The organism is Variovorax atrisoli (genome assembly GCF_014195185.1).
In the GTDB taxonomy this organism is placed as follows: Bacteria; Pseudomonadota; Gammaproteobacteria; order Burkholderiales; family Burkholderiaceae_C; genus Variovorax; species Variovorax atrisoli.
In genome coordinates, this window is the sequence record NZ_JACIBG010000004.1 from 450,202 (window position 1) to 507,553 (window position 57,352).

The 57,352-nt window shown below is 68.4% G+C and carries 45 protein-coding genes (2 of these 45 running past the window's edge); 10 read left to right on the top strand and 35 right to left on the bottom strand.

Annotation, left to right across the window (positions count from 1 at the left end):
• Both FHY06_RS17275 and FHY06_RS17280 read left to right on the top strand, forming a co-directional pair.
• On the top strand, window positions 1-412 hold the end of the coding sequence (locus tag FHY06_RS17275) for an oligosaccharide flippase family protein (protein ID WP_184605874.1). The gene continues 845 nt to the left of window position 1, outside the view; 412 of the gene's 1,257 nt are visible here — the last part of the coding sequence; its start codon lies beyond the left edge, outside the window; the stop codon is at window positions 410-412.
• Window positions 413-446: 34 nt separating this feature from the next.
• Window positions 447-1,118: a phytanoyl-CoA dioxygenase family protein gene (locus FHY06_RS17280; protein WP_184605875.1), complete on the top strand. Its 672-nt coding sequence runs from the start codon at window positions 447-449 to the stop codon at window positions 1,116-1,118.
• 7 nt (window positions 1,119-1,125) lie between these two features.
• On the opposite strand, the gene FHY06_RS17285 is transcribed toward FHY06_RS17280, so the two are convergent.
• Genes FHY06_RS17285 through FHY06_RS17295 form a run of 3 tightly spaced genes read right to left on the bottom strand, consistent with a single transcriptional unit; the run spans window position 1,126 to window position 3,690 of the window.
• A complete protein-coding gene (locus FHY06_RS17285) occupies window positions 1,126-1,983 on the bottom strand; it encodes a hypothetical protein (protein WP_184605876.1) in 858 nt (285 codons plus the stop codon).
• Window positions 1,980-2,723 (bottom strand): alpha/beta hydrolase, encoded by a 744-nt coding sequence (locus FHY06_RS17290; RefSeq protein WP_184605877.1) that lies wholly within the window; start codon window positions 2,721-2,723, stop codon window positions 1,980-1,982. Before FHY06_RS17290 ends, FHY06_RS17285 begins: the two co-directional genes overlap by 4 nt.
• 31 nt (window positions 2,724-2,754) lie before the next feature.
• On the bottom strand, window positions 2,755-3,690 hold the full coding sequence (locus FHY06_RS17295; RefSeq protein ID WP_184605878.1) for a DMT family transporter: 936 nt from the start codon (window positions 3,688-3,690) through the stop codon (window positions 2,755-2,757).
• A gap of 117 nt (window positions 3,691-3,807) precedes the next feature.
• Here FHY06_RS17295 and FHY06_RS17300 point away from each other — a divergent pair, with 117 nt between their 5' ends.
• Complete coding sequence (locus FHY06_RS17300; RefSeq protein WP_184605879.1) at window positions 3,808-4,779, top strand: LysR family transcriptional regulator; 972 nt, start codon at window positions 3,808-3,810, stop codon at window positions 4,777-4,779.
• On the opposite strand, the gene FHY06_RS17305 is transcribed toward FHY06_RS17300, so the two are convergent.
• Together FHY06_RS17305 and alr are read right to left on the bottom strand one after the other, a co-directional pair.
• A complete protein-coding gene (locus FHY06_RS17305; protein ID WP_019657976.1) occupies window positions 4,733-5,497 on the bottom strand; it encodes a hypothetical protein in 765 nt (254 codons plus the stop codon). The two genes, FHY06_RS17300 and FHY06_RS17305, sit on opposite strands and share 47 nt — an antisense overlap.
• A 4-nt stretch (window positions 5,498-5,501) precedes the next feature.
• Window positions 5,502-6,602: an alanine racemase gene (gene alr, locus FHY06_RS17310; RefSeq protein ID WP_019657975.1), complete on the bottom strand. Its 1,101-nt coding sequence runs from the start codon at window positions 6,600-6,602 to the stop codon at window positions 5,502-5,504.
• A gap of 203 nt (window positions 6,603-6,805) precedes the next feature.
• Between alr and lplT the strand changes: the two genes are divergently transcribed.
• The 3 genes from lplT (at window position 6,806) to FHY06_RS17325 (ending at window position 9,616) form a co-directional block, all read left to right on the top strand.
• Entirely contained in the window at window positions 6,806-8,110 is a 1,305-nt protein-coding gene (gene lplT / locus FHY06_RS17315) for a lysophospholipid transporter LplT (RefSeq protein WP_019657974.1), read from the top strand.
• Between the two features lie 112 nt (window positions 8,111-8,222).
• Entirely contained in the window at window positions 8,223-9,116 is an 894-nt protein-coding gene (locus tag FHY06_RS17320) for a DMT family transporter (protein ID WP_184605880.1), read from the top strand.
• An 11-nt stretch (window positions 9,117-9,127) separates the two neighbouring features.
• On the top strand, window positions 9,128-9,616 hold the full coding sequence (locus FHY06_RS17325; RefSeq protein WP_019657972.1) for a glutathione peroxidase: 489 nt from the start codon (window positions 9,128-9,130) through the stop codon (window positions 9,614-9,616).
• Between the two features lie 19 nt (window positions 9,617-9,635).
• On the opposite strand, the gene FHY06_RS17330 is transcribed toward FHY06_RS17325, so the two are convergent.
• The 9 genes from FHY06_RS17330 to FHY06_RS17370 all read right to left on the bottom strand — a co-directional run bounded on the left by FHY06_RS17330 (window position 9,636) and on the right by FHY06_RS17370 (window position 19,119).
• A complete protein-coding gene (locus FHY06_RS17330) occupies window positions 9,636-10,076 on the bottom strand; it encodes a carboxypeptidase-like regulatory domain-containing protein (RefSeq protein ID WP_132800232.1) in 441 nt (146 codons plus the stop codon).
• 101 nt (window positions 10,077-10,177) lie between these two features.
• Window positions 10,178-11,416: a glycolate oxidase subunit GlcF gene (glcF, locus tag FHY06_RS17335; RefSeq protein ID WP_132751869.1), complete on the bottom strand. Its 1,239-nt coding sequence runs from the start codon at window positions 11,414-11,416 to the stop codon at window positions 10,178-10,180.
• A 17-nt stretch (window positions 11,417-11,433) separates the two neighbouring features.
• Entirely contained in the window at window positions 11,434-12,546 is a 1,113-nt protein-coding gene (gene glcE / locus FHY06_RS17340; protein WP_184605881.1) for a glycolate oxidase subunit GlcE, read from the bottom strand.
• Between the two features lie 118 nt (window positions 12,547-12,664).
• Window positions 12,665-14,167 (bottom strand): FAD-linked oxidase C-terminal domain-containing protein, encoded by a 1,503-nt coding sequence (locus tag FHY06_RS17345; protein ID WP_126184167.1) that lies wholly within the window; start codon window positions 14,165-14,167, stop codon window positions 12,665-12,667.
• Window positions 14,168-14,299: 132 nt separating this feature from the next.
• Entirely contained in the window at window positions 14,300-15,184 is an 885-nt protein-coding gene (locus tag FHY06_RS17350; protein WP_126184168.1) for a LysR substrate-binding domain-containing protein, read from the bottom strand.
• Window positions 15,185-15,222: 38 nt separating this feature from the next.
• Entirely contained in the window at window positions 15,223-16,155 is a 933-nt protein-coding gene (locus FHY06_RS17355; RefSeq protein WP_184605882.1) for an SMP-30/gluconolactonase/LRE family protein, read from the bottom strand.
• A 213-nt stretch (window positions 16,156-16,368) separates the two neighbouring features.
• Window positions 16,369-17,805 carry an ammonium transporter gene (locus FHY06_RS17360; protein ID WP_026346784.1) on the bottom strand — a complete coding sequence of 479 codons (1,437 nt, stop codon included), beginning with the start codon at window positions 17,803-17,805 and terminating at the stop codon, window positions 16,369-16,371.
• Between the two features lie 29 nt (window positions 17,806-17,834).
• Window positions 17,835-18,173: a P-II family nitrogen regulator gene (gene glnK, locus FHY06_RS17365; RefSeq protein WP_007833403.1), complete on the bottom strand. Its 339-nt coding sequence runs from the start codon at window positions 18,171-18,173 to the stop codon at window positions 17,835-17,837.
• Between the two features lie 67 nt (window positions 18,174-18,240).
• Window positions 18,241-19,119 carry a TorF family putative porin gene (locus tag FHY06_RS17370; RefSeq protein ID WP_019657965.1) on the bottom strand — a complete coding sequence of 293 codons (879 nt, stop codon included), beginning with the start codon at window positions 19,117-19,119 and terminating at the stop codon, window positions 18,241-18,243.
• 214 nt (window positions 19,120-19,333) lie between these two features.
• Between FHY06_RS17370 and FHY06_RS17375 the strand changes: the two genes are divergently transcribed.
• Window positions 19,334-20,878 (top strand): YifB family Mg chelatase-like AAA ATPase, encoded by a 1,545-nt coding sequence (locus tag FHY06_RS17375; protein WP_184605883.1) that lies wholly within the window; start codon window positions 19,334-19,336, stop codon window positions 20,876-20,878.
• Window positions 20,879-20,920: 42 nt separating this feature from the next.
• On the opposite strand, the gene FHY06_RS17380 is transcribed toward FHY06_RS17375, so the two are convergent.
• The 7 genes from FHY06_RS17380 to tssJ all read right to left on the bottom strand — a co-directional run bounded on the left by FHY06_RS17380 (window position 20,921) and on the right by tssJ (window position 33,721).
• Window positions 20,921-23,500, bottom strand: coding sequence for a hypothetical protein (locus FHY06_RS17380; protein ID WP_184605884.1), 2,580 nt, complete (start codon window positions 23,498-23,500; stop codon window positions 20,921-20,923).
• Window positions 23,501-23,697: 197 nt separating this feature from the next.
• Window positions 23,698-25,776, bottom strand: a complete 2,079-nt coding sequence (locus FHY06_RS17385; protein WP_126184172.1) for a serine/threonine protein kinase — start codon at window positions 25,774-25,776, stop codon at window positions 23,698-23,700.
• A gap of 82 nt (window positions 25,777-25,858) precedes the next feature.
• Window positions 25,859-26,572, bottom strand: a complete 714-nt coding sequence (gene tagF / locus FHY06_RS17390) for a type VI secretion system-associated protein TagF (RefSeq protein WP_019657944.1) — start codon at window positions 26,570-26,572, stop codon at window positions 25,859-25,861.
• Between the two features lies 1 nt (window position 26,573).
• Window positions 26,574-30,236, bottom strand: coding sequence for a type VI secretion system membrane subunit TssM (gene tssM, locus FHY06_RS17395; RefSeq protein WP_132751862.1), 3,663 nt, complete (start codon window positions 30,234-30,236; stop codon window positions 26,574-26,576).
• Complete coding sequence (locus FHY06_RS17400; protein ID WP_126184174.1) at window positions 30,236-31,642, bottom strand: DotU family type VI secretion system protein; 1,407 nt, start codon at window positions 31,640-31,642, stop codon at window positions 30,236-30,238. Before FHY06_RS17400 ends, tssM begins: the two co-directional genes overlap by 1 nt.
• A gap of 8 nt (window positions 31,643-31,650) precedes the next feature.
• Complete coding sequence (tssK, locus tag FHY06_RS17405) at window positions 31,651-32,946, bottom strand: type VI secretion system baseplate subunit TssK (protein ID WP_240650024.1); 1,296 nt, start codon at window positions 32,944-32,946, stop codon at window positions 31,651-31,653.
• A gap of 256 nt (window positions 32,947-33,202) precedes the next feature.
• Window positions 33,203-33,721: a type VI secretion system lipoprotein TssJ gene (gene tssJ / locus FHY06_RS17410; RefSeq protein ID WP_019657940.1), complete on the bottom strand. Its 519-nt coding sequence runs from the start codon at window positions 33,719-33,721 to the stop codon at window positions 33,203-33,205.
• A 139-nt stretch (window positions 33,722-33,860) separates the two neighbouring features.
• Between tssJ and FHY06_RS17415 the strand changes: the two genes are divergently transcribed.
• From FHY06_RS17415 to FHY06_RS17425, 3 genes are read left to right on the top strand one after another with little or no spacing between them, the layout of a single operon-like run.
• Window positions 33,861-34,268 (top strand): TssQ family T6SS-associated lipoprotein, encoded by a 408-nt coding sequence (locus FHY06_RS17415; protein ID WP_019657939.1) that lies wholly within the window; start codon window positions 33,861-33,863, stop codon window positions 34,266-34,268.
• A 58-nt stretch (window positions 34,269-34,326) separates the two neighbouring features.
• Window positions 34,327-36,417, top strand: a complete 2,091-nt coding sequence (tagH, locus tag FHY06_RS17420) for a type VI secretion system-associated FHA domain protein TagH (protein ID WP_184605885.1) — start codon at window positions 34,327-34,329, stop codon at window positions 36,415-36,417.
• A complete protein-coding gene (locus tag FHY06_RS17425; RefSeq protein WP_019657937.1) occupies window positions 36,410-37,234 on the top strand; it encodes a PP2C family protein-serine/threonine phosphatase in 825 nt (274 codons plus the stop codon). The genes tagH and FHY06_RS17425 overlap by 8 nt, the downstream gene beginning before the upstream one ends.
• Before the next feature lie 23 nt (window positions 37,235-37,257).
• Here the strand turns inward: FHY06_RS17425 and FHY06_RS17430 are convergent, their stop codons facing one another.
• From FHY06_RS17430 to FHY06_RS17495, 14 genes are all read right to left on the bottom strand, one after another.
• Window positions 37,258-37,641: a DUF4150 domain-containing protein gene (locus FHY06_RS17430; protein ID WP_019657936.1), complete on the bottom strand. Its 384-nt coding sequence runs from the start codon at window positions 37,639-37,641 to the stop codon at window positions 37,258-37,260.
• 41 nt (window positions 37,642-37,682) lie between these two features.
• On the bottom strand, window positions 37,683-38,375 hold the full coding sequence (locus tag FHY06_RS17435; protein WP_080647941.1) for a DUF3540 domain-containing protein: 693 nt from the start codon (window positions 38,373-38,375) through the stop codon (window positions 37,683-37,685).
• A 20-nt stretch (window positions 38,376-38,395) separates the two neighbouring features.
• Window positions 38,396-39,451 carry a pentapeptide repeat-containing protein gene (locus FHY06_RS17440; RefSeq protein WP_026346776.1) on the bottom strand — a complete coding sequence of 352 codons (1,056 nt, stop codon included), beginning with the start codon at window positions 39,449-39,451 and terminating at the stop codon, window positions 38,396-38,398.
• The gene (locus tag FHY06_RS17445; protein ID WP_184605886.1) at window positions 39,448-42,123 is read right to left on the bottom strand and encodes a DUF2169 family type VI secretion system accessory protein; all 2,676 of its coding nucleotides are present in this window, start codon (window positions 42,121-42,123) and stop codon (window positions 39,448-39,450) included. The genes FHY06_RS17440 and FHY06_RS17445 overlap by 4 nt, the downstream gene beginning before the upstream one ends.
• A complete protein-coding gene (locus FHY06_RS17450) occupies window positions 42,120-42,560 on the bottom strand; it encodes a hypothetical protein (RefSeq protein ID WP_020723378.1) in 441 nt (146 codons plus the stop codon). The genes FHY06_RS17445 and FHY06_RS17450 overlap by 4 nt, the downstream gene beginning before the upstream one ends.
• 30 nt (window positions 42,561-42,590) lie before the next feature.
• Window positions 42,591-44,930, bottom strand: coding sequence for a type VI secretion system Vgr family protein (locus FHY06_RS17455; protein ID WP_184605887.1), 2,340 nt, complete (start codon window positions 44,928-44,930; stop codon window positions 42,591-42,593).
• A 31-nt stretch (window positions 44,931-44,961) separates the two neighbouring features.
• On the bottom strand, window positions 44,962-47,292 hold the full coding sequence (locus FHY06_RS17460) for a type VI secretion system Vgr family protein (protein ID WP_184605888.1): 2,331 nt from the start codon (window positions 47,290-47,292) through the stop codon (window positions 44,962-44,964).
• Window positions 47,293-47,324: 32 nt separating this feature from the next.
• Window positions 47,325-49,664 (bottom strand): type VI secretion system Vgr family protein, encoded by a 2,340-nt coding sequence (locus tag FHY06_RS17465; protein ID WP_184605889.1) that lies wholly within the window; start codon window positions 49,662-49,664, stop codon window positions 47,325-47,327.
• A 23-nt stretch (window positions 49,665-49,687) separates the two neighbouring features.
• Window positions 49,688-52,447, bottom strand: coding sequence for a type VI secretion system ATPase TssH (tssH, locus tag FHY06_RS17470; RefSeq protein WP_184605890.1), 2,760 nt, complete (start codon window positions 52,445-52,447; stop codon window positions 49,688-49,690).
• A 124-nt stretch (window positions 52,448-52,571) separates the two neighbouring features.
• Complete coding sequence (tssG, locus tag FHY06_RS17475; RefSeq protein ID WP_184605891.1) at window positions 52,572-53,819, bottom strand: type VI secretion system baseplate subunit TssG; 1,248 nt, start codon at window positions 53,817-53,819, stop codon at window positions 52,572-52,574.
• Entirely contained in the window at window positions 53,816-55,687 is a 1,872-nt protein-coding gene (gene tssF, locus FHY06_RS17480; protein ID WP_184605892.1) for a type VI secretion system baseplate subunit TssF, read from the bottom strand. The genes tssG and tssF overlap by 4 nt, the downstream gene beginning before the upstream one ends.
• Before the next feature lie 121 nt (window positions 55,688-55,808).
• Complete coding sequence (tssE, locus tag FHY06_RS17485) at window positions 55,809-56,336, bottom strand: type VI secretion system baseplate subunit TssE (protein WP_020723435.1); 528 nt, start codon at window positions 56,334-56,336, stop codon at window positions 55,809-55,811.
• A gap of 11 nt (window positions 56,337-56,347) precedes the next feature.
• Window positions 56,348-57,208 (bottom strand): type VI secretion system accessory protein TagJ, encoded by an 861-nt coding sequence (locus FHY06_RS17490; RefSeq protein WP_184605893.1) that lies wholly within the window; start codon window positions 57,206-57,208, stop codon window positions 56,348-56,350.
• 134 nt (window positions 57,209-57,342) lie between these two features.
• On the bottom strand, window positions 57,343-57,352 hold the 3' portion of the coding sequence (locus tag FHY06_RS17495) for an Hcp family type VI secretion system effector (protein ID WP_019658414.1). Its footprint extends 473 nt past the window's final position; only the last 10 of its 483 coding nucleotides appear in the window; its start codon lies beyond the right edge, outside the window; its stop codon occupies window positions 57,343-57,345.

Below are 57,352 nucleotides of genomic sequence, written 5' to 3' on the forward strand. Positions count from 1 at the left end.
GCTGCGCGACTTCACCGGCTTCGTGCTGCTCGGCTTCGTGGTCGCCGAGGCCGTGGGCGTGGCGCTTGGCCTGCTGGGGCCGCACCTCGTGGTGCTGGCCTTCGGCGCGAACTACCGGGGCATGGACTTCTCGCCCTTCTTCTACGCGCCCGCGATCTTCGGGCTCACCATGTGCCTGCGCACCGGCTTCAGGGCCGCGTCGCGGCCAGGTGCCCTGCTGCTGTGCTCGGTGGTGGGCGCGGTGGTGTTCGCGGTCGCGATGCTCGCGGCCGGACGGCCCGTTTCCTACATCCAGACCATCCACGCCATGACGTGGGGCTTCGCCTGCATGGCCGCGCTGATGGTCGGCTGGCTGTTCTTCCTGGTGCGGGCGAGCGGGGCTGACGGGAACAAAGGGGAGCAATGCGCCTGAGCCCCAAGGGCCGGCGCCGGACGAGGAGATCCTGATGAGCAACCCACTGCTTCGCGGCGTGAGCTTCGACGAGCGCCTCCGCTTCCTGCGGGATGGCGTCGTGTGCCTGCGCGGTATCGTCTCGCCCGAATGGATAGAGCTGGCGCGCGCCGGCCTCCGACAGCGGCGCGACGGCCTGCTGCTGCAGCACGTGGTGTCCGAATCGGGCGCCAGCGAGATCGCCGGCCAGCTGACGGTGAACCGCCGACTGGGCTGGACCTGCGACGAACTGCTCTTCGACAAGGACGTGAGCGCCGCGACCGCAGCGCACTGGCACCAGGACGTGTCCTGCGGGCTGGCCGACAGCCACCGCATCGTCCACCTGTGGATGCCGGTGGACCACATGCCGCGCGAGACCGCGCCGGAAGTGGTGCGCGGCTCCCACCTCTGGAAGACCGGCTACCGGATCGCAGGCCAGTCCGGTGAAGTGCCGGCCATCGATCTGCCCGACATCGAATCCAACCGCGGCGCCTTCGACATCGTGGGCTACGAGGTCGACCCGGGCGACGTGGTGGCTTTCAACCACCGTTCGCTCCACCACTCGGGCCCGGTCATGAGCTTCGGCGAGAAGCACCGCGCCTTCGCGATCCTGTGCGCCGACGACGAGCTTCTGGCGCTGGGGCTGAACCGGCAGCCCGCGGCCATGCAGGCGTTCCGCGCGGCCTAGGACGCTTTCACCAGAACTTCTCGGGCGTTGCCGAAAGCGTCTCGGTGCAGCGCGCCACGGCCTTGGCGCGCTCCTCGCGCAGCCGCTGCCAGTTGTCGGCCTGCCACTCGTTCCATGCGACCGGCTCCGACTGATAGAAGCACGCGGCCGGCGGACGCATGAAGCCCGCGCGGCCGAGCTCGGCGCCGAACTTCAGGCGATACAGCTCGTCCGAGCCGGTCAGGTTCTCGTAGACCAGGTGCCAGGAGCCCGGAAGCAGCGGCGTGTCCGCCACTGCCTGCACCTTGCGCGCCTCCTCGATCTCCTCGGGCGTGGAGCCGTCGGTCAGGGCCGTGGCGTAGGCCGCCTCGGCGCGCTTGCGGTAGATGTCGGTGGCGACCTTGCTGAGCGCATCGTTCAGCTCGCTGATGGCGGGGTTGACGCCCAGCGGGTCGTCCTTGAGCGCCTCCAGCGTGGTGCCGCCGAGGTCGTCCTTCGAGAAGCCCTGCGCGCCGACGCTCACGCCGCCCGCGATGACCGACAGCGCGATGTTCAGGGCGACCTGCCCCGCGATGTTGTTCATCGTGTTCTCGCGGCGGACCACGCGAAGCTGTTCGATCCCGGGCTTGTACATGCCCCGGCTGAAGCGCACGCGGGTCTGAGGTGCCGCTGGCGCGGCAGGTGCGACCGCTTCGACAGGTGCGGCGGGCGATATGGGTGCGACAGGCACGGCCGGCGCGCCTGCGACGGCCTCCGTGGCTTTCGATCGCTGCGGGTCCGCGGGTGCCGCCGCGTCGGTTTCGGCGTGCGCCGAGACGGCGGCGACCGCCAGCGCGATGCCGCATGCGCGCCAAGCGGCGCGCGCTCCCTGTTTCTTCGAAATCATGTGAACGAAATTCCTCCCGGCGCGGATTGTCTCCGAGCCCCGGGGGCCAGCGTCCGCAGCACGGCATCGAGCACAAGCCCGTGGTCCCGTGGACGGGACTGGAGCCAGTCGTGCAGCTTGTGCCCCGCGCCTTCGAGCCGTACGACCTCGACGGACTCGGCCCTGCGGGCCCTGCGCTCGTACTGGTCGAGGACCTGCGCGGGAATCACGGCGTCCTGCGTTCCGTGGACCAGCAGCAGGCGGCCTTCGAAGCCTTCGAGCGCCGTGAAGGCCGGCGAGTTCGCGTAGTCCACGGTCGAGCGCAGGATCTGCTGGAAGCTCGGGCCGAAGGGCGCGTCCTGGGCCGGGGCCACATAGGCTGCCGGGCAGAAGAGCACCAGCGCGGGCGGCTGCAGCCGCTCGATCAGGGAGCACGCGACGTGGCCGCCCATGCTCGTGCCGATCAGCGAGAGCGGCCGCCCCGGCGCCACGTGGCCGGCCACGGCCAGCGCCTGCGACATGCGTTCGTTCAGGCTGGAGCCTTCGACCTGGCCGGTGCTGTCTCCGTGACCGGAGAAGTCGAAGGAGGCGCTCGCGACGCCATCGCGCGCCAGAGCCGAGAGAAGGTACTGGATGCCGCGCCGCGAGGACTGGCCGCCGCCGTGCAGAGCCAGCACGCTCGGCGCGTCGCCAGCGGCGTTGCCGGTGACCGTGCCGCGCAGCGTTTGATCGGCCGCATCAACGGAGAAGTCGTCGTTCATCGCGCGAGCATGACACGGCCCGCCCGCCCTTTCAGGCGGCATCGCCGGCGACAACGCGGCCCGGAGTCTCCCTCGCCGGCATCGTCACCCACCACGCCGCGCAGACGATCAGCAAGCCCCCTGCCCAGCCCCACGGCCCGATGCGCTCGCCGAAGCCGTAGGCCGCGATCAACGCGCCGAACACCGGCTCGCTGCCCATCAGCAACGACACGCGGCTCGGGCTCGAACGCGAGGCCGCATGGTTCTGCGCGAAGAAGGCGAAGACAGTGCACAGCAGCACGAGGTAGGCCATGCCCCACCAGAAGGAGGCCGTGGCAGGCGGAACGTGCCATGCGCCGCCGGCCGGCGCGGCGACGAGCGCGAGCGCCGCCGCGCCGAGGGCCATCACGCCCGACTGCACCGCCGTCAGCGTCAGCGCCGGCATCGCATGGTGCCCGGCGAGCCGTCGCGTCATGCAGACCATCACGGCGCGCAGGAAGGCCGCGATCACCATCAGGCCATCGCCCCAGCCCACCGAGAGTTCCGCGGGCGAGGTGGCCGAGAGCATCGCCGCGCCCAGCGCCGACAGGCCGGCAGCCCGGAACATGCGCCGCGCCGGGCGCTGCCCCAGCAGCCACCATTCGACGAAGGGCGTGAGCGCGACGCACAGGCTGATGAGGAAGGCGGCATTGCTGGCCGTGGTGAGCGACACGCCGAAGGTCTCGCAGACGAAGATCGCCAGCAGGTTCGCACCGAGCAGGCCGCCGACGGCGAGGCCCCGCTGCCACCCGACGCCGAACAGCGGCTTCAGCGCGGGCAGCAGCACGAGGAAGGTCAGCCCGAAGCGCAGCGCGATGAACTCCAGCACCGGCAGCTGCTGCGTCGCCTGCTTGGCCACTGCGTAGCTGCCGCCCCACACCGCCGCCACCAGCAGCAGCATGACTTCGGCGAGGCCGATGCCCGCCGGCCTCTTCGTCTTTGAATCCATACTTCGCTTGCGCCGTCCGTGAACGTTTCCGAGAGCCCCACGCATCCGTCGGGCATGGAATTGTTCCGGGCATCACCCGGGCCGCACAGGCGTCGGCCGGAACAGGACTATTGCGTCGTGGGAACGAATTCATTTCTCAAGGTGCTGCCGGAGATGGTGACCTTCGTGCGGGTCGCCGAGCTCGGCAGCTTCTCGGCCGCGGCCGACCTGCTGGGCATGACGCCTTCGGCAGCGAGCCGGCAAGTGAAGCGGCTCGAGAAGGAGATCGGCGTCCAGCTGCTGCAGCGCACCACGCGCCAGCTGCGGCTGACCGAGCCGGGCGGCGAGGCCTTCGCGCGCTGCCGCGAACTGGTGCTGGCGGCGCAGGGTGCGATGGAGATCGGACAGCAGTTCGCCGCAGGCCCGAGCGGGCTGGTGCGCATCAGCGCGCCCAAGGCCTTCGCGCGGCGCGTGCTGCATGCGCACGTCCTCGAGTTCCTGCGGCGCTACCCCGACGTGGACGTGCAGCTCATCGTGGCCGACCGCGACGTCGATCCGATCCGCGAAGGCGTCGACCTGGTGGTCCGGCTGACGACGAAGCCGCCCGAGGGGCTGGTGGCGCGCCGGCTGATGCCGGTGGCGCACATCCTCTGCGCCTCGCCGCGCTACCTGGCGGCGCATGGCCCCATCGAGCATCCGCGCGACCTCGCGGCCCACAGCTGCCTTTCGCTGGGCGAGCACGAGCGCGACAACCACTGGCGGTTCGGCAGGGAAGAAGGAGACAAGAACAAGGAGGAGGACGAGGAAGCGGAAGTCATCGTGCGCGGCCGCTATGTCTCGAACCACAGCGAAGTGCGGCTCGAAGGCGCGCTGGCGGACCTGGGCGTGGCCGTGGTGCCGGCCTTCGTCGCGCAGCAGGCGCTGGATGCGGGCAGCCTCGTGCGCGTGCTGCCCGGCTGGGAGTACCGCGGCAACTACCGCGGGCACGCGTACATCCTGTACCCGCCCAACCGCTTCGTGGCGCCCAAGTGCAGGGCGCTGGTCGATCACCTGGTGAGCGCGCTCAGTGCTTCTTCAGCAGGACGCGCACAGCCTCCGGCAGGGAGTTGACCTGCGGCATGAAGTGGTCGAGCAGCGCGCCCAGCGCCACCGCGCAGATCACCGCGCCCAGCAGCGGCTTCCAGGTGAGCCGCACGGCGGCCATGAGCCAGCCCTCGCGCGCCACGCGCACCGCCGCGCGCGCCGACACGTAGGAGAACGCGATCTCGATGGCCACGGCCAGCAGCGCGTCCCAGCTGAAGTACAGCAGCACCAGCGAGCCCGCGCCGAACAGGATGGCCGCGCAGATCAGGAAGACGGCGATCACCGGGATGACGACCACCGCGCCCTCGTCCGCACCGCCGGCCACGTCGAGCGCGCCGCTGGCGACGTCGGAGAGGCCGCTGCCGCCACCGCCACCCCCGCCATCGCCCGGGGCCTTGCCGATGCCCGTGTGGCTGTGCGAACTGCCGCCGCGTCCTCCGCCGAACTCGAAGTCGGGCGCGTCGACGTCGAAGTCGAGCCCTCGCTCCTCGACGAGGCGCTTCGCCCACCAGCGCAGCACCAGGAGATAGCCCAGGTACCCCACGCCCAGCGTGAGGAAATAGCGCACCGCGAGCGAATCGACGTGCAGCAGGTGCATCTGCAGCGCAGAGACGCCCCACATGAGCAGCAGCGTGAAGCTGCCGATGAGGATGCCGTGCGTGCGCAGGCTGTACTTGCGGTGCAACTCGCGCTCGAGCTGCGTTTCCCACAGGCGCACGGAGCGCCAGTTGGAAAGGATCTTCACGGCCTCAGGCGGGTTCCGGCTCGGCGAAGGGCACGCGCGGCGCCACCGCGCACATGAGTTCGTAGCCGATGGTGCCGCCGGCCTTCGCGACCTCGTCGATGGGCAGCACGGCGCCCGTCCTGGCCGACTTGCCCCACAGCGTGACCTCGCTGCCGAACTGCGCGTCGGGCACGCCCGTGAGGTCGACGGTGATCATGTCCATGCTCACGCGCCCGACCATGCGGGTGCGCACGCCGTTGACCAGCACCGGCGTGCCGGTGCCGCAGTGGCGCGGATAGCCGTCGGCATAGCCGACCGCCGCCACGCCGATGGTGAGCGGCCCTTCGGCCGTGAAGTTGGAGCCGTAGCCGACGGTGTCGCCGGCCTTCAGGGTCTGCACCGACAGCAGCCTGGTCGACAGCGTCATGGTGGGCTGCAGCTGCCAGTGGGCCGCGTCATGCTCGGGGTAGTCGGGCGCGACGCCATAGAGCATGACGCCGGGGCGCACCCAGTCGCCGCGCGTGCGGTCGGGGTGGCGCAGCGTGGCGGCGCTGTTGGCGATGGAGCGCTCGCCCGGCAGGTCGCGGGTGGCGCGCTCGAAGGCTTCCAGCTGGTGGTCGATGCCGCGCTTGCCGTCGGCATCGCTGAAGTGGGTCATGAGGGAGATCTCGTCGACCTGGGTGAGCGCGTTGAGGCGGGTCCAGGCGGCGCCGAAGCGCTCGGGCGTGAAGCCCAGGCGGTTCATGCCAGAGTTCATCTTGAGGAACACGCGCTGCGGCTTGAGGGTCTTGTGTGCGGCGAGCATGTCGATCTGCTCGTCGCAGTGCACGGTGTGCCAGAGGTCCAGGCGCGAGCACAGCTCCAGGTCGCGGGCCTCGAACACGCCCTCCAGCAGCAGCACCGGGCCGCGCCAGCCGAGGGCGCGCACGCGCTCGGCCTCGGCCAGGTCGAGCATCGCGAAGCCGTCGGCGCCTCGCAAACCCTCATAGACCCGCTCGATGCCGTGGCCATAGGCGTTGGCCTTGACGACGGCCCAGACGCGGGATTCGAGGGCCGAGCGGCGCGCCCGCTCGAGGTTGTGGCGCAGGGCTTCGGTATGGACGGTGGCGAGGATCGGGCGCGGCATGAAGGGTTTCCGGAGAGGGCTCGGCAGGAGGCCGGGACAATGCAGACCACGTTTTAGCATCTTCGGGAATGGGGTCGAACACGGTGGGGATGCAGGATTGCGCGTCGCACCCCCGTGCTATAACCGCCCATTCGCCCTCTACGCGACACTTTTTCACTACCGCCAGCAGACCTGATGCACGTCTCTGGCCAGCCAGCCCATCGATGAAGCGCGGTTTCTACACGATCATGTCGGCCCAGTTCTTTTCGTCGCTGGCCGACCAAGCGCTTTTCGTTGTTGCGGTCGATCTCATGCGGAGTTCGGGCGCGCCCGAATGGCAGCGCGCGGCGCTGGTGCCCATCTTCGCTGTCTTCTATGTGGTGCTGGCCCCGCTGGTGGGCGCCTTCGCCGACGCCCTGCCCAAGGGCAAGGTGATGTTCATCAGCAACGCCATCAAGGTGCTGGGCTGCCTGATGATGCTCTTCGGCTCGCACCCGCTGCTGTCGTATTCGATCGTGGGGCTCGGCGCCGCGGCGTACTCGCCGGCCAAGTACGGCATCCTCACCGAGCTGCTGCCGGCATCGCAGCTGGTCAAGGCCAATGGCTGGATCGAGGGCCTGACCATCGCGTCGATCCTGCTGGGCATCGTGCTGGGCGGCACGCTGGTGGGGCATGCGGTCTCCAGCAAGCTGCTGGCCTTCGACCTGCCCCTCATCGACACCGGCATCGACACGCCGGCCGAGGCGGCGCTCACGGTGCTGATCTTCGTCTACATGCTGGCGGCCTGGTTCAACACGCGCATCCCGCACACCGGCGTCGAGATGCGTCCGCTGCGCTCCAATCCCGAGCACGGCCTGATGCGCAACGTCGCCGCCCTGCTGCCCGACTTCTGGCACTGCAACGCCCGCCTGTGGCGCGACCGCCTGGGCCAGATCTCGCTGGCCACCACCACGCTCTTCTGGGGCGCGGGCGGCAACCTCAAGTACATCGTGCTGGCCTGGGCCTCGCTGGCGCTGGGCTACAACACCACGCAGGCCTCGGCGCTGACGGGCGTGGTGACCATCGGCACCGCCGTGGGCGCGATCGTCGCCTCGATGCGCATGCGGCTGGACATGGCCACGCGCGTGATCCCCATGGGCATCGCGATGGGCCTGATGGTGATCTGCATGAACTTCATCGGCAACGTGTGGCTGGCGGTGCCCTTCCTCATCCTGCTGGGCGGCCTGGGCGGCTTCCTGGTGGTGCCGATGAACGCGCTGCTGCAGCACCGCGGCCACAACCTGATGGGCGCGGGCCGTTCCATCGCGGTGCAGAACTTCAACGAGCAGGCCTGCATCCTCCTGCTGGGCGGCTTCTACAGCGTGTGCACGGGCCTCGGACTCTCGGCCTACGGCGCCATCAGCGCCTTCGGCCTCGTGGTGGCGGGCTGCATGTGGATCATCAAGCGCTGGCACGAGAACAACCTCAAGAAGTATCCCGAGGAAGTGGAGCACCTGCTCGCCATCGCCCGCAGCGACAAGCACCACTGACTCCCCCAGGCTGCGCGCACTTCGTGTCGCTGCGCCAACCCCCTCGCCGGGGGCGGCACCGGAGGCCCGGCGAAGCCGGTTCCTCGGCGTCCCTTGAACAACTCGCGCCCCAATGCCTGCACTTGCCCTGCTACTGAACGCCTTCGTCTGGGGCGTCTCCTGGTTCCCCTTCCGACAGATCGCGGGCCACGGCCTGCATCCGCTGTGGACCACCTGCCTGATCTACACGGCCATCGCCGTGCTGATGGGCGTGCTGCGCTGGCATGCCTGGAAAGGCTTCGCGGCCTTCCCGATGCTGGCGGTGCTGGGCCTGGCGGCAGGCTTCACCAACGTGGGCTTCAACTGGGCCGTGACGCAGGGCGACGTGGTGCGCGTGGTGCTCCTCTTCTACCTGATGCCGCTGTGGAGCGTGCTGCTGGCCTGGCTGCTGCTCGGCGAGCGGCCCACCGGCGGCGCGCTGGCGCGGGTGGCGCTTGCGCTCACGGGCGTGGCGGTGGTGCTGAAGGCACCCGGCGCCGACTGGCCGGTGCCGTCGAGTCTGCCCGACTGGCTGGGCGTGGCGGCGGGCTTCGGCTTCGCCGTCACCAACATCGCGCTGCGCCATCTGCGGCAGGCGCCCGGCGAGTCGCGCGCGCTGGCGATGTTCTGCGGCTGCGCCTTCGTGGCCGGCGTAGCGGCGATGAGCGGCACTGCGCTCGGCGCGTTCGATTCGCCGCTGCGCGCCGCGCCGGGCTGGCTGGGCTGGGCCGCACTGCTGGGCACGGCCTTCGTCCTCGCCAACGTGTGCCTGCAGTACGGTGCGGCGCGGCTCACGGCCTCGGCGACCTCGGTGATCATGCTGTCGGAGGTGCTGTTCGCAAGCGTCTCCTCCGTGGCACTGGGCGCGGCCGCGATGGACTCGCGCATCCTCGTGGGTGGCTCGCTGATCGTGCTCGGCGCGGTCTGGGCGGCGTTTGCGCGAACGCCCGTGCGGCGCGATGATCGCGCCACTTCGTCTCCCACCTGAGGAAAAACAGCATGGCCAGCGTCTACGATTTCGAAGCCAACCTGATCGACGGCAAGCCGGTGAAGCTCTCCGCCTTCAAGGGCAAGGTGCTGCTGATCGTCAACACCGCCAGCAAGTGCGGCTTCACGCCGCAGTTCGCGGGACTGGAGGCACTGCACGAGAAGTACGCCGACAAGGGCCTCGCGGTGCTGGGCTTCCCCTCCAACCAGTTCGGCGGCCAGGACCCGGGCACCAACGAGGAGATCGGCGCCTTCTGCATGAAGAACTACGGCGTGAGCTTCCCGATGATGGAGAAGATCGACGTGAACGGCGCGAACGCCGCTCCGCTCTACAAGTGGCTCACGAAAGAGAAGCCGGGCCTTCTGGGCAGCACGGCCATCAAGTGGAACTTCACGAAGTTCCTCATCGGCCGCGACGGCACCGTGATCAAGCGCTACGCGCCGCTGGACACGCCGGCTTCGCTGGAGCGCGACGTCGAGGCCGCGCTGGCCGCGGCCTGAGCGGCCATCCGCTGCCGCGTCAGAACCTGAAGTCGGCCGTCTTCGGCCCGCCGCCCACCGTCACGGTCTGGCTCTTCACCGCGCCGCCGGGCGCCGCGACGTCGATCACGTAGCGCCCGTTGGGCACGTCGACCAGGCAGACCGGGCCGCTCGCGCGGAACGCCAGCGCGGCGGCGCTGCCGGCGTCGCCGCCCTTGATGGTCACGTCCACGTTCGCCATGTAGGCGCCGTCGGCGCGGGCGAACAGCAGCGCGAGCGGATGCTCCTTCATGGCCGCGCGCATCGCCGTCGATTCGTCGGAGCCGATGCCGCCGCAAACGTAGCGCGCCGACCCTGCGCCCTGCCACTGGGGCATGGCGCCCTGGGCCTGCGCGGCCATCGCGCCGCCCGCGCAGAGGCAGGCCAGCAGGACGCGACGCAGCGTGGCGGAGGTAGTGGATGCGGGCAGAAGGTGGAACATGGCGCTTTCTCCTTGCAGATTCGGTGCGGCCATGATGCGCCGCGGACCGGCGCCGCGCGAGTCGGACCAGCCCCCTCACGCTTGTCCGACGGCGCCTGCGATCAGCCCTTGCCGGGCGCCAGCGCCGCGTCCAGCAGCTCGACCCAGTGCCGCACGGGCGTGTCCTCGCTGCCGCTTTGCAGATGGGTGATGCAGCCGATGTTGGCCGAGGCGATCACCGACGGACGAAGCTGCTTCAGGTGCCCCAGCTTGCGGTCGCGCAGCGGGTAGGCCAGCTCGGGCTGCAGCACCGAGTAGGTGCCGGCCGAGCCGCAGCACAGGTGCGATTCGTTCATCGCCACGCGCATGTCGAAGCCCAGCGCGCGCAGGTGCGTCTCGACGCCGCCGCGCAGCTTCTGGCCGTGCTGCAGCGTGCACGGCGGGTGGTAGGCCACCACGCCCTCGGGCGCCTTCACGCGCGACTTCAGCGCGGGCACGATGTCGGGCAGCAGCTCGCCCAGGTCGCGCGTGAGTTCGCTGATGCGCGCGGCCTTCAGCGCATAGGCCGCGTCGTGCTGCAGCATGTGGCCGTACTCGCGCACGGTGACGCCGCAGCCCGAGGCGTTCATGACGATGGCCTCGACCTCGTTGCGCTCCACGAGCGGCCACCACGCGTCGATGTTGGCGCGCATCTGGGCCTTGCCGCCCTCCTGGTCGTTCAGGTGGAACTTCACCGCGCCGCAGCAGCCGGCCTCGGGCGCGATCACCGCCTGGATGCCGGCCGCGTCGAGCACGCGCGCGGTGGCGGCGTTGATGTTGGGCATCATCGACGGCTGCACGCAGCCCGCGAGCATCAGCACCTTGCGCGCATGCGTGGCCGTGGGCCATGCGCCGGCCTCCTGCTTCGCCGGCACCTTGGCCTTCAGCGCCTCGGGCAGCAGCCCGCGCACCGACTGGCCCAGCTTCATCGCGGGGCCGAAGAGCGGCGACGGCAGGCCTTCCTTGAGCACCCAGCGCTGTGCGGACTCCATTGCGGGCCGCGGCACCTTCTCGTCGACGATCCTGCGGCCGATATCGACCAGGTGGCCGTACTGCACGCCGCTCGGGCAGGTGCTCTCGCAATTGCGGCAGGTGAGGCAGCGGTCGAGGTGCAGCTGCGTGCTGCGCGTCGGCTCCTTGCCCTCGAGCACCTGCTTGATGAGATAGATGCGCCCGCGCGGACCATCGAGCTCGTCGCCGAGCAGCTGGTAGGTCGGGCAGGTGGCGGTGCAGAAGCCGCAGTGCACGCACTTGCGCAGGATGGCCTCGGCCTCGCGGCCTTCGTCGGTGCCTTTGAATTCGGGGGCGAGCTCGGTTTGCATGTCTTCTGTTCTTGTTCTCAGTGGGCGGGCAGCAGGCGGCCGCGGTTGAAGATGCCGTGCGGATCGAACTCGCGCATCAGCGCGCGCTGGATGCGCTCGACGGGTGCGCTCAGCGCGTCGAAGCGCGGCGCGACGGCCCCCTGCGCGCCCGAGCCCGGCATGCGGAACAGCGTGGCATGGCCGCCCGCCGCGCGCGCGATCTCGCGGATGCGCGCGGCCTGCGAGGGCGGCGCCTTGTACCAGCGCTGGCCGCCGTGCCATTCGATCAGCGGCGCGGCACCGTCGATCGACAGCACCGGCGCGGTCTGCGGCACCGACACGCGCCAGAGCGCATCGGGCCCCTCGCCGGTGGCGAACCACGGCAGCTGCTGGTCGCGCAGCGATTGCCAGTCGGCGGCGGCGCGCGCGTTGTCCTTGCGCTCGCCGCCCAGGTGTTCGCACGCGGCTTCCACGGCGGCGACCGCACCGCGCAGCCGCAGGTAGAGCGCGCCCGCCCCGGCGTATTCGAACCAGCAGCTCGCGTTCAGCGGCAGCGGCCGGCCGCCCCATTCGTTGAGCAGCCGCAGCGCATCGGCCTGGGTGCAGGCGAACTCCAGCGTGGCCTCGGCGGGCGGTACGGGAAGCACCTTGAGACTGACCTCGGCGATCACGCCCAGCGTGCCGAGCGAACCGGCGAGCACGCGCGAGACGTCATAGCCCGCGACGTTCTTCATCACCTGGCCGCCGAAGCTCAGCACCTCGCCGCGGCCGTTGACCAGCGTGGCGCCGAGCACGTAGTCGCGCACCGAACCGACGCTGGCGCGCGCCGGGCCGCTGAGTCCGGCAGCGACCATGCCGCCCACCGTGCCGCCGCCGCCGAAGCACGGCGGCTCGAAGGGCAGGCACTGACCCTTCTCGGCGAGTGCGGCTTCGAGTTCGGCCAGGGGGGTGCCCGCGCGAACGGTGACGACCAGCTCGCTCGGTTCGTAGCTCGTGATGCCGGCGAGGTCCGCGGTGCTCAGCACTTCGCCTTGCGGTATCTCGCCATAGAAGTCCTTCGTGCCGCCGCCGCGAATGCACAGCGGCTCGGCTTCTGCAGCCGCGGCACGAATTCGCTCGACCATGTGGTTCAGTGCAGTGTCGATGCTCATCGTGGGCTCTGTATTTGATGTCGTTGTTCGGGGTGCGTGCACAGGCCGCCGGGTGCTCCCCTCAGCGAATGTCCCCCGTCGACGTGATCGCGCTGCGAAAGAGAAAAGCCGGCCTTCATCAGAACCTCGGCAGATCGGGATGCGGCAGCCTGCCCCCACGCACCACCTGCTTGCCGTACTCGGCGCAGCGCTGCAGCGTGGGAATCACCTTGCCTGGGTTGAGCATGCCCTCGGGGTCGAAGGCGCGCTTCACGCCGAACATCTGCTCGTTCTCTGCGGCGGTGAACTGCACGCACATGCTGTTGAGCTTTTCCACGCCCACGCCATGCTCGCCCGAGACGGTGCCGCCCATCGCGACACTGGTCTCCAGGATGTCCGCGCCGAAGAGCTCGCAGCGGTGCAGCTCGTCGGGGTCGTTGGCGTCGAACAGCACCAGCGGATGCAGGTTGCCGTCGCCCGCGTGGAAGACGTTGCAGCAGCGCAGGTCGTACTTCTTTTCCATCTCCTGGATGGCCAGCAGGATGTCGGCCAGGCGCTTGCGCGGGATGGTGGAGTCCAGGCACATGTAGTCGGGGCTGATGCGGCCCGAGGCGGGGAACGCGTTCTTGCGTCCGCTCCAGAACCTCATGCGCTCTTCCTCGCTGCTGCTGCAGGCGATGGCGGTGGCGCCCGAGGCGCGCAGCACGGCGGTCATGCGACCAATCTCTTCCTCCACCTCCTCGGGCGTGCCGTCGGATTCGCACAGCAGGATGGCGGCGGCGTCGAGGTCGTAGCCGGCGCGCACGAAATCTTCGACCGCAGCGGTCATGGGCTTGTCCATCATCTCCAGGCCGGCGGGGATGATGCCGGCCGCGATCACCGCGGCCACCGCGTCACCGGCCTTCCGCACGTCGTCGAAGCTGGCCATGATGCAGCGCGCGAGCTGCGGCTTGGGCACCAGCTTGACGGTGACCTCGGTGGTCACGGCCAGCATGCCTTCGCTGCCGATGACCAGCGCGAGCAGGTCTAGGCCCGGCGCGTCGAGCGCCTCGCCGCCGAACTCGATCGCCTCGCCCTCGGCGGTGAAGCCGCGCACCCGCATCACGTTGTGCAGCGTGAGCCCGTACTTGAGGCAGTGCACGCCGCCCGAGTTCTCGGCCACGTTGCCGCCGATGGTGCAGGCGATCTGGCTCGACGGATCGGGCGCGTAGTAGAGGTTGAAGGGCGCGGCCGCCTCGCTGATGGCGAGGTTGCGCACCCCGCACTGGACCACGGCCGTGCGGCTCACCGGATCGATCTTCAGGATGCGGTTGAACCTGGCGAGCGACAGCGTCACGCCCATGGTGTGCGGCATGGCGCCGCCCGAGAGTCCGGTGCCCGCGCCGCGCGCGACCACCGGCACGCCGAGCTGGTGGCAGGTCTTGAGCACGGCAGCCACCTGCGCCTCGGTCTCGGGCAGGGCCACCACCAGCGGGCGGGCGCGGTAGGCGGTGAGGCCGTCGCACTCGTAGGGGGTGGTGTCCTCGTCGTGCCAGATCAGCGCGTGGGCCGGCAGGTGAGGCTGCAGCGCTCGCACGATCTGCGACTGGCGCTCCGTTTTCTGTAGCGAATCGTGTTGCGTGGGGGTCAGCGGCGCGTTCATGCGGCGGCCTCTTTCTTTATTTCTTGCTCGCGGGATGTCTCGTGTTTACCGCACTCTACGGACATTCCGGCCGAGCCGGGTTGATGGTTTTTCGCCGGCAGCTTGAAAGAACTTCGCGCCCGGCCGTCCGGTTCAGCGCAGGCTCTGCCCCAGCCAGTCGGCGAAAGCCGCGCACTCCCAGCGCTCCAGCGTGCCCGGCTGCCAGCAGATGTAGTGCCGGTGCGGCGAGACCACCGCCTGGTCGGACAGCGCCACCAGCCGCCCCGACTCGAACCACTCCGCACCCAGCTTCTGCCGCACAAGCGCCACGCCGAAGCCGCTCGCGGCCGCGTCGTACATCAGCCCCAGGTCGTTGAACTGCGAGCCGATGGCGGGCTCGGGCTGGTCGATGCCGCAACTGGCGAACCAGGTGCCCCAGGGTTCGAGCGGGCTGCGGATCAGGCGCGCGGCGGCGATCTCGGCCGCGCTGCGAAAGCCCGTGAAGGGGCCGAACTCGTTGAGGTAGCTCGGGCTGCAGGCAGGCACCACCTGCTCTTCGATCAGCAGCCGGTGCTCGCAGTCGGCATAGCCGCCGGGGCCGTAGCGCACCTCGAGGTCGGCCTGCTCGGCCGTCACGTCGAGCAGCGGGATCGACACCTGCAGCACCAGCTCGATGTCGGGATAGATGTTGCGGAACAGCTCCAGCCTCGGCATGAGGAACTGCCGGCTGAAGGTGGGGGTGACCGCGATGCGCAGCCGCGTGGCGCGCTGCGCGGCACTGCCGCCCAGAGGCGTGGCCTGCAGCGCCGCGAGCCCCGTTCGCACGTTCGCGAGATAGGCGGCACCATCGGCCGTGAGGCTGAAGTCGCCGCGGCCGAAGAGCTTGAAGCCGACATGCGATTCGAGCTGCCGGATGCGGTGGCTCACAGCGCTGGGCGTGACGCACAGCTCGTCGGCCGCGCGGCCCGCATGGCGCAGGCGCGCCACGGCCTCGAAGGTCAGCAGGCACTGGATCGGCGGGATGTGCTGCAGGGCCATGCGTGGCGCCCGGTGCTGCGTTCTCGGTTCGGCTCGGCTCAGTCTTCGAAGAAGCTGACCGGCAGGCCGGGCGTGTCGACGCGCATCGAGATCACCGTGCCCGAGGCGGGCCGCTGCGCGATCTCGGCGGCGGGCCTGCCCTTGCGGCCGCTGGTGACGAACAGCGTCTTCAGGTCGTCGCCGCCGAAGCAGGGCATGGTCGGGCACTGCACGGGCACGGGCACCGCGGCGACGATCTCGCCCGTGGGCGCGAAGCGCAGCAGCTGCGCGCCTTCGAACATGGCGACCCAGTAGTTGCCCTGCGCGTCGACGGTGGCGCCGTCGGGGCGGCCCTGGTAGCCCAGCGGCGCATCGACGGTCCAGCCCTCGCGCTTGGCGTCGAACTGGTGGAACACGCGGGCGTGCGAGAGCGAGTTGGCCTCGGCATCCCAGTCCCATGCGCAGACCACGTGCGCGGCGGTGTCGGCCCAGTAGAGGGTGCGCGCATCGGGCGAGAAGGCCAGGCCGTTGGCGGTGGTGGACTCGTTGGCCATCTGCGTGAGCGTGGGCGAGACGCCTGTGCCGGGGCGCGCGTCGAAGCAATAGAGCGCGGCGTTGGCGCGGTCCTTCGCCTCGTTGAGCGACCCACCCCAGAAGCGGCCCAGCGGGTCGCACTTGCCGTCGTTGAAGCGCATGGTGCGCACGTCGTGCTCGACGCGCGCCATCACGGCCAGCTCGCCACCCCATTCGCGCGCACGGTAGATGCCGTCGCGCAGTGCGATCACCAGGCCGCCGCTGCGCGCGGGCGCCATGCAGCCGGGTTCGGTGGGCAGGGGCCAGCGCTCGACCTTCGCGCCCGGCGACCCGATCTCACCGCGCGTGCGCAGCACTGCACGGCCGGGAATGTCGAGCCAGTAGAGCGATCGTTCTTCGGGATGCCAGAACGGCGATTCGCCGAGCTCGCAGAGGCTGTCTTCGATGGAGGTCCACATGGTGGCGAGATTTTGCTCCCGCCCGCCGGGGCCCCGGACAAAAAAAAGCCCGCTGGCGCCGAAGCGCTCGCGGGCTGAACATCCAAAGGAGACCTCGCTTGAAACTTTTTCTTCAGTCGGGGAACACCGCGGAACCGGCTTTGCCGGGCCGCTGGTGTTGCCCCCTGCAAGGGGGAAGGCGCGCGCGACACGAAGTGCGCGAAGCCTGGGGGTTTACCTGTTGTATGCGGTCTCGCCGTGCGAGGAGATGTCGAGGCCTTCGCGCTCTTCTTCTTCCGACACACGCAGGCCGAGGGTCAGGTCGGCGATCTTGTAGGCGATGAAGGCCACGACGCCAGACCACACGATCGTGAGCAGCACGCTCTTGATCTGGATCCAGACCTGTGCGCCCATCGCGAAGGTGTCGGGGGTCGCGCCGCCGGTGCCGCCCAGGCCCTTGGCCGCGAACACGCCGGTCAGGATGGCACCCAGGATACCGCCCACGCCGTGGACGCCGAACACGTCGAACGCGTCGTCGGCACCGAGCATACGCTTCAGGCCGCCCACGCCCCACAGGCAGACCAGGCCGGCCAGCAGGCCCAGCACGATCGAACCCATCGGACCGACGAAGCCGGCGGCGGGCGTGACGGCCACCAGGCCGGCGACGGCACCGGATGCTGCACCCAGCATCGAGGCCTTGCCCTTGTGCAGGCTCTCGCCCAGGATCCACGACAGGGCCGCGGCGGCGGTGGCGAGCACCGTGTTCACGAAGGCCAGGCCGGCGACGGCGTTGGCAGCACCGGCCGAGCCGGCGTTGAAGCCGAACCAGCCGACCCACAGCAGCGAAGCGCCGACCATGGTGAGCGTGAGCGAGTGAGGCGTGAAGGCTTCCTTGCCGTAGCCGACGCGCTTGCCGACCATGTAGGCGCCGACCAGGCCGGCCACACCGGCGTTGATGTGCACCACGGTGCCGCCGGCGAAGTCCAGAGCGCCGTCCTTGCCCAGCAGGCCGCCGCCCCACACGATGTGGGCGATCGGCACGTAGCTGAAGGTGAACCACAGCACCGAGAACAGCAACACGGCCGAGAACTTGGCGCGCTCCGCGAAGGCGCCGACGATCAGCGCCACGGTGATGGCCGCGAAGGTGCCCTGGAAGGCGACGAACACGTATTCGGGAATCGTGGTCAGCGCGCCGAAGGTCTCCTGCGTGATGCCCTTCATGAAGATCTTGTCGAATCCTCCGAAGAAGTTGCCGTCACCCGAGAAGGCCAGGCTGTAGCCGTAGACGGCCCACAGGATGCTGATCAGCGAGAAGATCACGAAGACCTGCATCAGCACCGACAGCATGTTCTTCGAGCGGCCCAGGCCGCCATAGAACAGCGCGAGGCCGGGGATGGTCATCAGGATCACGAGAAGGGTCGAAGTCAGCATCCAGGCGGTGTCGCCGGAGTCGATCTTCGGAGCGGGGGCCGCGGCGGGCGCAGCAGGAGCTGCATCGGCGGCGGCCGGGGCTGCCGCTGCGGGAGCAGCAGCCGGGGCGGGCGCGGCGGCAGCGGGTGCCGACGCGGCCGGAGCCTCGGCGGTTGCCGCGGCGGGAGTCTGCGCGAAGCCGGTGGTACCGGCAGCCAACACGCTCAAGCCGAGCGCAAGAGAGACAAGCAGTTTTTTCATAGTCGTTGTTCTTTCGGGCCAGGACTCGATCAGAGGGCTTCGCGGCCCGTTTCGCCGGTGCGGATGCGAACGACCTGTTCGAGGTTGTAGACGAAGATCTTGCCGTCGCCGATCTTGCCGGTGCGCGCAGCGCCTTCCACCGCCTCGATCACGCGATCGACGAGGTCGTCGGAGACGGCCGCTTCGATCTTGACCTTGGGCAGGAAGTCGACCACGTATTCAGCGCCGCGGTAGAGCTCCGTGTGGCCCTTCTGGCGGCCGAAACCCTTCACCTCGGTGACGGTGATCCCCTGCACGCCGATGGCCGACAGCGCTTCGCGCACTTCGTCGAGCTTGAACGGTTTGATGATGGCTGTGACCAGCTTCATGAGTTTTCTCCTTCGGATGGAAATGAAGTGGCGCGGCAGCTTGGGCCACGCCTCGTTGTTGTATGGCTTACAGCGTCTTCGTCAGCGTGACGATGAAGCGGGCCTTGTTCGGCGAGTAGTAGGTCGTGCCGAAGGTGCCGAAGCCGAAGTCGACGCCCGGGTTGCTCACCGCGAGGTACGAGTTCTTCTTGTTGGCGCCCTGGACCGAGCCGGTCAGCGACAGGCCGTTGCCGAAGTCGTAGCTCGCGCCGATGTTGTAGTCGACGTAGCTCTTGTAGCCCAGGCTGCGGATGTCGCTGGACATGTTGGTGAAGCCCACGGCGGCCTTCAGCGTGACCTTGGGCACGATCTCCTTGCTGTACGACAGGTTCAGGTAGCCCGTGTTCGTGCCCTTCAGGCCCGAGCCGGCCTTGTTGCCTGCGTAGCCGAAGTAGTCCTTCGACACGGTGTGCGAGTACTTGGCGGTGAAGGAGCCGAAGCTGTCGTTCGCGTAGGTGGCGCCGACGTACAGCTCGGTGGTGTTGCCCGAGGAGTTGCCCGGGTAGATGTAGGTGAGCGCACCGACGTCCATGTCCAGCGGGCCGGCCTTGAACTTGTAGCCGCCGTAGACGTCCATCTCGATGCTGTTGCCCTTGAGCCAGTTGACGCTGGAGTTCCAGTTGCCGACGTAGAAGCCGCTGTCGCCGAAGGCGTAGTCCAGGCCGCCCTGGATGGCGGGCTTGAAGCCCTTGGTCTTGGCGTAGTCGTTCTTGCCGATCATGTCCTGGTCCTGGCCACGGAACTTGTAGTTCGTGGTGATCGACACGTTGCCCGTGAGGTTCGGTGCGGGTGCCGCAGCCGGTGCTGCTGCGGCGTCGGTCGTTGCAGTCTGCGCCAGGGCCGCGCCGGACGCGGTCAATGCGGTGGCCAGAACGATCAGCGCCTGGGCGGCGGTACGGTGCGTCATCAGGGAACTCCTCGAAGGTGTGTTGTGGGACCGAGGGGTTCAAAGCAGGGAGCGTGCCAAAGTGCACGAATGCCTCCTCTCGCAACCGCCCCCACGTCGTGGTTGAGAGCCAAATCGTTACAACACCTGTTGCGAGTGGTTGCAGATGCACGGTGCGCCGCACCACCGCGGGAACGCCCAAAAAGTGCGCACCATCTTGGGGAGAGGGAGAGGAATGGGACTGTCTTTGGTGCAAAGCCGCGCCTTGCTGGGTCTTGAAGCGGCCAGTGTCACGGTAGAGGTGCATCTGGCGAACGGTTTGCCCAGCTTCACGCTGGTCGGACTGGTCGAAACGGAGGTCAAGGAGGCGCGCGAGCGCGTGCGCTCGGCGCTCCAGAACGCGGGGCTGGAATTTCCCAATAACAAACGCATCACGGTCAACCTCGCGCCGGCCGACCTGCCGAAGGACTCCGGGCGCTTCGACCTGCCCATCGCGCTGGGCATCCTCGCCGCCAGCGGCCAGATCGACGACGCGAAGCTCGCCGGCCACGAGTTCGCCGGCGAGCTCTCGCTGTCGGGTGAGCTGCGGCCCGTCCGCGGCGCCCTGGCCATGGCGCTCGCCCTGCACACGCGCGGCGTCGCGACCCGGCTGGTGCTGCCCCTGGAGAGTGCGCTGGAGGCGGCCCTGGTGCCGGGCGGCGAGGTCTACGGCGCGAAGCACCTGCTGGACGTGGTGCGCCAGTTCGTGGCGACCGACGAGGAAGCCTCCCAGCTGCCCGACACCGCGGACGACGGCTGGGCCCGCATCCACGCCGCGCCCGACGTGGCGCCACCCCGCTACGCCGACCTGGCCGAAGTCAAGGGCCATACCGGCGTCAAGCGCGTGCTCGAGATCGCCGCGGCGGGCGGCCACAGCCTGCTGATGGTGGGCGAGCCCGGCTCGGGCAAGTCGATGCTGGCCCAGCGCTTCGCCGGCCTGCTGCCCGCGATGCACATCGACGAGGCACTGGAGAGCGCCGCAGTGGCCAGCCTGGGCGGGCGCTTCGCGACGCAGCGCTGGCGCGTGAGGCCTACCTGTGCTCCGCACCACACTGCGAGCGCCGTGGCGCTGGTCGGCGGAGGCTCGCCGCCGCGCCCCGGGGAAATCTCGCGCGCGCACCATGGCGTCCTCTTCCTCGACGAATTCCCCGAGTTCGCCCGATCCGCCCTCGAAGCGCTGCGCGAGCCGCTGGAGACCGGCACGATCACCATCGCGCGCGCCGCGCAGCGCGCCGAGTTCCTCGCGCGCTTCCAGCTCGTCGCCGCGATGAACCCCTGCCCCTGCGGCTATCTCGGCTCCTCGGCGCGGCCCTGCCGCTGCACGCCGGAACAGGTCTCGCGCTACCAGGGAAAGCTCAGCGGCCCGCTGCTCGACCGCATCGACCTGCACATCGAAGTGCCGCCGGTCTCGGCCCAGCTGCTGCTCGAAGCGCCTGCGGGCGAATCGACCGACAGCATCCGCGAACGCGTCGTCGCCGCACGCGAGCGCGCGATGCAGCGCCAGGGCCATGCCAACCAGTCACTGCACGGCGCGGCCATCGACCGCCACGCGGCCCTCGACGACACGGCCCGCGCATTCATGTTCAACGCCGCCGCCAAGCTCGGATGGTCCGCGCGCAGCACGCACCGGGCGCTGAAGGTGGCGCGCACGATTGCGGATCTGGCAGGGTCGGAGGCGGTGCAGGTCGGGCACCTGGCGGAGGCGGTGCAGTACCGAAGGGCGCTGCGCGGGGCTGCCTAGAAGTAGAAGAAGAAAAAGAAGAAGAGCTTCTCGACGCGACCCTCAGCTCACCAGCGAATCGATCCACTGCGCTGCATGAGTCCCGCCCTGCTCGAAGTAGTGGGTGTGCGCGCCGATGCCCATGCACACGTCATGCTCCGATCCGTAGGGCCCCGGCGCGAAGGCCGGCGCCGGGTTCCAGAGCGTCGCATGGCCGCCCACGGTGTCGATCGCAGGAGGCGGGTCGCACCATAGCCAGCGGCCGACGTAGTCGCCGGTGGTGTACAGGTTGACCCACCGGTTGGCGCCGACGTCGCGGGCGAGCGGGCCGCTGTTGCCCGGCGTCCTGGCCCGGCCCACCCATTCGTAGAGAAGCGGAAAGCGCGCCGCGTACAGCTGCCGCAGCGGGCAACCCGCGGTCAGCAGGTGAAGCTTGCCCTGCAGCTGCGGCCACAGCCGCGTGACGCGGTCCTCGATGCCGGCATCGGCCTGCCATTGCGCGCGGTGCTGCAGGTAGCGCAGGAGTTCGGTGGAGATCACCGTGCCCTGGCTGTGCGCCACGATCACGATACGGTCGTACTGTTGCGCCACGAGGTGTTCGAGCAGCGCCACGTAGCGCGAGAAGATCCGGGCGCGCGGGATGGCGTGGCGCGGGAACTCGCGGAAATGGTTGTCCACGTCCAGTGCCACGTCGAGCGGCAGCCGCAGCCAGGGCACGTAGCGGGACAGCACCCCGCCGAAGGCCGAGAGCGCCGCGGCCGCGGTGGCGGCACTGAGTACCAGGGGCTTGAGCACGCTCTCCGACAGAGGCCCGAACCATTCGATGTACGCGCCGCCTATCAGGTCCTTCGGCAAGATGCCGCAGCGCGCCAGCAGCAGCACGACGCCGACGACGGCAGCCACCACCACGCTGGTTGCCGCAAGCCCGGTGACGACGGCTTCGAGCCGGCGGTAGCCGCCGCTGAGCCAACGCCCCAGATCCTGCGCCGTGCCTACGCCGTTCCTGATTTCGGCGAGCACGCTGGGCACGAGCACCACGATCATGTAGAGCAGCAGCGCCAGCGTAAGGCCTGCCGCGAGCACGAAGGTCTCGGTGCTGCGGAGATAGCGCTGGTGCAGGAAGTTGGAGCCCTTGTCGAAACAGCCCGAGGCCACGTCGAAGATCAGCGGGCAATACGAAGTTCCCTCTGCGCCGAATTCCACCAGCGTGGTGAGCAACGCCCAGATCGCCATCGAGAGAGCGACGAAGGAAGCCATGGACACCATCAGCCCCAACCGCCCGGTCGCCACGCTGCCGCGCGCGGCATCGCCGTCACGAGCCGCGATCTGTCCAAGGACGAACCACAGCAGGAAGGGCACGACCGCCGCGGCCCACCAGATCACGATGCCCAGCAGCATGAACTCGAATGCGCGCATGCCGGCGCGCACCCAGTCGTGCAGGTCGACCGCTTGCGCCCTGGACGCGAACGTGGCCGACACCAGGTGCCCCAGCAACAGCAGCGTCGTGGCCGCGAGGAAGGCGAGCCCCACCGCGCGCATCGCCGGGAAGCGCGCGGCCGCCACCCGCAGGACGTAGTCGAACAGCAGTCCGAGCAGCGCCAGGCAGCCCACGCCCACCACCCAGTGCGCCGGCACCCAGTGCAGCAGCGCCGTGGCGGCTATCGCGCAGGCTGCCGCAGCGAAGCGGTTCGCAGGCCGCGCACCATACCGGTAGCAGTACCACCACAGCGCGAGCGCCGGCGCTGCCACGGCCAGCACCGTGCGCAGCACGGCGGTGTGCGGCTGCGCTACGCCCCAGGCGACGATCAGCAGCCCGATGAGCAGCAGCTGCGAGAACAGGTTGGCCAGCAGGTTGGAAAAGGCCCAGTCCAGCCCTCGCTGCAGGTTCGCCAGCCATTGCCAGCGGCGCGGTGGCTTGCCGTCCGGCTGCCGCAGCCCGGCCTCGGCACTCGCGCGATCCACTGCATCGCGCCCCAGCAGCGAGAGGCGGAACACGACGGTGAAGAGTTCGGTGACGATGCGCGGCAGCACACCCGACAGCCGCGACAGGTCGGCCCAGTACATCTCGTGCACGTCCACCTGCTGCGGCGATGCGCCCGCAGCGGATGCGGTGCGGGTCATGCGGATGCGAGCGGCTTCGTAGGCCTCGTTGTCGGCGCCCTTCCACTTGGAGAGCAGGTAGTCGCTGAAGGCGATGCCCGCGTCGGCCGAGACCATGGCTCTCGGCGTGGGACCGCGGTTCCTGGCGCCAGCGGAAGCATCCAGCCTGCCCTTGCCGACGATCCACTCATCGCGCACGAAGTCCGAGCGCAGCGATTGCTCGAAGGCCTTTCCCATCGAGTCGGGCGCCTGCATCGATGGCTGGACGCGCCGCGTCGAGCCCGGAGGCAGCGGCTTCGACGAGCGGTTGCCGGCCATCGCCTTCAGCGGCGGCACCGCCACGATGAAGCTGTCGCAGTCGCCATGGCTGTAGCGAGCCGACGGCGTGCCGGCATTCACCATCAGCGAGGCGATGGCGCGCGCAGTGTCGCCGGATTTCTGGTCGGCGACGCCATGGATGGCGACAACGGCCACGCGCTCCGAACGGCGCGCGGCGGCAGTCCCGGGCCGCTCTTCCTCTTCGCTGCTTGTCGTAGCGCTCATGGTCGTCCTCCTGCTCGCCGATGGCCGGCTGCGGTGACACCCACGGGAAGGCGGACTGGCCGAGAGAGAAAGAAAGAAGAGATCAAGCCGGCTTCGCGCGGGAGCGACGCATTCTTCCCGCGCGGCCACGCGCAGCGCCATCCCGCAAAAGCAGGATGCGGACTATGGCCAAAGCCCTGTCGGGCCGCCGGATCCGGCTACTTGAACTCGTGGCTCACCACGGGCGCCGACTTGCTGTCCTGCACCGTCACGCGCTGCCGGTACACCTCGAGATCGCCGTTGCGCACCTCGATGTTGTAGATGCCCGGTCGCAGCGACAGCGACTTCAGCGGCGGGCTCACGCCGCGGTCCGCGCCGTCGACGAACACCTGGCCCCAGGGCCGGACGTTGAACAGCACGCGGCCCATGCCGGGCGCTGCCGCCGGCGCGGTGGTCGTGGCGCCCGGGGTGCCGGGAGCGGCACCTGCGACGGCGGTTCCGGGCGGCTGCGTGCCAGGAGCGACGGGCACCGAGGGCGGGGAGACGCGGTTGATCTCGGCGATGGCGTTGCGCGCCTCGCGGGCGTGCAGGCCGCGGCGGTAGCGGCGCAGGTAGGCCTCGTAGCCTTCGCGCGTGTTCTCGCTCTGCGCGAGGTTCCAGTCCTCGGCCTCGGCGGTGGCGAGCGCGGATTCGGGCGGGGTGACCGGCGTGGCGGGCGTTGCGGGCGTCGTCGGCGTCGCCCCGGACGTGGAGGCCGGCACGTTTTCGAGCGGCGTCAGCGGCGCGGCGCCTGCGACGGGCGCGCTGGCCGCCGCAGCTGGAGCCTGGGCGGCAGCGCCGCCGGCCACGGCCGGCGGCACGCCGTCGGCGGTGGAAGGCGTGGTGCCGGTGTTGGCCGCGGGCGGCATCGCGGCCGGCGGCGCGGTGTTGCTCGACATCGGCTCGCTCGGCGGCGGCACCGGCACCATCGCGGTCTTCTGCTCCTGCGGCTGCATGCCCGAGGTGAGGCGCAGGCCGATCCAGGCGCCCACGGCGACCAGGGCTATCAGCAGCATGCCGACCATCCCCCATGGCGGGCGCTTGAGCTTCTGCTTCGGTGCTGGCGCGGCAGCCGCGCCCTTCTGCGCGGCCTGGGTCTTGGCGCGGGCGCCGCGATCCTCCTGCGCCGCGCGCGGTGCCGGCGCTGGCGCAGGAGCGCGCACCGGTTCAGGGACGGCCACCGGCACCGGCGTCGCGATCGGCTCCAGCGGCGCGGGCGCCGACACCGGAGAGAACTGCTGTGGCGTCAGTTGCGGAGGCGGCGGCGTGGCCGATACGGGCGCGGCGGGAATGATCACCGCCGGCACGCCCATGCCGCTCACGTAGATGTCGCCCAGCTTCACCAGCCCGAGCTCGGCGGCGAAGGCGGCCACGGTCTGCGTGCGGTCCTTGCTGTGAACGGCCAGCGTGTGGTCGATGGCGGCGCAGAAGGCCGGGCTAAGGTCGTCGCGGCCCATGGACGACAGCGGCACGTAGGCGTCCTGCACGCTGCGCACCACGGCCGAGGGCGGCGGGTGCCCGGTGACCGCGCGGTACAGCACCGCGCCCAGCGCGTAGAGGTCGGTCCAGGCGCCCTGCAGCAGCGTGTTGTCGTCGGCGTACTGCTCAATGGGCGAGTAGCCCGACTTGACCATCACCGCCACCTCGTCGACGAGGTCGGCGATCGACTTGCGCGCCGCGCCGAAGTCGAGCAGCACCGGCATGTCGTCCTGCTGGATGAAGATGTTGTCGGGAGCGATGTCGCGATGGAAGCACTGGCTGCGGTGCAGCGTCTCCAGCGCGCCCAGCAGCGGTCCCAGCATGCCCAGCAGCCAGGGCTCGGTGATCCTGCCGGGCTCCTCCTCGGCCAGACGGCGCAGCGTGCGGCCCTTGTAGAGCTGGATCGCCATGTAGGCGGTGGAATTCGCCTCCCAGAAGCGATGCACGCGCACCAGCGCCGGGTGGCTGAACTGCGCGAGGGTGCGGGCCTCGTTGATGAAGCTGCGCAGGCCCGCCTGGAAGGTGGCGGTGAGGCGCTCCGAGCGCACGTGCACGCTGTTGTCGCCCACGCGGCGCGCGAGCATGGCGGGCATGTATTCCTTGATCGCGACCTCGCGCTGCAGCGAGTGGTCGTAGGCGCGGTAGACGATGCCGAAGCCGCCCTCGCCGATCACCTCGAGCAGTTCGAACTCGTCGAGGCGATGGTTCACGCCCAGCGGATGCGGGCGCTCGTCCTGCGCGTCGGCCGCCGGGCTTCCGATGCCGTGCGTGGTCGTCATGCTTGCGTTCCTCCTGCGGGACGACCCACCCCATGACCCTCATGGCCCCCCTGGATCGATCGGCCGACCTGGCTCTTCTTGTTCATGCCCATGGCACATGTCCCTGCGAAAACAACTTGGAAAACAGCGGCGTGTTGAGCCCTCCGCCATGGGCGGCTGTGCGCAACGGCGACCCGTCGGCCTGGTTGGTCCACCAGTAGCTGGTGCTGCCGAACGGGTCGAAACACAGTGGAAGCTCCGGCCAGCCCAGGCGCTGCTGGGCGCTGGCGCCACCGGCCGTAGGTCCGAGGATCGAAAGGATGTCGTCCGAGCCGCCGCTGGCAGTCTGGAAGCCCGCACGGCCGGCCGCCAGTACCTGGCTGTCGAACTGGTCGGGCGCCACGCCGTGGCGGATGGCCTGCAGCATCGCGGTGCCGCACTGCCAGTACCACTCGGCCGAGCCTTCGAGCACCGAGGGGCGGTAGCTGCGCGCGGCCACCTGCAGGGTGATGCATACGGGGTAGTAGCGGCCCACCCGGTCGCAGCTCGGCGCGATGCAGCCGAACTGGACCGCGTCGACGCCCTGCGTGGCGGGGATCGCGAAATTCCACACCGGTGCCACCGCGTAGTGGCGCGTCATGGCGTCGGGCCAGCGCTTGAAGCTGCCCAGGCCGTTCTGCATCCAGCGGTCCCACCAGGCCTGGAGTTCGCGCGGCATGCGGCGATAGAGGAAGTCGCCGGCGGCGGGCAGCTTGCCGTACCAGCCGATCTGCTCGTCGACGGGCACCCAGGCCTGCGGAGGAATGCTGCTGTTCATCTCAGGACTTCCCCGGGCACGAGAAGCTGTTCATCTGCGGCAGGCGCAGCGGGTTGTAGACGCTGTTGGCCGTGACCGCGAGCACCACCTTCTTGCCCTGCAGGTCGAAGCTGGCATTGAAGGACTCGGGCGAGCTGCCTGCGGAGATCGAGGCCTTGTCGAAGAGCCGGTGCAGCGCCCAGGGGCCTTCGGTCACGATGCCGCCTGCCGGCGTGCCGTTGGCGGTGGTCACCTGCAGGCGCACCTGGTTGCTGTTGCGCGGGCCAGGCCACTTGATGGTGCTGGGCGCCTGCGGGCCGTGTGCGTAGCGCACCGTCTGGCCGTCGACGTCGAGCGTGAACTGCGTGAGCGCCGCGTCCATGTCCTCGGGCCGGATGTCGATGGTGAACGAGGGCGTGCGCCCGCCCGCCATGCCCGAGAAGAACACGTCGCGGATGGCCTGCGCCTTCTGGAACGAATCGAGGTACGCCGAGCGCCCGGTGGCGCTGCCGTCCACGCCGCGCTTGAAGGCCCAGGGGTTGACCGAGGTGTCGACCTGCGTGATGAGGTTCTTCTGGAAGAAGTCGTCCATCATCCCGCCCGGCGCGAACAGCTGCGCGAAGTCGCCCGAGGCCACGTCGCGGTTCGATCCGCGCGTGAACGGGTAGCGCCCCGCGATCGCCTGGTTGCAGAAGGTGCCGATGCTGGCCGCCGCGCTCTGCCCGATGTTCTGCCGCGTCACCGCCGCAGCCTTCGACGAGGCGGTGGCGGAAAGGTCGTTCAGCATGCCCTGGAAGGGCACCGGCAGGCGCCCCGCTTCGGCCTGCACCTTGGTGACGGCGTCGCTGGTCGGCGGGATGTTGCCGCTGCGCAGCGCTGTGTCGGTGGCGGTGAGGAAGTTGTAGAGCTCGTTGATGAGCGCGGCCGTCGCGTCGATCGGCGCCTGTCCGCCCTGCTTGGGCGCGGTGACCATGCGTCGCAGCGGCTCGAAGTGGTTGTCCACCAGCGACTCGGGACGGTCCACGCGCGTGTTGCGGCGCTGGCTGCCGTCGGGCTGGCCGATGAGCTGCTCGATGCGCTCGCGCGTGCTCTGCACGCGGTTCTGCGCCTGGTCGAGCAGGCTGCGCGCGGCCTCGTCATGATTGCGCAGCAGGTCGGTCTCGCGCGCGGCGCCGCGGATGATGCGCGACATCGGCGACTCGGCGGTCGACAGCACGCGCGTCATCTGGATGCTCTGCAGCAGCGAGCGGCTGTCGGCCAGGCGGATGTCGACCAGGTAGTCGTCCCACACCTTGATGTAGTCGGTGAGGTAGAGCCGGCGCACCTCGCGCAGCAGCAGCTCGCGCGAGGTGATGTCGGCGATGCCGGGCGCGCGGATCTGCAGCACCCAGCGGTCTTCCTGCTCGAGCGACAGCGTGGTCTCGGCCATGCGCTTGTCGAAGATGTCCCAGTAGCCGCGGTAGGTGAAGAGCGTGGGAATGCCGTCGGTCAGCGGCTTGCCGCTCGCGCGCCTGATGACCAGCGCCGACTCGGCGCCGCCCGCCTCGGCGATGCTGAACGCATTGGGCGGACTGGTCTGCAGCAGGATGCGGCGCAGCCGCGCGTACGAGCGCTGCGCCAGCGGCACGCCGGCCAGGCGCTCGCGCGTCTGCGTGATGAGCCTGTCGTCCTTGGCGAAGGGCGAGGTCACCACGCGGCCCGAGAACAGCGCCTTCAGGTGCGACTCGAGGTTGGCGCGCTGCTCGCGCGTGAGCGATGCGCCGATCTTGCGGTCGACGTCGGTGAGCAGCCAGGCCTGCAGGAAGTCGGCGTCGTAGCGCTCGGCGTCGTACAGCATGAGGTAGGCCTTGAGCGCCTCGTAGCTGTATTCGGCGTCGTTCTTCGCGGCTTCGCGCAGCGACTGCTCCACGCGCTGCGCGGCCTGCGGCAGCAGCACGGTCTCGAGGGCGCGCTGGTAGACGCCGTCGGTCGCGGCCTGCAGCTTCTCGCCCTGGTAGAGGCCGAAGCGGTAGGAGGTGGGCGGATCGCCGATGTCGAAGTGGCTGGACTTCGGCAGATCGCGCAGCCTGTCGAGGATGAGCAGCGAGCTCGCGATGTCGCCGCTGGTGTCGACCACCGTGGGCAGCTCGCCGCGCGCTGCGGCCTTGTTGAAGGCCTTGGCGTTGGTGTCTACCTCGGCCACGTAGTCCTTGTTGTTGCGCCAGCTGTTCACGCAGGCGCCCAGCAGCAGCACCAGCAGCACACCGATCACGCTGTAGCCGGCGATGTCGATGGCCCGCTTGCGCCGGTACCAGCGCAGGTTGGTGCCGGCCACGCCCGCGTCTCGGAAGATCACCTGCTGCAGCAGGTCCTTCAGGAAATAGCTCTTGCCCGGGCCCGGCGGCGGTGCCGGCGGTGCATTGACCTGCAGGTAGCGCTTGATGGCGCCCATCACGCGGTCGAAGGCCGTACCCTCTTGAGTGCCGCTGGTGAAGTACACGCCGCGCAGCATCGACGCGGCCTCGAACTTCGACGGATTGAACACGTCGGCCAGGAAGGTGCCGAGGATGTCCTCGAAGCTCGCGAACTGCTGCGGCAGCAGGTAGGCCTGAGCGCGGCGCATCGGGTCGGACTCGGCCGCCAGCAGCTCGGGCAGGCGCTCGTCCAGGCGCTGGTGCAGCAGCTTGTATTCCTGGTGGAAGCGCTCGCGCAGGTCGGCACCCACGGGCGCCGCGCCCTTGTTGCCCTTACCGGCCTTCGCCGGGTTGCCCTGGATCGGGAAGGTGAAGCCCCACACCTGCTGCCGCTCGGTGCGGCCCAGCGAGCCGAAGTATTCGTTGAAGCCGGCCAGCAGGTCGGTCTTGGTGACCAGCACGTACACCGGGAAGTCGATGCCCAGGTCGTTGCGCAGCTCCAGCAGCCGCTTGCGCAGCGCCATCGCGTGGCGCGCGCGCTGGGCGTCGTCGGCCAGCGGCAGGTCGGCGATGCTGATGGTGAGGATCGCGCCGTTGATCGGCTGGCGCGGGCGGAACTTCTTCAGGAGTTCGATGAAGCCCTTCCACTCGCTCTCGTCGGTCTCGCGGTTGCTTTCGTGCGTGGTGTAGCGCCCGGCGGTGTCGATCAGCACCGCCTCGTTGGTGAACCACCAGTCGCAGTTGCGCGTGCCGCCGATGCCGCGCACCGCGGCCTTGCCGAGCTGGTCGGCCAGCGGGAAGTCGAGGTCGGAGTTGACCAGCGCGGTGGTCTTGCCCGAGCCCGGCGCGCCGATGAAGATGTACCAGGGCAGCTGGTAGAGATACTGCCGGTCGAACAGCGAGAAGCGGCTGGCGGGCTTGCCGTCGGCATCCGCGCCGAAGCGCATGTTCTTCAGGATGTTCGTGGCGTCGGTGAAGCCGCTCTGCAGCTCCTTGATCTCGGGCGCGTCCTCGGGCTTGGCTTCCTTCTCGCTCTTGGAGGGCGTGCGCAGCTGGTTGAGCAGCTGCGCGTTGAGCCGGCGCTCGCGCCATTTCCGGTAGATGACGCGCACGATCCAGATCGTGAACATCAGCACGATGACCACGATGCGCACGATCTCGTCCTCGAGCGGACGGTAGCGGCCCACCGCGATGGCCGGGCCGATGACCCAGATCAGGAAGGCGAGCGCGACCAGGCCCAGGAAGACCCACAGGTCGCGGCTGATGAGAAAACGGAAGACGGCGCGCAGCATCAGCGGTTGCCTCCGGAGCGCGGTGCGGGCACGGGTGCGGGTGCGGGCGCAACGAGAGGCGCGGGAGCCACCGGCGCCACCAGCAGCGTCACCTCGACGCGGCGGTTGCGCGCGCGGTTGGCGGGGGAATCGTTGGGCACGATCGGGTCTGCATCGCCGCGGCCTTCGGCGCGCAGGCGTTCGGGCCGCGCAAGTCGCGCTGCGATCATCTTCTTCACCGCGTCGGCGCGGGCCTGGGAAAGTTGCCAGTTGGAGGGGAAGCGCACGCTGCGGATCGGCTGGTCGTCGCTGAAGCCGCTGACCAGCACGTTGCCTTCCACGGAATTGAGCGCATCGGCCACGCGCACGAGCACGGGCGCATAGCGGTCGAGCACGCGGTCGGAGCCCGAGGCGAAGAGGCCGTCGCCGCGCAGCACCACGACACTGCGATCCGCCTCGTCGCGCACGGTCAGCAGGCCTTCGCGGATCTCGGGTTCGAGGAAGCGCTGCAGGCGCGGCACCGGCGCCGGCATGACGACCGCGCGCTCGGCCTGCGGCAGGCGTACCGCGTTGACGGCCGCGAAGGCGCCGTCGGAGTGGCCCGCGAGGTTGAAGGTGAGGAACGCGAACACGCCCATCAGCAGCACCGCCGCTACCGCACCCACCGCCCACACGGGCAGCCAGTTGCGCGAACGGCGCACGGGGGCGCTGCCGTCCTGCCAGTGCGGCGACAGCGGAACCGGGATCTCGCCGCGCGTCTGCCGGATGATCTGCAGCAGGCGCTGCTTGAGCGTCTCCAGCTGCGATCGGCCGTTGTCGATGACGCGGAAGCGCCCCTCGAAACCCATCGCCAGGCAGAAATAGATGAGCTCGATCAGGTGCAGGTGCTGCTGCGGGTTCTGCACCAGGCGCGACAGGAGCTGGAAGAACTTCTCGCCGCCCCAGGTCTCGTTGTGGAACATCACCAGCAGGCTCTGCGACGACCAGATGCTGCCGCCCCATGGCGTGAGCGCGGCGGCCTCGTCGACCGCGGTGCACAGGCAGTAGCGCGCGCCGATGATGACTTCAGGCGCGATGCCCGCCTGCTGTGCGCGCGTCTCGAAGCGGCGGACCTCGTCGACGAGATGCTCGCGCAGCTGCGAGGGCGCGGGATGGTGGCCGGTGGCGCGGATCTGCGGGATCAGGTCGAGCAGCGGGTTGGCCGCGGCCACGAGCGGGTTGTTGCCCGCGAGCGCCGTGTCGCCCGCATGCGGGCGCCGCGCGTCATGCCAGGCGGTGAAGGAATCGGGCTGCGCGCCCAGGCCGCCCATGCCGGCACCGCGCGAGGCGGGCGGCATGCCGCCCATGTCGCCATTGGCGTTGCCGCCGCCGGGATTCGGCGGCACGAAGCCTCCCGGACCGACGGCCATGTCGTTGACACCGTTCATAGAGTCCCTCACGGACGGATGGCCCAGAACTCCATGGCCAACCCGGGAAAGTCACCGGCCAGGTGCATTGCCACGCCGCCCGATTTCTCGAGCTGGCGCCACATGTCGCCGCTCTTGTCGAGTTCGAAATAGTGGTAGCCCGCGTTGTACGGAATCTGCCGCGGCGCAACCGGCAGCGGACGCACCACCACGCCCGGCAGCTGCAGCTGCACGAGGTCGCGGATGCGCTCGACGGAGCCGATCTTCACCTGCGTCGGGAAGCGCTGCTGGATCGCATCGGCCGGAAGGTCGGCATGCACCGCGAGCACGAAGCCGGCGTTGCGCACCAACACCGGGTCGGGCATGCGGCCCACGCGCACGCCGTGGCTGCGCTCTTCGAGTTCGATGGCGATGGCGCTCTGCTCGAGCACGGCCGACAGCGAACGCCGGAGCTCTTCGAGCAGCGGTCGGATGCACTCGTTGAGGTTGTCGTGGTCGTAGATCGGCCACAGCACCGGACGGCGCGTGGGCGAGGTGTGCGTGGCCAGGTGGCAGGCCAGCTTGAGCCAGTCGACGAAGAGCTCCTCGGGGTGCACCTGAACGGCCTGCTGCGCATGCCAGGTGAGCGCGAGATAGCGGTTGACCAGTTCGAGCAGCAGGAAGTCGGAGACCTCGCTCACGCCGCCGCGGCCCGGCTGCGAGAGGCGCGAGGCCAGAGCCTCGGAGCGCTGCGTGAGCAGGCCGTGCAGCTCCGCGATCATGCTGCGCAGCATGGGGTGCGCGGAGGCGTCGAGCACCGGCGGTATGTAGTTGGCGTCGACCACCAGCTTGTGGTCGGTGCGCCGCTCGATCACGCGCACGGCGCCGATGGATTGCCACTCGGCGGTCAGCGAGGAAGCGCGCGCGAGGCGCAGGCGAGGCGCGGCGAGCTGCAGCACCGCCGGACCCAGCGCGACGGCATTGCCGTCGTTGACCTCGCGCTCGATCACGCCGAAGCGCGCGGCCGAGCCCTCGTCTTCCGAGAAGATGACCTCCTCGCTGCCCGGCCTGCGCAGGGGCAGCGCGAGAACGATGAGTTCGTCGGTGAGTTCGCTGGGCACTTCGTACGGAGGCGGCGCGTCTTCGGCGCCGAACGAGAACGGCGTGCCGTCGGGCATCACGCCCGCGCCGCCGAGCAGCGATACGCGGCCCAGCGCGAAGGCGTCGCGGTCGATGTCCAGGTGCAGCCAACCCCAGTAAGCGCCTTGCAGGCCAGCGGTGCGCCGCGTCACGTACTGCTCGACATAGCGTTCCAGTTGCTGGAAGTGCTGGGGGCGCAGGTACATGCCCTCGGACCACACAACGCGATTCGCCAATGCCTGCGGATGGGCGCCATTTCTTGCAGCGCCCGGATTGCGAACTGTCACCAAAAAGACCTCCTGGGGAGTGCTCACGCCGGAGCGGGAGATGCGCGGGAGAGCGGCCTCCCGGTCCACTTGTTTTGATCTCGATGCTACACGTCGCTTCTTACGTTTTGCACCGCATTTATCTTATGAATTCTTCGCACTTTGGTACTAGTCATTGAGTACCTTCAGTGCAAAGTTAACGACTTGGTAGCAGCTCGATGCCCGTCTTGCGCACGGCGACCTGCACGGCCTGTTCGCTCGGCGAGAACTGCCACACCTTGTACAGGTTCGTCTGCTTCGGTTCCTTCAGCGGCAGCACGATGCGCCAGCGAGCGGCTTCGAGCTTGCGATAGCCCGCGATGATGCCGATGGCGCGCGAGTCGAGACCAGCCTCGCGCTTGAACACGCGCTCTTCGCCGCTGCGCATGATGGCCTGGTCCGCATTGACGAGTTCGGTGCTCAGCGTCTCTCTGTCACGGTCCTGTAATGCAAAGTAGTCTGCCGTCTCGAAGTTGCCGGAGGATTTCAGCTCGAAGACCTTGACGAGGATCGGAGCGGCCTGCCCCCGACCGTCGGGATTGACGCCTTCGTCGATCCTGATCGTGACCGCGTAGGGCGTGGGCATGGACTTGGCCGTCGATGCGCATCCGCTGATGAGGCCCGCCCACAACGGTGTGGTTGCAAGTGCGCCTTGTAGCAAGCTTCTTCGATGCATTGAAATCTCCCAGGGGTTCGCGGCTTATATTATCGAAGTCATACGCCCTTACGATGGCGCATCGCGTGCATGCCGCAATCAAGCGGCACACCTTCCAAGCATTGCCTGTTCATTGCCTTCTGCAAAGTAGGAGAGAAGATTGAAGTCATGTCTGCCTGCTCTGGCGTTAGCTCTTCTTGCGGTCGCCGGCTGCACGACCACGCCGCCGCCCGAGCCCGCGCCCCAACCCGAACGCCTGAGCCAGCAAGTGGCCCGCACCACGCTCGAGAAGGCGCAGCAGGCCTATGACGAAGGCGACTATGCCAAGGCGCTCAGCACGCTCAAGAGCGGCGGCGTGTCGGTGTTCGAAGGCGCGGAACCGGCCACGCGCCTCGATGCGATGAAGCTCGAGGCATTCAGCTACTGCGTGGCCAACCAGATCCCCGAGTGCCGGCTGCAGTTCCGCAAGATCCTCGATGCGTTCCCGACCTTCGAGCTCAACGTGGCGGAGCGCAAGCACCCGGTGTGGGGCCCCGCCTTCGAGGCCGCCAAGCGAATGAAGCGTTGATGAAGAACATCGCGGCCGCGCAGGCACAGCGGCGCGAGAAGACCAACACGGAGAAGCCATGCGTTGGACAGTGATCGAACACGCAGGCAGGCCGGTGGCCACGGGCCCCTCGGCATTGCTCGCCGCGCCCGGAGGAACGATCGGACGCAGCCCCGACAACAACCTCGTGCTGCCCGACGAGCAGCGGCAGATCTCCCGCCTGCAGGCGACCGTGCGCTACGACGACGACGGCGTCGCCGTGCTGCGCAACATGAGCGCGGTGCTGCCCATCAGCGTGAACGGACGCGCGCTCGCGCATGACCAGGAATCGCGCGTGGCGGACGGCGACAGGGTGACGATCGGCAGCTACGTGCTGGAGGCATCGAGCGCGCAACATGCCGCGCGCCCGATTTCTCCGGTGCCGCCGCCTGCGTCCCCGGTGCAGCCTTATTCCGCACAGCCCGCGCCGGCGCCCTACATGCCGCCGCCGACGATGGCCGCGCCGCCGCTGCAGGCAGCGGCAGGCCCCGTCGACGCGCTGCTGCCTTCTTCCGGCGCCTCCGATGTCTTCTCCGACCTGTTCGGCGAAGGCGCCCTGCCCATCGGCGACATGCAGCCCACGGTGGCCATGCCACCGCCCCCGCGCCAGGCGGCGCCAGTGCCGGTGCCGCCGCCACCAGCTGCTTTCGCACCGCCATCGCCCGACACCGCCTTCGTTGCGCCCTTGCAGCAGCCCTACCAGCAGCCGCCTGCACCGGCGCCGCAGCTCGACCCCTGGGCGGCGCTCGCGCCATCGGCACCGCCGAAGCAGGGCCCCAGTCCGGCACCGGCCACGAGCACAGGTTCGTCGCAGATGCCTTCCGCAGCGGACTGGGACGCCATCCTCGCCAATGCGCCGCGCCGCGTCGACAGCACGCCCGCGCCCATGCCCGACCCGATGGCGCACGAGCCCTTCGAGCTGCCGTCGCAGGCACGCCGCAATCCCGTCGATCCGCTCGCAGAGCTGAATCCCGATTCGGCCAGGGACATGTCGGACGTGGCGCTCAAGCGCGGCGTCGATCCGCTGTCCTTCTTCGCCTCCGACGAGAGCGCGCACTCGCCGCTCTCCGACCCCCGTCCCACCGCGCTGCCTCACACCGATCCGCTGCTGCCGGGCGACACGCACCCGGCGGTCGACCTGCTGCAGAACAACCGGCCGGCGGTGCAGGGCTACAGCCACTCGAACCACACGCGCGAAGTGGCGGCGCAATTCCGTCCGCCGAATCCGGTGGCGATGCCTGCACCGGTGCCGGCACCAGCACCCGTCGTCGAACCGCCGAGGGCGGAGGCACCGCCGCCCGCACCGGTTCCACCACCGCCTCCCCCGCCGCCTGCTCCACCTCCTCCCGCACCGCCGCCTCCGCCAGCCGTGCAGGAGATCAGGCCCGAGCCATCTCCCGTCGTGGAACAGCCTGCGGTCGCATTGCCTGTCGCAGCGCCCGTCGCGGCCACGGCGGCACCGACGCAAGCCGCTGCACAGACACCATCGCCCGCACCGACAGAGACCGCAGCGGTCTCATCGTCATCGGCGGAAGCCCTCTTCAAGGCCTTCCTCGAAGGCGCCGGCGTGCCCGAAGTCGCCGGCCAGCAGCCGATGGACATCGAGGCCATGCAGCGGCTGGGCCGCATCATGCGTGCCTTCACCGACGGCACGATCGAGCTGCTGTCCTCGCGCGCCATGCTCAAGCGCGAGGTGCGCGCCGAAATCACGATGATCGTGGACGAGGAGAACAACCCGTTCAAGATCCTGCCGAACGGCCGCGCCGTGCTGATGCAGATGTTCGGCGCGCGCATGCCCGGCTTCCTGCCGCCCGAGGCTGCAGTGCACGACGCGCTCGGCGACCTGCAGTCGCACCAGCTCGGCATGGTCGCGGGCATGCGCGCCGCGCTGCTCACGCTGCTGAAGCGCTTCGACCCCGCCGCCCTCAGCCGCGAGACCCCGCACGACGGCGGCCTCGGCGAGAAGCTGCTGCCCGGCGGGCGCGAGGCCCGCCTGTGGCGCCAGCTTCAGCAGCTGCACACCGAGACCACGGCGGCCGTCGAGGACGACTTCCAGGCCGTGTTCGGCCGCGCCTTCCAGCAGGCCTACGACAAGGAAATGGAAAGGCTGAAGGAGATGCGCCGTGCTTGAAGCCACACGCTCCTCGTCCTCCGCTTCCTTCGCCGTGCCGATCTCGACATCGCAGTTCTCCTGCGTGGGCGAACGCAGCGGCAACCAGGACGCCATCGGCTACCACCTCGACGAACGCAACGGCTGCTTCGTGGTGAGCGACGGCGTCGGCGGCAACGCAGGCGGCGAACTCGCCTCGCGCATCGCTGTCGACACGGCCCTCAACACCTTTGTTGCCGGGCCTTCGCTGGCCGCAGACAACATCCAGCGCTGCGTGAAGGCGGCGAACGACGCCATCCTCGCCAAGCAGCGCGAGCTCACCGAGCAGAGCCGCATGAGCGCGACCTTCGTGTCGCTTTTCGTCGACCGCATCACTAACCAGGCCTGCTGGGCCCACGTGGGCGACAGCCGCCTCTACTGGTTCCGCCGCGGCGCCCTGATGCAGCGCACCGAGGACCACAGCCTCTCGGAGCGCTCGGGCGATGCCGCCGCGAGCCAGCACCACGGCGGCGAGCGCCTGGTGAAGACCAACCTGCTGTACCGCGCGCTCGGTGCGCGCGCGACGGCCGAGGCGACGATCACCGCGCCGCAGCGGCTGGCCGATGGCGATGCGTTCCTGCTTTGCACCGACGGGCTCTGGCAGCTGATTTCGCAGCAGGTGATGGAACGGTCACTGCAACTGGCCGACAGCGCGGAGGAATGGCTGGCGCTGATCCGCCGCGCAGCGGAAGCCAAGGCCGATGATTCGCAGGACAACTATTCGGCGCTGGCGGTGTGGGTGGGGTTTCCGCAGCAGGTGACGCTGGCGGGGACGGCGGCAGTCGCCAGGGCCGACTGAAGCCTCCGATCTTCGGATCGCTTTCAGGCCATCAGCACCAGGATCTTGGGCTGGCTCGGCACGATCCGCATGCCCATCGCATTGCCACGGTTCTGGCGCGTCATGCTCGTCAGGCGCGTCTGCGCGGAGCCTTTGATCAGCATGGTGAAAGCGCCCAGCGTGTGCCGTGACTCCCCCATCACGCTCTGCACCGCCACACCCAGGCCGATGCCCGCGTTGTCGCCGAAGGTGAGCGGCGTGCGCGTGGCCAGGTTGTGTGCGGGGGTGCACAGGTAGAGGATGTTCCAGGCCTTCGGGATCGCGGTGGGGCCCAGTGCGAAGTTGGGGTACGGGATCGGTATGGCCGGCGACTTGCAGACGTCGGGGAATGCCAGGTCGATTCCCATCAATTGGCAGTTGGCGAACATGCGGTGTCTCCTTTGATGGTTTTCGGGAATGTGCGGCTCGTTCAGCCCATGTGGATCTGGCTGGCGTCCGCCTTGATCAGGTCCTGTGCCGTGACCACGGTGTTCTTGCCGTGCAGCCTGGCCATCTCGGTAGCCTGGTAGTCGATGTGGGAGGCGCGCACCTGATCAATGCCCTCGGTCATGCGGAATGCCGTCTTGCTCAGATGCACAAGCCGCTCGACGATCGCCTCGTAGACGCGGCCGATCACGCGAATGCCGAGCACCCTGACCTCGGCTTCTTCGCCGCTGTATGCCAGCCGACCCACGCGGCAATCGGCCGTATTGGCGTCGATCTCCAGTTGCGGCGCATCCATGCGCACGCCCTCGCGACCTCGCAGCGAAAGCTGCGTCGCGCTTTCGATGCTGACCGCGCCGCGCTCGGAGGCCAGGGTCATGTCGCCGCTCACGTCCAGGCGCGATGTCCGTGCGTCAGCCTGTTCGGCAACGGCCGTGAGATAGAGACGGCTCGAATCGGGCCCGCTCACGAGCACCAGATCACCGATCTCCGGCCGCAGCAGGCAGCTGGCAGCGCGCTGGCAATGCAGCACGCGCCCGTCGCTCTCGACGCTGTAGAGACCGCCGGGCAGCGCCGAGACGACGGTGCCGAGCGCATTGACTGCGCCGCTTTCCGGGCCCGTACGGTGTTCCGCCGGGGTTGGCTGGGACAAGGGGGATCGCAGGGAAGCAACGTTCATGGGCAACCTCGATGTACTCGTCAGGGTCTGGCTCCGCGCGCCGAGAACTCCTCGGCCGCGAAAAGATCGGGATCGTTCGGCAGCAGGCCGCCTTTATCAGAGAAACGCGTGCCTTCGGTCAGCGCGCGGTGCATCTTCGTGCGCATGAACGTGGCGCCACCGAAATCGGCGTCGTGCAGGTCGGCGTACGAGAAATCAGCATAGGTCAGCACCGATTCGCTGAACCTGGCCTTGCTGCAGCGCGCACGATGGAAGACGCACTGCTCGAGATCGGCACCCGCGAAATCGGCGCCCTCCAGCTCCGCGTCGATCCAGATGCTCTGGGTGAATACGCCGCCCGTGCACGCCACGCCCTTCATGTGCACCTGCGGGAACAGGCTTTGCGGTGCGTGCACGCGCCGCATGCTGCCGCCTTCCAGCTGTGCGCCCTTGAAGTTGCAGCGCAGGAGCGTGGCACCTTCGAAGTCGCAATCGCGCAGGTCGGCGTCCGTGAACTGGCAGTTCTCGAAAGACTGGCCGCGAAATGCCTGCCCGGTGAGCTTCGATTCGATAAAGATGGTCTTGTCGTAGCTGCAGCCGGCGAACACCGCCGAGCGCAGATCGGTCCGATAGAAGGTGGCCTGCACCCGCACGCGCGAGAAGTCGACACGCAGGAGCGAGCCGCCGTGTACGCTGAGCTTCTCCAGGCGAACGTCGGCGAACGAGGCGTCGTCCAGGATATCGTCGGCGAACGAGGCATGGCCCAGGTCGGCGCCGGAGAAGTCCACGCCGGCCATGTTGCAGCTCTCGAACATGACGCCGTCGAGCGACGCGCCGGGCATGCGCGCGCCAGGCAACTCGCACCGGCTGAAGACGCATTCGACGAGCGAGGCCGAGGCCAGGTTCGCGTCGGCGAAGCGGCACTGGTTGAACATGCTGCCTTCGAGCTTCGCACCCGACAGATCGGCACCGGTGAAATCGCACGACAGAAAGACGCCGCCCGACAGGTCGAAGCCGCGGAAGTTCAGGCCCTTCAGGTTCTTCTCGCGAATTTCGTCGCCCCGCTGGACCATGGATCGAATGCGTGTGGGCGTCATGGCGTGTCCTGCTCGGGTGCGCGCTTGGGCACGGTCTTGACCTGCTCGGTATAGGCCTCGTCGAACCGGGTGAACCTGTCGATCAGGCACTGGCCCAGGTCGGCTTGGAACAGGTTCGCGCGATGGAGATTCGCCGAACCCAGCAAGGCCTTCTGCAGGTTCGCGCCGATCAGGTTTGCACGGACGAGCGTTGCGCCCGTGAGGTCGGTGCGCACGAAGCTCGAGTCCCGCGCATCGGCGCCCACCAGCGCGGCCTTGCGCATCGAGGCGTTCGAGAAATCGGTGCCGTCCATCCGGGCATCGGTGAAGTCGGCGGCATCGAGCACCGCGTCGCGCAGGTTGCAGTCGATCAGCACGGCGCGCTGGAAGTTGGCTCCCCCGAGCTTGCTGCTGCCGACAAAGCAAGTGCTCTCTACGCGCGCGTCGGAGAAGTCGATGCCGCCGTGGCATTCGCTGTCGGTCCAGTCGCAGGTGTCGAGTGCGGCGCCTGCAAAAATCATTTCCGAGACGGCGCAGTTGTACCAGGAGACTTTTCGCAGGCGCGCATGATCGAAGCGGACACGGTGCAGTTCGCTCTCGTCCAGGAAATCCACCGAGGAAAGGTGCGCCCGGTCGAACCTGCAGTCGCTCAGGCGGGCCTTGTCGAGGGTCAGGTCGACCAGCTTCGCGTCCGAGAAATCACAGCCCTGCGCCCGAAGCTCGTCGAGCTGGGTCTGATCGAACCGTGCCCCGGAGAAATCGGTGTTTTCGCACACGGCGAGCACCATGTTGGCCTTGGCCAGATCGGCACCTCGCAGCGAGGTGTGCGAGAAATGGGCGCGCACGAGCAACGCCTCGCCGAAGTCCGCGTCGTCGAGCCTGCAACCGCTGAAATCGGCGCTCTCCAGCAAGGTACGCCGCCATCGCGTGCCGCGCAGATCCATGCCCGAAAAATCGGCACCCGTGAGATCCAGGTCGGAGAAATCGCGCCGATCGGCCAGGATGCGCTCGGCCTGCGCACGCGCCTGCGCTGCAGCCTCCGGCGTCATCGGATCGGCTGCATCCTGATGCTGCGCGGTGCGCCGGTAGTTGGCGATGAGCTGATCGCCGGCCATGTGCGACAGCCGCCTCAATTCGTCAGCCGCCTGCTGCGGCATGGGCGTCGCCCCTGCCGCAGCGGAAGATTGCCGCTGCCTCTCGATGCGCGCCCAGGCGTCGACCTTCGGCGGGCCTTTCTGTTTCGTCGACGTGCTCTGCTCCATGAGCCTGGAGGTGTCGAAGCCAGCCTTGCGCGACTCGACCGCATTGGCTTCGGCTGCGGCCGCCATCTCGGCGCGCACCTGCTCGATCTTCGTGCGCTGTTCTTCGACCATCGCCCGCGTCTTCGCGATGTACTCAGGCAACTCGCGCATCGACGTGGGCGGCTTGTGCGGCGGGATCTCGCCTTCCTCTGCTTCGAAGCGGCTCATGTCGACGCCGTCCGCCCTGGCTTTCTCGCGCACTTCCGAACGCATGCGTTCGGCGCGCACCTCCATGTTGCGGCGCATGGGCGACGGCGGCAGAGCGGACATGTCCAGGTCGGGCCAAGGGGCCAGGATGTGCTCGGGCATCAGCTGCTCGTCATGCAGGAGATAGAGCGCACGATCTTCCGCCTCGCAGCGGATCACCAGCACCTCGCGGTAGTCCGAAACCGGCAGCGGCGGCGCACTGCCCTCCTCCATCGCCATCATGGCGTGGCTGATGTCGTCCGCGTCGTCCTCCGTGATCTCGGTCGCCCCGTGATAGATCAGCCCCAGGCGCTCAAGGTGCGGGAAGAACCATGCAGTGCTCAGATGCAGCGGCAGGTCTTCGAGCACCGCACCGTCGAGGCTGTGCAGGTGATGCTTGCCACGAACCACGAAGCCGCGGGCCCGCCAGCCGGGGATGCGACCGCGCTGCACCCGATGGTCGGGATGCATGTTCGTGATCTCGAACTCGGCGCCAGCCAGTTCGCCGTCGCCGGGCGCGAGCCACTGGTCGGGCGGCGCGGCGTTGAAGTAGCTCCACTCCATGTCCAGCGCATAGCCCGGAAAGATGTTCTGCTTCCAGTGCTCGTCGTATTGCTTTCCGAGTCGCTGTGCGCGCGAGGGCCGCTCGATACCGACCATGCCGAATCCAGCAGGCTCTACCTGCTGGTCTCGACGGCGCAGCATCGCATGCGGCAGTTCGATGTTGGGCAGCCGTCGCGTTTGCAGGCCGTTGACGATTTCGTCGGAACGGCCGATGCCGACCGGGTTCTCGGCGAATCCGGGGCCGCCGAACGCGTGCTGCCAGTCGAGCCGCATCATGTCGAACGGTTGCGGCGCGCTGGAACGGCCGTCGACCCAGAAGCGATCGCCGAACACATGCAGCGCCTTGGTGCGCCGGCCGACCCGCACCGCTACCGCACTCTGCGTGCGATCGGCGTGATGGCACGTGTAGGCGTTGCCCGTCACCAGGAACTCGGGATTCGCCTTGGGCATGCCGAGATCGATGGAAAACTCCTCGCCGAGTTCGGTGGCGAAGGTCTTCCAGCAATCAGGCTCGGGCACCAGCTTCGCATCGAGGCCGAAGCCGTCGGTCATGACGATCGCCGTCATCCCCAGCCAGTGGCGTCGATCCTTGATGAAAGAGCGGGTGAGCATGCTCATGCGCAGCGGCTTGACGATCTTCATGCGGCGGTCGTGCTCGGGATTTCAACCTGTGTGCGATCGCGATCGATCGCCACCATCGGAGGCTCGGCGTCGGAATACAGCACATGCACCTTGCTACCCCTGACGAAAGTCGATAGCAGGTCTTCGTCGATGAAGGTCCTCACGGTGGCCTGGCGCAGTTCGCCCCGCTCATCGCGCCAGGCCAGACGCAGCTCCGTCGCCGTCATGCCGGCGCCATGCCGGCTGCGCTTGGTGAGTTGGCCCGGCGGACGGGCGAGTCCGAGCACCTCGGCCTCGGCATGCCGCGCATGACCCCGCAGCTGCAGCCAGTGCCGCTCCTCCTGCTTGTATTCGGAGTTGGTGGTCACGGTGCTCCACACCAGGAAGACGGACAGGACCACCGTCGCGGCGATCGCGATCGCACCCACCGATCCCAGTACTATGTCAGACCACGACATTCGATGTTCTTCCTTCGCGAGGTGCCCGCGTCATTCCGTGACATTCAGGTCGCCGGTCTGTGTTTCCTGCAAGGCCACGTCGACCTCCACCGCCTTGGTCTTCTTCAGCTTGATGACGATGTTCTCCTTGCGCCAGACCCAGTCGATGAAGTTGACAAGCGACAGGTTCACGAAAACACCTGAATTGATCGAGTTGAGACCGCAGGTCAGGACCTTGAAACCGTACAGGTCGTAGGACCCCAGCGTCGCCGTGACCTGAAACCCGGTCCCTTCCTTCACGTTGCGCTGATACCAGGTCTGGTTGTCGGCATTCACCTCCTGCCTGGGCGTGTTGTAGGTCGTCACTTTCGTGTTGATCGTGAAATTGGTGGTGTTGACCTTGTGATCGGTGCTCGTGTAAGTGATGTCGGGCGCAGTGACTGTCTTGGTGCCCGTGACCACGGTGTTGTCGGGGCCGAGCACCAGCTTGCCGTCGAAGGCATTGATGATCTCGACCCGCCCGCTGCAGGTGATGCGGATGTCCGATCCCGCCACGAGCCGCAGCACCGAGCCGTTGACCGTGACGACCACGTCCCCGTTCACGGTCTCGAAGATGCCATCGTTGACCACGCGTTTCTCGCCGCCGCTGATGATCTCTGTCGCTCCGCCGGTGATGGTTCGGATCTCTCCACCCGACACCGTTTCGATCGCTCCGTCGTGCACGGTGCGCGTCTCGCCGCCATCGATGGTCTCGACCGCGCCGGCGGTGATGTGGCGCTCCTCGCCCGACTCGAAGGTGGACGACTCATGGCCCTTGATGAGCGTGGTACGCGTCTTCTCGGTGGTGTGCGTTTCGTCGCCTTCCACTTCGGTGTCGAGATTGCGCTCGGCATGCAGCAGCATCTGCTCGGCCCCCATGCGATCCTCGAACACGATCGCGTTGGCGTTCGCCACGGAGCCACCCTTCGTCGAGCGCGACACGATACCGCTCCTGGCATCTTCCGCTGGCAGATCGAATGGCGGCATCTGGTCGGCGTTGTAGACGCGACCGATCACGATCGGACGGTCGATGCGCCCGGAGATGAAGTCGACGATCACCTCCTGGCCGATGCGCGGCACGTGCACCGTGCCGAAGGAGTCTCCCGCCCATGCCTGCGAGACACGCACCCAGAACGAACTGTCCTGATTGTTCTGTCCGACGCGATCCCAGTGGAACTGCACCTTCACGCGGCCATACTCGTCGGTCCAGATCTCCTCGCCCTCGGGGCCGACGACCGTGGCCGTCTGCGGACCGCTGGTGCGCGGCATCGGCGTACGCCGCGGTGCGCGAAACGGCCTGTCGGCAGGTTGCACGACGAACCCGTGGCCGAAGGATGAGCCGCCCGGCGCATCTGCCGTGGTTGCGTAGCCACCTTCGCGCCAGTCGTAGCTCACCGACACCAGGAGGTAGTCCCGGTTGTCGTCGTCGCGCGGGGAGCCGCGCATGTTGAAGCGATATCCCGGCGCCAGGCCCCGCACGGTGGCATGGCCGGCGCTGCGATCGGCGAGCGACTGTGCCTCCTCGAGCCGCACGCGCGCATAGTGCTCGCCGTCTCCGGCTGCACCGTAGTCGCCGATCCATTCGTACATGTCGTAGTCGGCGTTGTCGGTGGCCAAAGGCTGCACCCGCGTGCCCGAAAGATCGGCCTTGGGCGTGGTGAAGTTGAAGTCGTCGACCGTATAGCTGCCCGAACGCACCTCTGCCGTCACCTGCCAGTCGTCGATCACCTCGATGTCGTCCGTGATGGCGCGATCGCTGGCGAAATAGTCGATGCACGCGTAGCCGGGAAGTTCATCATGGGCCGAGGCATCGTCTGCGAGCACCAGCGTGTGCTGGTTCCTGTCGTGCCTGAACCAGTAGTAGATGCCTTCGAGCTCCATCAGCCGGCTCACGAAAGCGAAGTCCGATTCCTCGTACTGGGCGCAGAAGTCCCAGGCCCTGTAGCTGCCGCTGAGCTTTTTCTCGTAGGCATAGCCGTAGGCGCCGAGCACTTCCTCGATCATCTCGACCGCGGTGCAGCCCTGGAAGGTACGGCTGTGGCTCGAGCGCGTGAGGTACCACAGCCACGGCCGCACGGTGGCCCTGTAGACCGTGTGGCGCACCGTGCCGCCTTCGCGGCCCGTCCGTGCAAAGCGCGTGACCTCGCCATGAAGGAAGCGCGCATCGGCCGCAGTCTTCATTTCCAGCGCCATCGACTTGCCCAGCAGAGCCCTTGCATCGATGGAAGGATCGGGGCTGAGCATCTCGACCTCGAACTCGAACAGTTCCGACAGCGTTTCGCTGCCGTGCATCGCGCGAAACAACAGCTGGTCTTCGGCGAGCGGCGTGTGGGCACGGACTACTCTTTCCATGACGCGCCTTTCCTTTCTGTTCCGGCAGCGCTCATTTCTTGTTGCGCTTCAGATTGACGGTGACCACGAACGGCCCTCTTTTCTGAACGGTGCTCGTGGCAAAGCGACTCTTCACATTGACCTTGATGTTGATGAGCGCGTCGAGCCAAAAGAGGTACGACCAGTTTGCAAAGACGCCGCTGAGCATGGTGTTCACTCCCGCGACCTGCAGCTTGGCCCCGAAAAAGTCCGCGGAACCGATGAACAGCTTGACGTGCCGGTTCGACACGATGTCCTTCTGCTGGTCGATCCATCCCTGGTCGGCAGCATTGCCGGTATAGCCCGGCGTGTTGAGGACGGCGACGTCTGCGTTGAGCGTGTAGTTGGTGGTGTTGACCGTGTAGTTGGTGCTGTTGTAGACCATGGTCGGCGCCGAGACCGTCTTCGTTCCGGTCACCGCGGTCGCATGCGGGCCGAGCACGAGCTTGCCGTCGAGGGCGTTGATGATCTCCAGCCGGCCCGCCGCCGTGATGCGGACGTCCGCCCCCGTCACGAGACGCATCGTGCTTCCGTTGACCACCAGCAGCACGTCTCCGTTGTCGGTCTCGACGATGCCGCCATTGACCACCCGCGTCTCCCCCCCGCTGATCGTCTCCGTCGCCCCGCCCGTGATCGTGCGCGTCTCCCCGTCGGTCACCGTCTCCGTCGCACCGCCCGTCACCGTGCGCTCCTCGCCCCCGTCGATCGTCTCCACCGCACCCTGCGTGATGTGCCGCTCCTCGCCAGACTCGTACGTCGCCGACTCGTGACCCTTGATCAGCGTCGTGCGCGTCTTCTCGGTCGTGTGCGTCTCGTCGCCCTCCACCTCCACGTCCAGGTTGCGCTGCGCGTGCACCAGGATCTGCTCCGCGCCCATCTTGTCCTCGAACACCAAGGCATTGGCTGTCGCCTCCGAGCCACCCTTCGACGACCGCGTGACGATCCCGCTCTTGGTCGCCTCCCCGGGCAGCGCGAACGGCGGCATCTGGTCCGCGTTGTACACACGCCCAACGATCACCGGCCGGTCCGGCCGCCCGCCGATGAAGTCGACGATCACCTCCTGACCGATGCGCGGCGTGAACACGCCCCCGAACCTCTCCCCCGCCCAGATGTGCGACACCCGCACGAAGCGCGAGCTGTTCTCGTTGCGCTGCCCATACCGGTCCCAGTGGAACTGCACCTTCACCCGCCCGTACTGGTCGGTCCAGATCTCCTCGCCCTGCGGACCGACGACCGTCGCCGTCTGCGGACCGCTGGTGCGCGGCACCGGCGTCTGCCTGGGCGCCCTGAACGCCAGCGCCGTGGGCTGCACCACGAAGTCGAAGTCGTAGGTGCCGCGCTCCGAGCCCGTGGCATACCCCCCCTCGCGCAGCGCGTACGACACCGACACCGCCAGGTACTCCTGGTTGTCGTCCGACCTCGGCGAGTTGCGCATCGTGAACTTGTAGCCCGGCGCCATGCCCCGCACGGTCGAGTGCCCGCTGCTGCGCTGCGCCAGCGACTGCGCCTCCTCCAGCCTCACCTTCGCGTAGTGCTCGCCGTCTCCCGCGGCCGGGTAGTCGCCCAGCCACTCGTACACCTCGTAGTCGGCGTTGTCGTGCCCCCGGGGCTGGCTGCGCACGTTGATCAGGTCGCCCTTGGGCGTGGTGAAGTTGAAGTCGTCCACCGTGTAGCTGCCCGAGCGCACTTCCTCGCTGGGCTGCCACTCCCGGATGACTTCCATGTCCTCGGTAATGTCACGGTCGGACGCGAAGTAGTCGATGGTCTCGTACCCGGGCGTCGCCTCGTGCGCACCGATGTCGTCGGACAGCACCAGCGTGTGCTGGTCCTTCTCGTGCCTGAACCAGTAGTAGATGCCCTCCAGCTCCATCAGCCGGCTCACGAAGGCGTAGTCACTCTCGTTGTACTGCACGCAGTATTCCCAGCTGCGGTAGCTGCCAGAGAGCTGCTTCTCGAACGCGAAGCCGTAGTCGCCGAACACCTCCTCCAGGATCTCCACCACGCTCTTGTCCTGGAAGATCTTGTTGTCGTTCGAGCGCGTGAGGTACCACAGCCACGGCCGCACGCTGGCCCGGTACACCGTGTGGCGTTCCGTATCGCCCTCCCGCCCGATCATCGAGAAGCGGATCACCTGCCCATTGAGGTACCTCGGCCCGCTGCCCGCCGTCTGGATCTCCAGCGTCAGCGGCTTGCCCAGCATCGACTTCAGATCCAGCGACGCGCTCGGACTCAGCAGGTCCACCTCGAATTCGAACAGCTGCGACAAACCCTCCGTGCCCCGCATCGAGCGGAACACCAGCTGGCTCTCGCCCAGCGGCGTGTGGGCTTTTACGACCCTCTGCATGAAGCAAGTCTCCTGTTGGTTTTTTTGCAGGCTCAGGGAGCCCGGAGGAAGAATGCGCCCCTCACCTCCTTGAACTTGAACTTCACGAGCTTCGAGACCACGAAGCCAAGATCACCTATCGCCACGTTCTTCTTGATCCGGTTTTCGTTGTCGTTCAGCAGCGCGAGGTTGATGAAGATGCCGTTGATCGACGTGAAGGTCGATGCGGTCACCATCACCTTCGCGGCATAGAAATCGAAGGCGAGGGGCGTCCAGAGGTTCGCCTTGCCCCATGTCGCTGCGAAATTGGTCCAGCGCCAGTGACCGTGATCGTCCGTGGTCACCGTCTGGCGCGGCGTGTTGTAGACGATCACGTTCGCATTGAGCGTGTAGTGCGTGTTGTTGAGCGTGTAGTTGGTGGCGTTGTGCACGATGGTCGGCGCGCCTACCGTCTTCGGGCCGGTGACCACCGTGGTATCGGGACCGATCACCAGCTTGGTGTCGACGGCATTGACGATCTCGATGCGCCCACCGCCGACGATGCGGATGTCGGCTCCGCTCACCAGGCGCACGACGGTTCCGTTCACGGTCAACGAGACGCTGCCGTTGACGGTTTCATCGATGCCGCCATTGACCACCCGCGTCTCCCCCCCGCTGATCGTCTCCGTCGCCCCGCCCGTGATCGTGCGCGTCTCCCCGTCGGTCACCGTCTCCGTCGCACCGCCCGTCACCGTGCGCTCCTCGCCCCCGTCGATCGTCTCCACCGCACCCTGCGTGATGTGCCGCTCCTCGCCAGACTCGTACGTCGCCGACTCGTGACCCTTGATCAGCGTCGTGCGCGTCTTCTCGGTCGTGTGCGTCTCGTCGCCCTCCACCTCCACGTCCAGGTTGCGCTGCGCGTGCACCAGGATCTGCTCCGCGCCCATCTTGTCCTCGAACACCAAGGCATTGGCTGTCGCCTCCGAGCCACCCTTCGACGACCGCGTGACGATCCCGCTCTTGGTCGCCTCCCCGGGCAGCGCGAACGGCGGCATCTGGTCCGCGTTGTACACACGCCCAACGATCACCGGCCGGTCCGGCCGCCCGCCGATGAAGTCGACGATCACCTCCTGACCGATGCGCGGCGTGAACACGCCCCCGAACCTCTCCCCCGCCCAGATGTGCGACACCCGCACGAAGCGCGAGCTGTTCTCGTTGCGCTGCCCATACCGGTCCCAGTGGAACTGCACCTTCACCCGCCCGTACTGGTCGGTCCAGATCTCCTCGCCCTGCGGACCGACGACCGTCGCCGTCTGCGGACCGCTGGTGCGCGGCACCGGCGTCTGCCTGGGCGCCCTGAACGCCAGCGCCGTGGGCTGCACCACGAAGTCGAAGTCGTAGGTGCCGCGCTCCGAGCCCGTGGCATACCCCCCCTCGCGCAGCGCGTACGACACCGACACCGCCAGGTACTCCTGGTTGTCGTCCGACCTCGGCGAGTTGCGCATCGTGAACTTGTAGCCCGGCGCCATGCCCCGCACGGTCGAGTGCCCGCTGCTGCGCTGCGCCAGCGACTGCGCCTCCTCCAGCCTCACCTTCGCGTAGTGCTCGCCGTCTCCCGCGGCCGGGTAGTCGCCCAGCCACTCGTACACCTCGTAGTCGGCGTTGTCGTGCCCCCGGGGCTGGCTGCGCACGTTGATCAGGTCGCCCTTGGGCGTGGTGAAGTTGAAGTCGTCCACCGTGTAGCTGCCCGAGCGCACTTCCTCGCTGGGCTGCCACTCCCGGATGACTTCCATGTCCTCGGTAATGTCACGGTCGGACGCGAAGTAGTCGATGGTCTCGTACCCGGGCGTCGCCTCGTGCGCACCGATGTCGTCGGACAGCACCAGCGTGTGCTGGTCCTTCTCGTGCCTGAACCAGTAGTAGATGCCCTCCAGCTCCATCAGCCGGCTCACGAAGGCGTAGTCACTCTCGTTGTACTGCACGCAGTATTCCCAGCTGCGGTAGCTGCCAGAGAGCTGCTTCTCGAACGCGAAGCCGTAGTCGCCGAACACCTCCTCCAGGATCTCCACCACGCTCTTGTCCTGGAAGATCTTGTTGTCGTTCGAGCGCGTGAGGTACCACAGCCACGGCCGCACGCTGGCCCGGTACACCGTGTGGCGTTCCGTATCGCCCTCCCGCCCGATCATCGAGAAGCGGATCACCTGCCCATTGAGGTACCTCGGCCCGCTGCCCGCCGTCTGGATCTCCAGCGTCAGCGGCTTGCCCAGCATCGACTTCAGATCCAGCGACGCGCTCGGACTCAGCAGGTCCACCTCGAATTCGAACAGCTGCGACAAACCCTCCGTGCCCCGCATCGAGCGGAACACCAGCTGGCTCTCGCCCAGCGGCGTGTGGGCTCGAACGACTCTGACCATGGGGGTTGTCTCCTTCTATTTTTTTACGCTTCGGAAAACTCGTAGCGGAAGTCGTCGTCCGCGGCGCTGAGCTGCACGCCCGCAAGCTTGCGCGCACTGACCGTGGCCCCGATGACTTCCTCGCTCAGCCTCGGAAGGATCGTGTGCGTGAGGATCGCGTCGATCATCCGGCCGCCCGATTCGATGGCGGTGCAGCGGCGTGCGACGAGTTCGACGGCGCTGTCGTCGTAGGCCAGCGCGATGCCGTGGTTCGCCTGCAGGCGCGTCGCGATGCGATCGAGCTGCAGTCGGATGATGCGGTGCAACGCCTCCGCGTGCAACGGGTAATAAGGCACTACAACCAGCCGGCCCAGCAGCGCGGGCGCGAACACCTTCAGCAGCGGTTCGCGCAACGCGGCGGCCAGCGGTTCGGGGTCGGGGCGCAGGGTCGGGTCTTCGCACAGCTGCATGACCAGGTCGGTGCCGACGTTGGAGGTCATGATGATCACGGTGTTGCGGAAGTCGATGTGGCGGCCTTCGCCGTCTTCCATCCAGCCCTTGTCGAAGACCTGGAAGAAGATCTCGTGCACGTCGGTGTGCGCCTTCTCGATCTCGTCGAGCAGCACCACGCTGTAGGGCCGGCGGCGCACGGCCTCGGTCAGCACGCCGCCTTCGCCGTAGCCCACGTAGCCGGGCGGAGCGCCCTTGAGCGTCGAGACGGTGTGCGACTCCTGGAACTCGCTCATGTTGATGGTGACGAGGTTCTGCTCGCCGCCGTACAGCGCCTCGGACAGCGCCAGCGCCGTCTCGGTCTTGCCCACGCCCGAAGGACCGCAGAGCAGGAACACGCCGACGGGCTTGTTGGGGTTGTCCAGCCGCGCGCGCGCGGTGCGGATGCGGCGCGAGATGGTCTCCAGCGCATCGGGCTGCGCGACCACGCGCGCCGAGAGGATCTCGCCGAGCCTGAGCACCGACTGCGCGTCGTCGCGAACCATCCGGCCGATGGGAATGCCGGTCCAGTCGGCCACCACAGTGGCGACGGCCTGTGCGTCGACGGCCGCGAGGATGAGCGGCGATTCGCCCTGCAGCTGCGAGAGCTTGTCCTGTGCCTCGTTGAGTTCGGCGCGGATCTCGTCGGGCGTGCGCTGGGGTTCGGCGGAAGGTGCGTCGGGATCGACGTCGACGTCGACTTCGACGTTCGCCGTTGCGTCAGCGTCCTCGGCTTCCGATGCCCCGGCCTGCGTCTGCGCCTGGGGCACCGCTGCCGGCGAAAGCTGCTTGCGCAGCGCGACGATGCGCTCGACCAGCGCGCTTTCTTCCACGCGCCGCTTCTCGAGCACCTCGAGCTCTGCCTTCGCCTGCGCGACCTGCGCCGCGATGTCTTCGACGCGCTGCGGCTCGCCCACGCCGATCGCAGCCTCGCGCTCCGCGATGCCCGATTCGATACCGAGCACCTCGATGCGGCGCTGGAGATCTTCGATGGCAGCCGGCAGTGCATGCTGGCTCAGCGCGACGCGCGCGCATGCGGTGTCGAGCAGGCTCACGGCCTTGTCGGGCAGCTGGCGCGCGGGGATGTAGCGGTGCGACAGGCTGACGGCCGCCTCGAGCGCGGCGTCGAGGATGAGCACGCCGTGGTGCTTCTCGAGCTCGGCCGAGATGCCGCGCAGCATCAGCACCGCCTTGGGCTCGGTGGGCTCGTGCACCTGGATGGTCTGGAAGCGCCGCGTGAGCGCCGGGTCCTTCTCGATGTACTTCTTGTACTCCGACCAGGTGGTCGCGCCGATGGTGCGCAGCCGACCGCGTGCAAGCGCAGGCTTGAGCAGGTTGGCCGCGTCGCCGGTGCCGGCCTGGCCGCCCGCACCGACCAGCGTGTGCACCTCGTCGACGAAGAGCACGATCGGCTTCGGACTCTTCTCGACTTCGTCGATCACCTGCCGCAGCCGCTGTTCGAACTCGCCCTTCACGCCCGCGCCGGCCTGCAGCAGCGTGGGGTCGAGCACCCACAGCGACACGTCCTTCAGCGAAGGCGGCACATCGCCCGCGGCGAGGCGCGAAGCCAGGCCTTCGACCACCGCCGTCTTGCCGACGCCGGCCTCGCCGGTCAGCAGCGGGTTGTTCTGGCGGCGGCGCATGAGGATGTCGATGATCTGGCGGATCTCGTCGTCGCGGCCGTAGACCGGATCGAGCTCGCCCGCGCGCGCCTTGGCGGTGAGGTCGCTCGCGTACTTGGCGAGCGCCGAGCCGCCGGCCGCGGGGCCGTCGCCCTGGTGATGCGCCACGGCCGGTGCGCCGCCTGCTGTGCTGGCCTCGGCGGCGTCGAAGTCGTCCTCGGGCGATCCCTCGGTCCACGGGGCCAGCTGCGCCACCAGCACGTCGGGCACGATCTTGTCGAACTCCCGCGAGATGCCAGAGAGCACCTGCCGCAGCCCCGGCGTCTTGATGATGCCCGCCAGCAAATAGGCGCCGCGGATCGAGGTGGCCTCGAAGCGCAGGCTCGCATAGACCCATGCGCGCTCGACGGCGTTGTCGACGTGCTCCGAGATGTCGCTGATCGAGGTGGCGCCGTGCGGCAGCCTGTCGAGGGCGCGCACGAGGTCCTGCTCGACGGCATCGAGGTTCAGCCCCGCGCGCTTGATGATGCGCAGCAAGTCGCTGTCCTGCTGCTGCAGGATCTGATGGAGCCAGTGCACCAGCTCGACGTAGGCATTGCCGCGCAGCTTGGCGAAGGCGGTGGCGGTCTCCAATGCCTTGTAGAGCATCGGATTCAACTTGGAGAACAGAGAGACGCGGCGGATGTCGGTCATGGAACTAAGCTAACCCCCAGTCTTCGCGCACTTCGTGTCGCTACGCCGCCCCCCTTGCGGGGGGCAACACCGGTGGCCCGGCAGAGCCGGCTCCACGGTGCTTCCCGAAAAGACCGTGAGGTGGTCATGTCGTGGGCGTCTCGCGCGAGGTCGCGGAAGACCGGGTAAGGGATGCATCGGAAGAAGCCGCCGATGCGGAACGGGAAAACAGTGCCTCGGGCTGGAACAGCATGTCGCCGGCGTCGGTGTCGGACATGCGCGTGCCCAGCCAGCTGCCCCAGCCCAGTCGCTGGTTGCTGTTGAGCCGCATGCCGTGCGCATCCTCTTTCCTGAGCACCAGCCGCAGCTCCCAGGCGAACTCGATGCCGACGTACTGCCGCACCCAGTCGACCACCTGCTGCAGCCGCTTGCTGCCAGGAAGGAACTCGCGGTACTGCTCCTGCGAGAGCGGCCCGAGCTCGAGGCGGAACTTGCTTTGAGCGTCGCGCACCGCCAGGCCGATGGTGGCGCCGCCGCCGAGCCTGTGGTTGCGCCCGAGCTGGCCGATGCGGCTGACCTGGCGCTCGTCGATCATCACCCAGTCGCTCACGAACTCGTCGACGCGCACTGGCACGTCGAAGTACAGCCGCAGGATCTGGATCAGCCCCTCGGGGTTGCGCGTCTGGCGCACGAGGTGGCCCGCCATGAAGGTGCGCGCATGGTCGGCGATGCGGTCACGCCCCTTGAGGCCGGGCTGCCCCATGTTCATGAGGCTGGCGACGTAGTCCACGAAGCGATGGCCGTCGGTGCGGTCGAGGCTGTTGACCGACTGCGCGTCGGCCCAGGCCCGGTAGAACAGCAGGATGAGCCGATGATGGAACAGGTCGGCGAACGCGCTGATGGTGTTGTCGGCGTGGTGCCGCTTGCGCTCGCGCGCGTACTCCGTCAGGTGCAGCGGCAGCGGGCCGTTGGGGCCGAACAGGCCGAAGCCGTAGATCGAGATGCGCGGCGGCCCGTCGCCGGCGGCCTCGACGCCCGACACGTTCGAGGGCGCGAAGGCCATCGAGGGTTCCTGTCCGAGGCGCAGCGGCTCGTCGGTCGGGCGCGGCGCGCGGCCCAGCAGCGGGTGGTCGTCCTGCGCGTCGAGGCGGCGCAGCAGCATGAAGAGGTCGTGCTCGAAGGGTTGCTCGAGCAGCCTGGCCCAGAGCACCGGATCGGCCTGTTCGATGCCGCGGGCAGGCGCCGAGCCGACGCGCGCAGCAGGCGGCACGGCTTCTTCACGGTCGGCGGCCTCCACCGTGTGCATCACCTCGCCCTGCGCAAGCTCGGCCGGCACGGCCTCCTGCGGCTCCTGGTGCTGCTGCACCGCGTCGGTGATGCCGATGTCGCTCATACGGCGGGGCGGCGTCCCACGCGCGGAGTCCAGCGCGCGATCTCGCCGCGCTGAAGGCTGGTCAACGCGAATTCGGTGAACGCATTGAGCGACACATGGCGGCTGAAGAACTGCTCGAGCACCGCGCCGAAGAGATACGGGCTCGCGCCCGAGAATGCGACCTCGTCGATCTTGAGCGCGATCTCCACGCCGCGCCCGAACACGATCGGCCCGGGCTCGGGCAGGCGACGGAACACCGGCGCCAGCGCCATCGAGCGCACGCCCTGTATCTGGCGTCGCACCGCGGGATCGGCGAGGTTGCCGTACAGGTCGAGCATCTCGCGCAGCGCTGCCGCGCCCTGTGCGGGATCGACGTCGGTGAGGCTCAGGTAGTTGAGGCCGAGATGGCTGATGAGGCGCCACGTGAGCGCGCCTTCGGCCAGCGCGGGGTACGGCCGCGAAGGCCCGCGCAGGATGCGGATGGAGCGCACGGGCGCGGACACGCGCAGCGTGAAGTCCGATTCGAGCCCCGTCGGCAGCAGCAGCGGCAGGTCGCGGTTGGTGCACAGCGCGTCGAGCGTGATGTGGCGCAGGCTGTGCGGGAACGGCGCGTCGTGCTGGTCGACGAGCGACACGTAGATCTCGCTGCCGGTGTAGCTGGTGCGCGTGCCCTGGGCGCGCGCCCGGTCGGACACGAGGCGCGGCTCGCGGCGCAGCGAGAAGTAAGCGCCGAAGTCGCCGTCGTCGGCCGCGAAGGAGCCGAGGAAGGGCCTGAACTCGCGCTCCTCGGAGCCGTTGGCCATGTGGCCGGTGACGCGCTCGACGGTGAAGATCTCGAAGTCGCGCGGCCGCGTGCGGTCGATCACCGCATGGTGCTCGTGCTGGCCCGGTCCCACCGGAATGCGGTCGCTGCGGCGCGGCACGAGGTTGATGATGGGCGTGCAGAACAGCGAGAAGTGCTTGGCGTCCACCAGCCGCTCGAGGTCGGCATCGGCACGGTCGAGCAGGATCACGATCTCCATCGTGGTGCCGCTCATCGCCGCTGCCGCCGCGCGCATCTTGTTGATGCTGAAGAACAGGTAGCGGTCGGGGAAGGCGAAGTACTCGTGCAGCAGGCGGTAGCCCTGGAACGAGCGCGCGTCGTAGGGCAGCAGCGACTGGTCGGGCTCGAAGCCCTCGTGCCTGATGGCTTCGTCGCCCAGCGGCACGATCCGCGCCGCCGTGCCAGGACCGCTTCGGCACACCACGCCGACGCTGTGGTGCACCGCGAGTTCGAGCACGCGCAGGGCATGCAGCTCGGCGCCGGAAAGGAAGAATTCGAGCCGGTCCAGCGGCATGTCGGCGAAGCGCGCGCCGCCCACCGCTTCCAGCTTGATGGTGACGGCGCTCTTCGCCTGCCGCGCCACCGCGGGCATCGCATGCGCGATCTCGGCAGGCACCGGGCCGATGCCGGCTTCGGCGATGCGGATCGGCCACAGCGTGACGGCATGGCCGGTGCGGAATTCGCAGGCCGTCTGTTCGCCCTTGATCATGCGCCCGCGCAGGATGGTGTGACGCGGCAGCTCGTAGCCTGCCTTCAGCGACCCTTCGTTGAGGTTGCCGTCGATCTGAACCACGGCCATGGCGGGCAGCGGCGCGAGGAAGTTGGGGTACACCACTTCGAGCAGGCGCTGCGAGAAGCGCGGGAACTCGGCATCCATCTTGAGCTGGATGCGCGCGGTGAGAAAGCTGAAGCCTTCGAGCAGCCGCTCCACGTAGGGGTCGCTGACCTCGATGCCGCGCATGCCCAGGCGCCCCGCGATCTTCGGATAGCGCTGCGCGAACTCGGCCCCGAGCTCGTGCATGTAGGTGAGCTCGCGGTTGTAGTAGTCGAGAAGCCGGGCATCCATCAGAGGCTAACCCCCAGGCTTCGCGCACTTCGTGTCGCTTCGCCAACCCCCTTGCAGGGGGCAACACCCGCGGCCCGGCAAAGCCGGTTCCGCGGTGTTCCACGGCAAGAGAATTCCGTCATCAGAGTCCTCCCGTCGGCCGCAGCACCATGTGCCCGCTTTCCAGGTCGAGCTCGGAACGCAGGATGAATTCGATGGGGTACGGCACCGACCACAGCGTGCCGCGGATCTCCAGCGCGAGCAGGTTGTGGTGTTCGAGCTCGGTGGCGTCGGTCACGCAGCGGACGTCGATGCTGTCCTTCATGATGCGCGGCTCGAAGTCGATGATGGCTGCGCGGATGGCCGCTTCGACGTCCGCGAAGTCGACCTCCGACATGCGCCCGCCGGCCCAGCCGCGAACGCCGAAGTTCACGACCGAGCGACGCGCGCGGGGCATGGTGTTGATGTCGTGGTCCGCGCCGAAGTTGGTGGTGTTGAGCAGCCACTGCAGGTCGCGCAGCACCGAGTCGCGCAGCAGCCTGCCGCTCATGAGGAAGGAACCCGCGCGCTCCTGACGGACCTGCGGCGCCTTGTCGGTGAGGCGGTCCAGCAGCACCGGCTGCAGGCGGTCGCGTGCGACGCTTTCCTGCTGGTCGCCGTCGGCGTCCATCATTGCACTCATCAGGCGGCGCCCTCTCGCGAGAACTCGATCAGCCGCAGGTCGAGCAGCGAATGGTCGCCTGCCTCGCTGATCAGGGTGCGCTGGCCCAGGCCCGCGTACTGTTCTTCGCCGGCCAGGGGCAGCCAGTCGGTGCGGCGGCCCAGTGCGGCCTCGTCGTCGAGGCCTTCCAGCCGGCCCGGGTAGCGCACGGGCACCAGGCCATTGAGCGCGCGACCGTCATGCAGCTCGAATTCGGTGGGAGCCCATAGCAGGTCGACCAGATGCTGCGGCCGCGAGAACTTGGCGCGGCGCACCTGCGTCAGCGGCAGCCAGGCATAGCCGGAAGGCGTGAGCAGTTCGAACACGGGGCCGATGCGTACGTCGCCGTCGCAGAGCCAGTCGAACTCGCTGTTCTGCACCGGCTCGCCATCGAGCGCCTGCACGGCGCGGGAATCGGTGCGGTCCACGCTGATGATCTTGCCGTGCAGCGCGGGTGCGGCCTGCCGCGCGCTCTCGCGCAGTGCCGCAGCCTCTTCGGCGCGATCGGCCGGCAGCGTGGCCGCTGCAATCAGCTGCTCGACCCATTCGGCGTTGCCGCCGACGATGGCCGGCGCACGTCCGCCCGACCAGAAGTCGCTGCGATGGCGTTCGCCCGAAAGCGCCATCGAGCACGTGACGCTGGCGGGCGTGAAGGTGGGATCGAGCTTGGTGGCGAGCTTGAGCTGGTCTTCGGCCCGCTGCCACTCTCCACGCAATGCCAGGAAGTGGCACAAGGCCAGGCGCAGGCCTGCGTTCTGGGGATTGGAGCGGATCTGCCGCTGTACCCATTCGGTGTGCTCGGCCACTGAGCGATCGCCCAGTACTGCAAACCCATCACCCATGAAGCTTCCTCGCTGACTGGCTGGCACGCGGCGCGATCGTCGAGAAGGCCGCTGTGCGAAGGACGGCCGTGGCGGCCGTCGGGAAAAACGTCGCGGCCGGCCCGAGAGGCCGGCCGCGCATCGGGAAAAGGAAATCAGGCTTCC

What these genes read in the sequence shown, in the direction of transcription:
- FHY06_RS17280 (WP_184605875.1), top strand. Translation starts at nt 447, where the DNA reads ATGAGCAACCCACTGCTTCGCGGCGTGAGCTTCGACGAGCGCCTCCGC.
- FHY06_RS17285 (WP_184605876.1), bottom strand. Translation starts at nt 1,983, where the DNA reads ATGATTTCGAAGAAACAGGGAGCGCGCGCCGCTTGGCGCGCATGCGGC.
- FHY06_RS17290 (WP_184605877.1), bottom strand. Translation starts at nt 2,723, where the DNA reads ATGAACGACGACTTCTCCGTTGATGCGGCCGATCAAACGCTGCGCGGC.
- FHY06_RS17295 (WP_184605878.1), bottom strand. Translation starts at nt 3,690, where the DNA reads ATGGATTCAAAGACGAAGAGGCCGGCGGGCATCGGCCTCGCCGAAGTC.
- alr (WP_019657975.1), bottom strand. Translation starts at nt 6,602, where the DNA reads ATGCCGCGCCCGATCCTCGCCACCGTCCATACCGAAGCCCTGCGCCAC.
- lplT (WP_019657974.1), top strand. Translation starts at nt 6,806, where the DNA reads ATGAAGCGCGGTTTCTACACGATCATGTCGGCCCAGTTCTTTTCGTCG.
- FHY06_RS17320 (WP_184605880.1), top strand. Translation starts at nt 8,223, where the DNA reads ATGCCTGCACTTGCCCTGCTACTGAACGCCTTCGTCTGGGGCGTCTCC.
- FHY06_RS17325 (WP_019657972.1), top strand. Translation starts at nt 9,128, where the DNA reads ATGGCCAGCGTCTACGATTTCGAAGCCAACCTGATCGACGGCAAGCCG.
- FHY06_RS17330 (WP_132800232.1), bottom strand. Translation starts at nt 10,076, where the DNA reads ATGTTCCACCTTCTGCCCGCATCCACTACCTCCGCCACGCTGCGTCGC.
- glcF (WP_132751869.1), bottom strand. Translation starts at nt 11,416, where the DNA reads ATGCAAACCGAGCTCGCCCCCGAATTCAAAGGCACCGACGAAGGCCGC.
- glcE (WP_184605881.1), bottom strand. Translation starts at nt 12,546, where the DNA reads ATGAGCATCGACACTGCACTGAACCACATGGTCGAGCGAATTCGTGCC.
- FHY06_RS17345 (WP_126184167.1), bottom strand. Translation starts at nt 14,167, where the DNA reads ATGAACGCGCCGCTGACCCCCACGCAACACGATTCGCTACAGAAAACG.
- FHY06_RS17350 (WP_126184168.1), bottom strand. Translation starts at nt 15,184, where the DNA reads ATGGCCCTGCAGCACATCCCGCCGATCCAGTGCCTGCTGACCTTCGAG.
- FHY06_RS17355 (WP_184605882.1), bottom strand. Translation starts at nt 16,155, where the DNA reads ATGTGGACCTCCATCGAAGACAGCCTCTGCGAGCTCGGCGAATCGCCG.
- FHY06_RS17360 (WP_026346784.1), bottom strand. Translation starts at nt 17,805, where the DNA reads ATGAAAAAACTGCTTGTCTCTCTTGCGCTCGGCTTGAGCGTGTTGGCT.
- glnK (WP_007833403.1), bottom strand. Translation starts at nt 18,173, where the DNA reads ATGAAGCTGGTCACAGCCATCATCAAACCGTTCAAGCTCGACGAAGTG.
- FHY06_RS17370 (WP_019657965.1), bottom strand. Translation starts at nt 19,119, where the DNA reads ATGACGCACCGTACCGCCGCCCAGGCGCTGATCGTTCTGGCCACCGCA.
- FHY06_RS17375 (WP_184605883.1), top strand. Translation starts at nt 19,334, where the DNA reads ATGGGACTGTCTTTGGTGCAAAGCCGCGCCTTGCTGGGTCTTGAAGCG.
- FHY06_RS17380 (WP_184605884.1), bottom strand. Translation starts at nt 23,500, where the DNA reads ATGAGCGCTACGACAAGCAGCGAAGAGGAAGAGCGGCCCGGGACTGCC.
- FHY06_RS17385 (WP_126184172.1), bottom strand. Translation starts at nt 25,776, where the DNA reads ATGACGACCACGCACGGCATCGGAAGCCCGGCGGCCGACGCGCAGGAC.
- tagF (WP_019657944.1), bottom strand. Translation starts at nt 26,572, where the DNA reads ATGAACAGCAGCATTCCTCCGCAGGCCTGGGTGCCCGTCGACGAGCAG.
- tssM (WP_132751862.1), bottom strand. Translation starts at nt 30,236, where the DNA reads ATGCTGCGCGCCGTCTTCCGTTTTCTCATCAGCCGCGACCTGTGGGTC.
- FHY06_RS17400 (WP_126184174.1), bottom strand. Translation starts at nt 31,642, where the DNA reads ATGAACGGTGTCAACGACATGGCCGTCGGTCCGGGAGGCTTCGTGCCG.
- tssK (WP_240650024.1), bottom strand. Translation starts at nt 32,946, where the DNA reads ATGTACCTGCGCCCCCAGCACTTCCAGCAACTGGAACGCTATGTCGAG.
- tssJ (WP_019657940.1), bottom strand. Translation starts at nt 33,721, where the DNA reads ATGCATCGAAGAAGCTTGCTACAAGGCGCACTTGCAACCACACCGTTG.
- tagH (WP_184605885.1), top strand. Translation starts at nt 34,327, where the DNA reads ATGCGTTGGACAGTGATCGAACACGCAGGCAGGCCGGTGGCCACGGGC.
- FHY06_RS17430 (WP_019657936.1), bottom strand. Translation starts at nt 37,641, where the DNA reads ATGTTCGCCAACTGCCAATTGATGGGAATCGACCTGGCATTCCCCGAC.
- FHY06_RS17435 (WP_080647941.1), bottom strand. Translation starts at nt 38,375, where the DNA reads ATGAACGTTGCTTCCCTGCGATCCCCCTTGTCCCAGCCAACCCCGGCG.
- FHY06_RS17440 (WP_026346776.1), bottom strand. Translation starts at nt 39,451, where the DNA reads ATGACGCCCACACGCATTCGATCCATGGTCCAGCGGGGCGACGAAATT.
- FHY06_RS17445 (WP_184605886.1), bottom strand. Translation starts at nt 42,123, where the DNA reads ATGAAGATCGTCAAGCCGCTGCGCATGAGCATGCTCACCCGCTCTTTC.
- FHY06_RS17450 (WP_020723378.1), bottom strand. Translation starts at nt 42,560, where the DNA reads ATGTCGTGGTCTGACATAGTACTGGGATCGGTGGGTGCGATCGCGATC.
- FHY06_RS17455 (WP_184605887.1), bottom strand. Translation starts at nt 44,930, where the DNA reads ATGGAAAGAGTAGTCCGTGCCCACACGCCGCTCGCCGAAGACCAGCTG.
- FHY06_RS17460 (WP_184605888.1), bottom strand. Translation starts at nt 47,292, where the DNA reads ATGCAGAGGGTCGTAAAAGCCCACACGCCGCTGGGCGAGAGCCAGCTG.
- FHY06_RS17465 (WP_184605889.1), bottom strand. Translation starts at nt 49,664, where the DNA reads ATGGTCAGAGTCGTTCGAGCCCACACGCCGCTGGGCGAGAGCCAGCTG.
- tssH (WP_184605890.1), bottom strand. Translation starts at nt 52,447, where the DNA reads ATGACCGACATCCGCCGCGTCTCTCTGTTCTCCAAGTTGAATCCGATG.
- tssG (WP_184605891.1), bottom strand. Translation starts at nt 53,819, where the DNA reads ATGAGCGACATCGGCATCACCGACGCGGTGCAGCAGCACCAGGAGCCG.
- tssF (WP_184605892.1), bottom strand. Translation starts at nt 55,687, where the DNA reads ATGGATGCCCGGCTTCTCGACTACTACAACCGCGAGCTCACCTACATG.
- tssE (WP_020723435.1), bottom strand. Translation starts at nt 56,336, where the DNA reads ATGGACGCCGACGGCGACCAGCAGGAAAGCGTCGCACGCGACCGCCTG.
- FHY06_RS17490 (WP_184605893.1), bottom strand. Translation starts at nt 57,208, where the DNA reads ATGGGTGATGGGTTTGCAGTACTGGGCGATCGCTCAGTGGCCGAGCAC.